Genomic DNA, 57,671 nt, shown 5'->3' on the forward strand with positions numbered 1-57,671 from the left:
CGCCTATTGTTTTTACGATGATAAGCCTTCCATTGTCGTGCCTGTCCATAAACGCCTTTATCCATAATTCACGTTAAACTATCATATGGTATCCTTTACGAATTACATTCTGAGCCAAAAATGGTTGAAGCTTTAATCGTCATTTGATCCACATTTCCTGATAGAAGGCTCCTTTTCTGGGATTGAGCTTCATTCATACGAAATCACATACTTCCCTGGGAATTTTGACGGCGAACGCTTTGGCTGGATCAACGGTCGTGAAATGACTTACTTTTGACGATTTTCTTACCCCATAAGTTATTAATAAACGTGAGGCCGCTAAGTGAATATGTAGAAGGTGAAGCTTATTTTGGTGTAAAAACAGGTCTAACTGACGTTTTCTAACTGATGAACAGCAAAGGATTTATTGATTCATGAAGATACTAAAAGTGCTGAAATCATAAAGTCTGTTCTATTGGGTAGAAGCGTTTGCAGTGCCAAAGCCAATAAAGTAACTTTTGTTTATTAGATACGGATATGTAGAAGAATACCGGGCAGTTAAAGCGTATTTATCAGTGAACTACGAAATATTAGAACTAAAACTACCACAGTTATAATTGGAACTGGTACCTATCTTGAATAAACGGGAGTTTGCGGAAACACATTAGGTATGCTTATTTACTGGGAAGCTTCTACTGGGCAAATGACAAAAGAAATATTATACCAACTGGCATGTTCGTACATTCGTTGATTAAGGTAAATTAGAACTAGTTGGGTCGTTAGTGTACTACGATCTCTCCGTTGGAGCGGATGGTAAATTCATCGTCGAAGGAAATAAGCACTGCACTGACATCGCGAACGCCCGGGTTTTGCTGAATGAATCGGAGCCTGGCCGTTTCCTCACTTTTGTTGAGATAAGCCTTTCGAAGCGGCTTTGGTGAGACTGAACCATAGCCCGTAATAATAACCAGCGTGTTGGTATCCATACGGAAACGATTGGTTAAAGAGTAGTATAGTGTTGAATGCAAAAGCCCCTCATGAGTTCTGTTATGAATTCATACTTGCGACTTCTTAGAATGACTACAAGCCTAGCCAAACGCGAAGCTTGCTAATGGGCTATAAGTAACGTATCGAATAAGCTCATTCTAACCCTTTTTAGCTTTGGGCAATAAAGTCGGCGTCGTCAGCACCGTTTCGTTGCGAGCGTATTTAGGCAGCACGGTCTGACCAGCTATTTTAGCCGGCTTTGTCGCTGCTTTCTTAACATTATTATTTTTCTTGTCCTGATGTGCCATGAGATCGAGTTTAGGGTAGAACACAATCGGCACTGAAACGCTTTATTTATTTTCAATCACTGGCCATCAACCTAGTCAGTTGCCGGAGGTCAACCAAGCTGATTGTTGTTATTCAGCTTGTCTTGGAAAATGGGAAGCATGACCACGACTAAATAACTTCCTTGCCTTGCAATCATTTTTCGAATGGCGCTGTTGACAACGTAACAGCCTTGCTGCGTGCGTGCTTACCGGCAGTCAAATGTCGTCATTTAATATGATTGACTCCTCAGACAGGATTTGGCCAAAGCCGCAATTAATGGAGCATCTGGAGCAGGTGGCCCTTCTGTTCGAATCCAAGATTTTCCTGCCTTCCATGCCCTTTACGCTGCAAAGCCAGCTCTACTGGATCGAACTGATTAGAGGGGTTAGTGATTTGGTTCGGCAGTCAGCCTTGGCTGGCAAGCGTATTTGTTTTACTGATGAGGTGAGCTCCCAGGATCAACTCCGGGACATCACCGATCTGCTGGATGCCATGCGGCAGTCTGCCCACGTCGTTGGGCCGCTCTCACCTTCTCAACAGCACTTAACGTTTATCTCGCCAGCTTTAAATCAGGTCAACGGGGTTGGCTGTGGCCATTTTGCCAATGGCTTATTCTTCGCCTGTCCCCACCCAAACGAACGCGCTTTTTTCATTGGTCAGGATCGCGTTTATTTCTATCGGCATCTGATGCGAGCCTTCCTTGAGGCTGGACATCACTTGCTTATTGGCGGAGTTAGCCTAAGTCTGCCCATGGATTGATCGCCCGAGAAGTGAGCCACTGATGGAGCATAGTCATCGAATGAGCGTACTGTAACTTTTAAAGGCTAAACATTCCCAACACATGGGTGTTTACCTACTAATAGCATAATGGGATTACTTTTCTCCGCCTGCTTTACTGATTCATTCGTCGACGTAATACAGCAAACGGTCACGAACACGCTACGCTGCTCAGTCACGTTTTGACTCCGTATTTTCCTGTACTTCCTGAGCTCATCATGCTCGACTTCCCAATCGTATCAGTCAGTTCATTCGGTTTTGTATAGTGAAGGGTATTAACCAATAGAGTTGGATTATTCTATTCAGTAGGCACGACGTTGATAAATCAACCCTCTTTCTGTTCAGGAGGGTTCTTGGTAGACACCGTAATCCGACGTTCTCACTCTGAATAAAAGCTACTGACAAAAAGGCTTTGCCGTTACCTTCCGAATCCAGCCACAAGCAGACAGTCCTGTCACTAATTATCTATTAATCATGATATAACCCCCTATTTCAATTCATCTTTAACTTCATAAAACTATGCGAATCAATTTCAATGAACTCTTCACGGTGACAGATGTCGTTGTCACACCGAAAGTACTGATCAATATTATGAGTGTAATCCGGGGTGGGCCTGAGTTGCACTTAGAAAAAGACACCTGGACCATCAATGGTGTCGATCCAGTTAGTTGGCAGGGTAAAGATTTACTCGTGGATGTACGGACCAGTAGCCAGGGAAAGGAATATTACATACGAGGCTTGGCCGTGGCCTGATCAAAAATGGGCCAACAGTTAAATAAGGAAAAGGGTAGCATAGCACTTTATATGGTGTAAGTTGCCTGAAAACACCAAAAGAAGTGCTATGCTGCTCAATAATAAGATTTCAATAACCTTCTTTGTTCAAAATATACTTCGTCAGGCCCTGCTGATCTTCTTATATGCCAACGTCGTTGTTTTCCTAAAACTCTTCAGCCCCTGGGCGCTGGTTATCCCCATTTCCATTGCAGCCATACTGGGTACCTGCATTGCTTTATTGCTGGCATTCCGCACCAATCAGGCCTATGACCGGTGGTGGGAAGCCCGGATTGCGTGGGGCGCAATCGTCAACGATAGCCGCAGTTTGATTCGCCAACTTCAAATGTTCCTGGATGAGGGACCCCATAAAGTGTCGCTGCTGCACGCCTTTGTGGAGCGCCAATGTGCCTGGTGTTTTGTGCTGGGCGACACGCTACGGGGGCAGGACATAACGGAACGGCTGCGTGAGTTCCTCCCATCGCCTGACCGACAGCGGCTGGCCGAGGCAACTAATAAACCGAATGCGATCCTACTGGCTCATGGCCTGGCCATTCGCCAGCTCTTTGACAGTCAACAGCTAACGGATTATCAAATGGTCCAGTTAAGCACAAACCTCAACAGCCTAACGGATTCAATGGGGCGATGTGAACGGATCAAGAAGACTATTTTTCCTCGGACCTATATATTTAATATGCAAGTGTTTATTTACTTGTTTGCCACGATTCTTCCTTTTTGTTTAGATCCGGTTCATTATTTGCTGGATGTACCCTTGGTAACGCTTCTCTCCTCGGCCTTCATATTGATTGAGAAAAGCGCTCTTCAATTGCAGGATCCTTTTGAGGGTAAACCAACCGACACGCCCATCACGACGATTGCACAGACGATTGAAATTGATCTGAAGAGTATGACGGATTACCCAATCATTCCAGACAAACCAGTCACCAAAGACTTTTACTCCTTATAGACGTACTCTACAAATGAGATGGTTTGCCTGTAAATTGGATTGACAACGGATCTCTATATGGTCAGTTCAGCCAAGTTATTTTTATTCTCAAAATACCATCCAAAGTAAAACGATAGAACTATCATGTATCTGCCTTCTATATGGGGCGTTTTGAGATAGCTTAATCAATCGTCCTACCGGCCTGATTGGGAATGCAATAGACTCGCTGAGTGGTGGGTGATCAAACAGTCGCGGATACGCTGTCGCCGATCAATTAGCGATAGCGTACCCGCGACTAGCATCCCGTATCAGAACCCCATCCTTAACGTAGTAACGGATAAATACATTACCTTCCCAGGACTACTGTTACGTAGCGTTTTGATTGTCGCTACGTGGTTGAGCTACAAAATAAAAAATGGGATCCTGCTTGTCCTTCTTTTATTGGCCACAGGGCCAATAAAAGAAGCGTAACGTCGCTTAAAACGCTCCAAAATGAGACGAAGATGCATCATGATTGACCTTCTTCCAACGGGGCAGATCATTTCTGCTTCTTCATACTGTTTAAAACGATTATTATCAGTCTTTTTGTGGCCTGATTCGGATTCTACGAAGAGACATGGATAAGCCCAATTTCGTTGCCATCAGGGTCATAGTACATGACTTTGCGGGTGTTCCGTTCGGGTCGTTCTTCTTTACTATACTGGATGCCACGGGCTGCAATCTGGGAAACTACCGATTCCAGGTCGCTCTCCAGCACATTTTGTATCGAGCGCCCTGCGTGTTCGGGTGACACGATAATGTAGATGCCGGGCCGCCGTCGCGGGTTTTTAACAATACGATGAAATAGGAGAAAAGTTTCCAGGCGAAGTTGTGACTAGTGCAGTGCCACTGTTCACTACTTCCGCTTCCAGCCAAAAGGCTTTATGCGCTTTTAACAACTCCATTCAGTTTTTACAGCGACAGGCTTATCGCTAAAGGTAATGGGCTATTTGTTCAACTTCCTTAGGATGCAACTTTTCGTGTATGATCTGTTATTGTCTTTTTGGCGGAATAATTAGTTGCTGGACAAGGTTTTTACCGGTTTATATTTCACAAAGATGGAGCCCTCTTTTAGCGGGGTTGCCTCAATCAGGTCAAAATCTTTTCGGGCACTAAGCTCGTCGAATAAATGCTCACCCACGGTTACCACCACCGGACGAATCTGGATCTGATACTCATCAATGAGATCCGCATCGGTCAGTGATCGAACCAGGGTTGGACTACCAAAGATGACGATGTCGCCACCCTCCCTATTTTTTAGCGCTCTAATCTGCTTTTCGACATCAGGACCCGTTAATGGCTTAGGCGCTTCATAGTCGCCCCACGTTAGCGCATCGAGCGGGTGATCATGGCTGACTACCCACTTGTGGATGTTATTAATCTTCTCGCCCAGCGCTAGACTTAACCCACTGACGTCCGGCCATTCCTTGACTGAGGGCCATTTGTCAGGTTTGGAAAGATCTTCATAGGTTCTGCGGCCCAGCAGCAGGGTGTCGACCGTTTCCATGGTTTTTAAGGCGCATTCGGAACCGGCTTCCATAAACGCTTGGCTCGTCCAGACCATAAAGTTGGTCTTGTCTTGGCTGGGATCGCCTGTGACAACCCCATTAAGCGTGCTATTGATGTATACCAGGAGTTTACGCATATGTGGGCTATTTAAATATTGTATTGTACACCGGATATAAGCTAAGAAAAGGCAGGCTGAGCGGTCGTACGTTGTCATAGACAATACGCCCTCCGTTCGGCTAAATTGAGCGTTACCAACCAGTACCCGTGCGACTTGGCCATTAATATGAACTCATCGATTAGCCCTTTTGGCTGCATCTGACTAATGTAGGCAATGACGCCGATCCATGACGGGACAAATTCAACTACGGCCTTATTCCAGATTACCAATCTGTACGTAGCGGAGCTTTTCCAGTCTGAGTTTGCAAAAAAAGGAAACAGACTTGACTTGGAGCTTAGAAAACTTGCTTTCTTTGGTAACGGGTTATTTCAACTAGTACAAAAAAAGCAAGATTCCTAAGCTGTATGTCCGTCTAACCTGCTTCATTTGTCCTGTTTTCTGCCTGACCTGAGATGTTATGAACCAACGCTACACGCCGACAGATCGGCCCAGCCTCACCCTTGACTCCTCCTCGGATAGCCCTATTCAGACCCAGTATTTGTTCAACACAGACTTTTATCAATTTAAACACTGGGATTTTGATCTGGACGAGCCTGGTGTATCGCACAAAGGTTATAACGACTGCTTTTGTCTGGTGTTTGTCAATCAGGGCCGGTTTGTCGCCCAGTTAGCCACTCAGGCCTATGACTTGCATACGGGACACGTTCTGGTCGAAAAAGCCAATTATGAGTACCAACTACGTCCAGCCAGTGGCGCGTGTTCAATTCTCAATTTTAGTGCTGACTTTTACCAGCAGCTACAGGAAGAATACCGCTTGCGCCACTCCTTTTTTTTCAGCAATCCGAACGTGCTGACATTGGGTCTGAAGACCACCCCCACCATCGATTACCTCCATTACCATCTTCGAGAGAGAGGCAGGGGCATGGCTCGACTGGAGCGGGATCAATTGGTGTTGGATCTAGTTCGGCATATCGTAGAGCGATTAGAGAATAACAGCCTAACCGCGCCCCTGTCCACAGGCTATAAACAGTTTCATCTGACTACGATTGAGCAGGCGAAAGCCTACCTGAATGGCGAGTTCAACCGCGATCTGTCGCTGCTGGATTTAGCCAGCCACTGCTGCGTGAGTCCGTTCCATCTGGGTCGGCTCTTCAAAGCCTGTACGGGCTACGCACCTCATCATTACCTGCTGCGTATCCGGTTAACTCATGCCGAGCGATTACTACGGGATACGAGTCTGCCCATAACCGAGGTGAGTTATGCCTCGGGTTTTAATAGCGTCGAGCACTTTGCCACCTCCTTTCGCCAGTGGTCCCAGGTAAGTCCGTCTCAATATAGGAAGCAAGCAGGTCAGTGCTTCGGGAAAGAGCAACTGACTAATCCGTTGTAGCAGATCAAGGACAGGCGTTTCATCATCAATCACTAAAATCGTTAGGTGCCGTTGGGTATGCAGTAGCTAAGTAATGAAAAATAAAAATTGTATTGGTTGACGAAAGGCTGTACTGGAATCGTTAAACTACTCTAATCTGCCAGGCTATAAAGACAGTTTTCTCCTTAAAAAGGCTGTTTAGTACCTTACTCTGAGTTAATCACACTAGTACGCTGAACCGGGAATAAGATGATAAACTGAGTCCCTGGTTGGCTGGTTGGATTAATGGAAATTGTTCCTCTATGATTGTCAACAATTTTTTTGCAGATCGCTAACCCAAACCCTAGTAATCCAGTACCGGGCTTTTTATGAATCTGGAACACTTTATCAACTAGCTCAGGTAGCAGGCCCGGTCCGTTATCCGTATACGTGATCTGAATAAAGGGCTGATAACTGTATTTACCTGGGGTAGCCCGGAACCGATTGGATTCAACTAGCTGGCCCGTGATGGTAATTTCGACCGGCCCCAGAATAGGCTGATGGCGGAAACGGACGGAATTGTCAATCAATTGAAAAAACAATTCCAGTAGCTGACCACGATCCCCATCAATGGAGGGTAATCCCTGGGTAACTAGCTGAATATCGGTCGTCGCCAATTGCTGACTGACCAGCTCTTGGGCGTTAATGGCCAGTGAGTCTAAATTAACCAAATGAATCGGATGCTGGGTGACTTCCAGCAGCATGTAGTCTCGCATCCGTCGGATTAATTCCCGCATCCGCTGACTGGCTTCGACAATTCGGTCTAATAACCTACCCGAATCGACTGCCAGGCTCCCGTTCGCTTCCTGCTGTAGGGCATCCGCTAGCAAGGTGATTTTTCGCAGCGGCTCCTGCAAATCGTGGGTGATCAACCGACCAAACTGCCAGAATTCCTGATTCTTTTGCTGGAGTTCGGCCAGTTGTTGATCCAGCAACAGCTGATGATGTTCCAGATCCTGTTTGGCGTTGATGAGTGCTATATTTTCACGCAGGGCCTGCTCGGCCATACGTTTGGCCTCCAGGATCTGATCTTCATACTTTTGACGTTGACGCACGGTTAGACAAACGCATTGATGGAGGAGTCGATCATCCTGACGAATCGTGGCTGCATTCAATAATACAGGCAGCGCTTCTCCCGTCTTCATCCGAAGCGAGAGAAAAATTTCCTCCGCCTTGCCCTGGAGTTTAAGCAGCGGATAAAAGTGGGTCTGATAAAAAATCCGACTGGCTATGGGCAATAACCTTTCAATTGACTGTCCTAGCACATCCGAGGCTTCATAGCCCAACTGCTCAAGCAAACTCTGATTAATCTGAACGATGGTGCCTTCATCGGAAAAGCAGAAGTAGCCGCCCGGTAGCTGGTTGAGCTGCTCAGTAGACAGCCCCATGCGTATTGGCGTTAGATGCCCTTTGAAGGTAGGCCGTCATAGCCTGTAACGTCTCCTGAGGAGCACTCATATGTGGGCAGTGCCCAATTGCATCCAGAACTGCCAGTTCACTATTCCGTAGCCGTTGATGGACATAAGTGCCTACCTCAACCGGGGCAATCAAATCCTGAGAAGCTTGTAGGATCAGGACTGGAATTGACGACTTGGCTAAATCGGATCGGTTATCGGATAAAAACGTAACCTGAGCAAACTGGCGGGCGATAAGCGGATCGGTGGAGCAAAAGCTTTCGTTAAGTTCCTGAGTCATCTCTGGTTGGGTCGGATCATTGATCACGACCGGCGCCAGGAAATTGGCCCAGCCGATGTAATTCTTCTCCATAGTCTCCAGCAACTCCTCAATGTCGGTGCGGTTGAAGCCACCCACGTAGTCTACCCCATCGTTGATGTAGCAGGGAGAAGGACCAATCATGATCAGTCGGCTAAAGCGTTCGGGTGCTTTCAGCGAAGCCAGCAGGCCAATCATGCAACTGACTGAATGGCCCACAAAAATGACATCGGTTAGCTCCAAGGCAGAACAGATATCGAGTACATCCTGGGCATACCCATTGAGATTGGCGTATCGCTCGGGGTTATAGGCACCGAGTTGAGAAGCTCCCGAGCCAACATAGTCAAATAAAACGAGTCGGTATGTATCCTCAAAGGCGGGGGTAATAAATCGCCACATCTGCTGACTACACCCAAATCCGTGAGCAAACAACATGGTCTGGGTTCCAGAGCCCAGGATGGTCACATGATTACGGGCTACTACGGCTGAATCGATCATTCACGGTCTATGGTATGGCTTCAGGTAAAGGTAGGTAAAATAATGGGTATTGTTGGTACAGCCCTAATTGTGGACAAGCTGCCATCGGATAATTCGTCCGGCAAAAACGAGCAAAAGCAACTTGTCGTTCGATAAATTACCGGTTGGAATAGATCCCTGAAACTATAAACGGTCCTCAACTCATGTTCGTAAAATGCTCCTGCTTGAGACGAAGGATCTGTCATGTATCTGCTCCAAAAATGGGCGTTTAATAACTCGGTAAACGTATCACCATGAGTAGAAAAGAATAAATGGAATTGAGCTAGTCGGTAATACTATCAAGGACCAGGCATCAGCAGGAACACCTAATCTCAAAGTAAACCGCAAGCTGGCGTAAGAGCTGGCTTTTAATTGACGCATACGCCGACGAAGCACAACCACCCGCTGCGAATTATTACTGTCGGCTACCATCACCACCAATTGTCTGGCCCCGGCCCTATGCCAGCTTACATCAGGCCAGAATCAACCGCCAACTCGTATCAGATTGGGAAAACGTTGGTAGATTTTACCCAGCTTACTGGCCGACAGGTAAGAAGTTACCTTCGGCCAGTATCCAGTTCACCTGGTGCTGACTATGAGGTGGGTGTTTTTAAGTAAGGCGTTGGTTTCGTTATCCAAGCAGGAACAGGGTAAGGAGAAGACTTGAGGCAGAATCTTAAAGCGCCCATGAGTTAACTGGGGACAGCAGTTGTAAGCGTAATTTTTACGGCCACTGACCCCTTACTTCAGAGGCTAATTCCCACTCAGCCTCAGCCGACTATTGGTCCCAAACAGCAGCCGGCCCGTTGGCGAATAAGTCACCCGCAAAGCCTGTGCCTGGTAGACAGGAGGTAAACTTACCGCATGATTGAGCGTTACTACGTCAGTAATTAACGGTATACGTCCACATGACCACACATTAACGTCATTCCAGTTGCCTGCTTTCAGGGTAAACATACTCCCGCAGCCACTTGGGTTCACTATACTCAAGGGCAGAATCGTCGATACGAACCCGCCGACTGGATCAGTGGCCGTTACTGTTACACTGTAGAAAGCGCTGGTACTGGCTGAAACCGTGCCGATGATGGCAAATGGAGACACAAAGCTCAAGCCTGCCGGTAAACCGATAACAGAGAGTATCAGACTATTGGGTGTTTCGGCATCAGTAAACGCATTGGCTGGAAGGGTATAACTGAAGGACTGTCCCAATGTAACTGATTGGGGAGGTATAGGATTCTCCACTCTGGGGTTTCCATTGGCACAATGAGCCAGCCAGTTGTAGGCGAAAGTAGCCTCACCCGGTGTGCCCTGTTGACGGGCTTTGAGCACAATCACTGGATTGTCGGTGAACAGATTCAACTGATAAGGCTCATGAATGGTGATAGTCGGAACCTCATTCACTACCGAGAGGCTGATGGGCTGACCATTGATTGCTTCAAAACTGACCATGAAGTTAATGCGCCGTTCATAGTAGCTGATATGATTGCAGTCCAGCATAGTAACTCCAGTGATGGCAAAGCTGCGAGGCTGTACTATCAGCAAAAAGCTCGTGCGGACGGACAATCCACCCGGATCGGTTGCCACCACCGTCACGCTGAAGGGCGTACCAAGGGTAGTCGATGGTGTACCACTGATGGTGTTGGGTGATACAAAACTCAGACCAGATGGCAATCCAATCACCGAAAGGGAAAGGCTGTTGGGAGATTCGGCATCGGTGAACGTAGTAGCTGGGATAACGTAACTGAACGCATCCCCGATAATGGCAGATTGAGGAGGAATGACCTGAACCAGTGTGGGCGCACAATTTTGGTAACTCACACTGGTGCTGGCCGCAGCTGTACAACCATTTGTTCCCGTCAGCGTAACGGAATACGTACCGGCCAACGTAGCATTGATGGCCGACGTAGTGGCTCCGTTATTCCAGCGATACGTACCGGTGCCTACCGCTGTCAGGCTCACCGAGGTTGTCGCACAGGTCAACGTAGCATTCGCCGGGCTAATACTTATCGAAGGCGGATTTTGATCGATCGTTACGTTGATGGACGCCGTGCTGGAGCAGCCGTTAGACCCCGTCAACGTAGCGGAATATATTCCTGCCGTGCTCACCGAAATGAAGGACGTAGTGGCCCCTGTACTCCATCGATACGTACCCGTGCCGATGGCCGATAAACTAACGACTGGGTTAGTACATGTCAACGTAACACCAGTCGGCGTTCCGGTCGAGGGGCTGAGCGTTAAGGAAGGTGGCGTTTGATCGGCGATCACGGTGGTAATTGCCGTACTGGAACAACCATTAGTGCCCGTCAACGTAACGGAATATGTGTTCGCTATACTTGCCGAAATAACAGACGTAGCGGCTCCCGTACTCCAGCGATACGTACCAGTCCCAGCCGCGCTCAGACTGACTGTCGGACTGGCGCAGGTGAGTGTTGCCGATGCCGGGGCGACACTCAGAGCCGGAGCGCTGTTGTCTATGCCGATTGTTAACGTAGCAGTACTCGTGCAGCCATTAGCCGACGTAACAGTAACTGAGTATGTGCCCGCAGTATTGACCAAGGCGGCACCGCTAGTGGGGTTGGAAGCAAGTATGCCGGGGCCACTAAACTGATACGTTGTTCCCGGACCGCTGGCTGTACCGGTGGCGGTTAGGGTAGCCGTCGGATTGGCGCAGGTGAGGGTCGTAGTGCTGGCCGTCAGGGTAGCGGTGGAAGTAGGGGGTACGGTGATGGTAAAACTGATGGGAGTTCCGGAGCAACGGGTACGAACAAAAAAATTCCCTATGTTTCCAGCCAAACTATTAGGAAAACTAAGCGAGGTGTTCTCTACCTGATTGGTGGCCGTATTGATGATGCTCACATTATTGGAAGTTGAATTGGTCACATAGACCCGACTACCATCGGGGCTTATGCTCACGCCAATAGGGTTATCGCCTACAGCAATCGTGGTGGTAACAGCGTTGGTGACTGTATTGATTACGCTCACATTATAGGAATTGTTATTGGCGACATAAGCCCGGCTTCCATCGGGGCTTACGCTCATACCCAAGGGGTAATCCCCAACCGGAATGGTAGCGGTAACCGAGTTGGCAGCTGTATTGATTACGCTCACAGTATGGGAGTAGTTATTGACCACATAGACCCGGCTTCCATCGGGACTCACGCTTACGCCAACAGGTGTACCTCCAACTGGAATAGTAGCGGTAACCGAATTAGCAGCTGTATTGATCACACTCACAATATCGGAACCTGGATGGGTGACATAGACTCGGCTTCCATCGGGACTTACACTGACTCCATTGGGGTAATCTCCAACTGGAACGGAAGCAGTGATCGAGTTAGTGGTCGTATTGATCACGCTCACAGTATGGGAGTAGTTATTGGCCACATAGACCCGGCTTCCATCAGAACTTACACTGATTCCATTGGGGTAATCGCCTACCGGAATAGTGGCAATGACAGTACTGGTGGCAACATCGATTACACTTATATTATGAGATTCGTAATTGGTGACGTAGGCTCGGCTTCCATCGGGGCTTATACTCATACATCTAGGCTGTTTCCCAACCGGAATGGACGTAAGTATGGCGTCGGTTACCGGATCATAAACATTAACACTGCCTAGGCGGGAAGGAAAAGTAAAAGTGCCCAGATATAATAAATCCCGGAGGGCTGACTGAGGAGTTACGGTGACAATGGCTGTTTGAGTGGTAGGCGTATTGTTGATGGCAGTGAATGAACTCAGATTACCGGTTCCGCTGGCAGGTAAACCAATGCCCGGATTGGAGTTGGTCCACTGATAACGCCCTGCAGTGCCACTAAAGGAAATTGGGCTAACGACTGAACCTGCACACACGGTCTGGCTGCTGACCGGATTGACGGTAGGACTGGGCTCCTGGTCAACCAGGCGCGTGGCCGTGGCTGTACAGCCGTTAGCCCCGGTGAGTGTGACTGAATACGGACCTGCCGTGCTCACCGAGATGGAGGCCGTAGTGGCTCCCGTACTCCAACGATACGTATCAGTACCAAACCCATCAGAATTAATCGCCTTGAGACTGATCGTTGGGCTGAAGCAGGTGAGGATAGCCGATTCAGGACTGATATTCAGATCAGGGGCACTGTTGTATGCACCGATTGTTACCGTAGCGGTGCTGGAGCAGCCACTGACTGACGTAACGATTACCGAGTAGTCACCTGCAACATTGACCAGTGCAGTACTATTTGTGGGGCTGGACGCCAGAATGCCGGGCCCACTAAACTGATACGTTGCCCCCGGATCGCCGTCCGTCCCAGTAGCGGTGAGAATCGCCGTTGGATTGGCGCAGGTAAGGGGATTGGTGCTGGCCGTCAACGTAGCGGTAGCAGCAGGCGGCACGGTGATGGTAAAGCTGATGGGGTCACCAGAGCAGAGGTCGGATTTGATAAAATTGCCCCAGTTTCCACCCAACTGACCAGGAAAGCCAGGCGAGGTGCTCACCACTGCGTTGGTGGCTATATTGATCACTTTTACCTCATTGGCATTGTAATCGGCCACATACAACCGACTTCCATCGGCATTCAAACTCATCCCATAGAGTTCATCCCCGGCGGCAATAGTGGTGAGGAGGGTGTTAGTGGCGGCATTTATCACCCGTACTGTACCGTAAGAACCAGTGGACGCATATACCCGACTTCCATCTGGGCTCACGATCACTCCATAGGGCCTATCTATGACGAAAATGGACGTTGCAACAGTGTTGGTGACTGCATCGATCACATACACCCGGCTGTCATCGAAACTGGGCACATATAATCGACTACCATCCGGGCTCATACTTAATTGCTCGCCCCCGTCTACTGTTGGAATGGTCGAGATGACGGTGTTTGTGGCTGCATCGATCACACTTACGGAATTGGAACTGTGATTGGCCACATACACTCGGCCACCATTAGGACTCACGACTACTCCTCTGGGCCCATCCCCTACGGGAATGGTCGCAATCACGGTGTTGGTGGCCGCATCGATCACACTCACGTTATCAGAGTTAGTATTAGTCACATATACACGATTCCCATTGGGGCTCACACTCAACCGATAGGGGGTAAGCCCTACGGTAATGGTAGCGATGACAGTGTTGGTAACCATGTTAATCACACTCACGGAAGAGGAACTGGCATTGGCCACATACACTCGACTCTTATCGGGTCTTACACTTACGGCAATGGGATTCCTCCCTACCGGAATGGATGTAATGATAGTATTCGATACTGGGTCAAACACATGTAGGGTACCATTGCCTGATGGTTCTGTAAAGGTACTCATATACAATAAGTCAGTAGCCAACCGTGGGGTCACGGTGATGAGGGCCGTTTGGGTGGTGGGACTATTGTTAATTGCCGTGAACGAACTCAGATTGCCCGTCCCATTGGCCGCTAAGCCTATAGCCGGGTTCGAGTTGGTCCATTGGTAACTAGTCGCCGAACCACTAAATGGAATAGCAGCAACTACCGAACCGGCGCACACCGTCTGGCTGCTGACAGCGTTAACGGTGGCGCTGCACTGTGCCCAACCAGTGTTCAGGCTGCTGAGTAAAATAGCCAGTAATCCAATTAAACGAAAGGTAAAGGGTATGTTCATGAACGGACGTTGATTAAAAAAGGAAGGGAATGTGACAATGTAGAAACCTGGCAAGTGAATCAGGGGGGCAACGTCTGCTCCAGCAGACTCAGTTTATACTGGAAATACCAAACGACAGCCAGCGCCAGCAGACTTAAAACCAGTAGCCATAACCTCAGGCTTCGACGAAGCCGACGAATGGAATCCGGTTTTGGAGAATGAGGAGTGTACTTCACAAATAGCGGTCAGGAATGGAGCCGCTAAGCTGCTTTAAGTCTCAAAAAGCGACAAAAAAAGAGCGTGACAAAAGTGTGACAATTACAAAAAGCCCCTCAAATCGATTTTTGAGGGGCTTTTTGTAATTATAGAATTTTAGAGTTCCGTCAGGAAGTTATCAATACTAGACTGGTTATTGTCCCGGAGTTTCCGACTGAGTCGACTCCGATACTGACGAACCGCATCGATGCCTACGCCCAGCACCGTGGCCATTTGCCGGGGCGAATACCCCAGCTTATACAGGCACAGGAAGCGACTGTCGGCGGGGCTTAAGGTTGGATGCTTTTCTTTAAGCCGATGCAAAAAGCCGGGGTGTACTTTATCAAACAAAGTCTTAAAGGTAACCCAGTCCTGTTCGGTGAGAATGACGGCTTGCTGAAGCTGTTCCAGCATCGGATGTCTGGGGGCGTTGTCTCCTGCTAATGTCACCTGCGAAAGCTGATGCTCCAGTTTTTCCAGCAAATCGCTTTTTTGTTGAATATGCTGCCGAAATTGATCCAGTTGCGACATGGCATGAGTCAGTTCGGTTTCAGCCTGCTGTTTATCCGCCAGTAACTGCTGTTGCTTTTGTTGATACGTTAGCATTCGGCGGCTGTAGAGCAAATAGGCAATCAACATACTCAGGGCAATCAGGGCTAACAGACCATTACGTAGTAAGATTTGCCGGTCTTGTTGTTGTTGTACTACCTGAAGTTGTAGTTGGTCACGTTCGCGCTGCATTGCCATTTCGGCTTTGTGCTTCAGGCTGATATCGATTTCCTTATTCCATTCATGCGTAGCCGTTGTAGCCGAATCCGTGTAACGTAACGCCATTGCTGTCTGCCCCATTTGCCGGTAACAACGGGACAGAACTTCGTACGTCTCGTGGGTAAACTTAACCTGTTTGGTTTGAAGCGCGGCCCGATGAGCCTGATAAGCCGTCTTAAAGGCGAGTTGCGCCTGATTACTTTTTAAATAAATACGGGCTAACTGGGCACCAAACGTAGCGGCATTATCCCAAACCTTTCCACGGGTTGTCAAGTCAACTCCTATCCGCAGATAATACGTAGCAGAATCGGGTTGTTGCTGGGCCAGCGTTAACCCGATACTTCCCGTCAGAATACCTACCCAATCGTCGTTATTAAAGTTTGCAAGGGGCAACTGTCGCAATCCCCAGTCAAAGTAGGAGCGGGCTTTCACTACGTTATTCAGCCGTAAATGCGCTAATCCCAGCAGGCAACTCGTGTAGATATGCGTTGACGTTACGTTGGCAACAGGTTTACTGATCAGCGTCTGACCGATCAAAATGGCATTTTCATAATCAAAGAATTCATAATACGCTCTTGCCAGCACATAAATCGTATAATCACGATCGGGGAATTGCTCTTCCTTGAGTGGTTTAATCAATTCGAACGCCCGCATGTAATACGTGAATGCCTGGTAGAAGTTTTGCTGAATATTGAACTGATAAAGCCCAATCAACAGCGATACGCGTCCTAATACCAACGTATCGTTGCTGTTTTTTGCCTGTTGTATTAACGTTTGGGCGCGATCCATAAACTCGCCTTCCCGCCGACGTATCGACCGGTCAATATCCAGCATAGCGGTCTGACAAAGCAGAACATCCGGCTTTCTACCTTTCTGCTGAAAATACGTAGTGAGCCGGGGAATTAGTCGGCTAGCCTCGTTTGTATCTTTCTGCCAGGCTTTTCCGTAAAGTTTCCGGACAGTCTTATAGCGCTCTGCAGCGGATAAATTGAGTAGGGAATCAGGTTGAGCCCAGCCGTTAATCCCAGATATAAGATAAGCACCAACAAACCAGACGATTACCTCAATCGTCTTTCGCTTACAAATTGAAGAGTAGAGAGTAAGCACACGCACTTGCAAGCTGAGTTCAAACCATCATTGGCTATTTTTTAAGCCAATGATTTATACTGAGATTTAGTGCAAATCCTGTGCCTAATCATCAGTCATATATTGCCCAGTTACATGCCATTGTTTACGATCTAATGCAGGGGTGCCATCCGGTTAAAATAGGTGTTTGGCTGACTATCCTACTTTTAAATCTGCTCCTGTCCACAATTTTTTGCTCATCAGGACTTTGCCTCAGCTTTATCAGTATGCAGCATACCTTGTAACCACTAGTTACAGATTCTCAGAAAAACGCTCGTGGCTGTTGCACAACTATCTTGAAGCAAGGTTTGCCATCAAATTTCAGCACCAAACGGCTTACTGGCTGCTAATCCGGTCTAAACTATCCTGTGTTAAGCATGTGCGAGTATGTACATACTACGTACTTCTGGTCAACCTGAGGAGTTACGCCACAAACCTACGCGTTAAATCGTAGTCTGTTTAAAAGGATATGATTTAATAATAAGGAGACTATACGTAGGATTGTTGAATTTACGACTACTTTGTACTTTGTGCAAAATTGTATCCTGCAATGGTGTTTTTCGATTGGCGGCTAACTGGAAAAACAGTCATTCTGAGCCTGATGATCTGGGTGCTCCCCAGTTGGACATTGGGACAGGTAAAGCAGTTTAATCTGACCCGACTTCGGTTACCTCAGGAAGTACCGGCCAACAGCGTTCGAAGACTGCTGATCGACAAAAAAGGATTCGTCTGGATTTTCACCCTAAATAATTCCTTTTACCGATTCGACGGCCATTCGGTGACCAAAGCGGAAGCTATGCTTTCCGAAGGAGTCCTCGCCTATAGCACGCTTAGACCCCATATCGACGATCAAAATCAGCTCTGGATCGGCGATCTGGAGAAAATGATACGTATTAACCTCAATACGTTGACTATCCATCCCTTTACACTTCCAGTAACTGGCCGATGGAGCGATAAGAAGATTGCTGATATCACCAGCGATGGGCAAACCATCTACCTGTCGACCGAAGTAGGGCAACTGTTTGCTGGCAACGCCGAAAAGGGCTTCCACCAAATCGTCGACGTAGCGAAAATTTTTGGCGTTTCCTCTATTTCCCGCCTTGCTTTTTTTGAGTCGTCGCTCTATTTCACGGTAGCTAATCAGGGGCTTTTCAAGCGGGATAGCCTTGGGCGAGTCGTCCGCATCTCCATTTCTGGAACTGATGAAAAACAACCCACGAACTACCGTTGGCTGCAATCAGATGGTACGTCGCTGTTTGCCCAGGATCATAACGGCAGATTGGTTCAGATTCTGAAACACCAGGCAAAGCACGTAGCGTTAGGTCAAATTACTTCAGACTGGAATCTGTATCCACTGCAAGACGGTTATTTTGTTCGTTTTTTGGACAACCAAACCCTGATCCTAAGACTGGTAAATGACCAATTGGTGGTAACGGATCGGATTGCTACGTCAACCCGGCATCGGGAAGATAAAAGTGGTTTATTTCTGCGTAACAGCCTGGGCGTTTACCAAATTGGACCCGTTCAGAAAGAGTTATTTGCGGGCAATCAACAGCTGAAAGCGTTCAACGCTCAGAACATTAGTATCCGGCATATTGCCCAACATAGAGGCACGCTGTATCTCGGTACGTATGAAGGTTTCTTCAGGGTTGATGCCAAAAAAAACGCCCGGCGACTCACCAACACAATTGTTTACACCAGTTTTGCCGATCAGCGGGGTACTATCTGGCTGGGAACGGAAGGCGGTGGGCTGAAACAGTTGACAAGTCATGATAGTGTCCGTTCGGTGGAGGCCGTCAATACGTTGGGCAATGCCTATATCACCTGTATTGAATCGCTTGACCCGATTAGACTGATCGTCGGTACGTATCAGGGCTTCTACGTGTTCGATATACGCCAGAAAAAATGGAACCGGCTGGTTTTCAGCAACGATACGTATCAAATAAACGAATCTAAAATTCGTAAGCTTCGAAAAATCGGTAACCGGATTTACTTCTGCGGAGAGAAAGGAATTGGGTTTTTGGATACTGAGAACATGACAAAAATCAATACCTTACCCGGTCTGGCTCCCAGTTATTCCATTTACGACTTTTTGCTACGTGATTCAACGCTCTGGCTGGCAACGGCCAGGCATGGCCTGGTGGGATATAACCTGACCAGCCATAAATTAAAGTCCATCGAAAGCCGTGACAGTTTGATCGGCAAAACGGTTTTTAATGTGCTTTCGGCTCGTAATTACCTCGTATGCGGTACGGAAGCAGGCCTTAGTCTGGTTGATTTGACTACGCGCCGGATCAAGAATTTTACGACTGACGATGGACTGCCCAGCAATGAATTTAATCAGGGTGCCCAGTGGATCGATGGTGATACGCTCTACCTGGGTACGATTCAGGGGGTGACTTACTTTACGGTTGCCGATTTGCTAACGTATCAGCGAAAAACGACGGTAAAACCGATTCTTTCTTCACTACTGATTACGAACGTATCAGGAGGCATTAACCGGCAGATTTATAACCTCGCTTACCAGCCCGACAGTATCGTGCCCCTTCAAGCCTCAGAACGCGTACTGGCCTTTCGGTTTAGTACCCCGCCCGAGCTGGAAGCCAGTCCGCTGATGTACCAATTGAATGATCAGAGCCAGTGGATACCCATTTCGGGTAATACGTTAACCCTGGCCGGGCTAGGTGCTGGCTTGAATCAACTCCGCTTTCGGTATCAGCAGGAGATAAACGAAAGCCCATTTCAGTTTCGGATAGCTCCTTTTTTTTACGAAACCTGGTGGTTTATTCTCCTGCTGCTCGTGCTTGCTGGCCTGCTGGTATACCTGTATATCCGTTTTCAAGTACAGCGAATTCGGGCTGAACAGGCCATTCGCACCCGGATCTCCAGCGACTTGCATGATGAGTTGGGCGGGTTGCTGACGGGAATTTCGCTCCAGGCCGATTACCTGATGTATTCCGAAAATAAAGAGCAGCACCACCAGAAATACCTCGACCGGATTGCGACTGCCAGCAAAAAAGCGACAAGTACCATGAGCGACATGGTCTGGTCGATTGATTCGCGCAATGACGACTGGGAAAGCCTCATCCTGCGCATGAAAGAATTTGCTTATACGTTGGCGGAGACGGCTTCAATTCAGCCAGAGTTCAACATCGAGGGCGATTTAACTGATAAAAAACTGCATCCGCAGGTACGCCAGAACCTGTATCTTTTTCTGAAGGAAACAGTCCATAATGTGTGTAAACACGCCAAAGCCTCGCGGATGATAATCAGCTTATTTGTTGGAAGTCAACACGTTGTGCTGACCATCGCGGATAACGGGCTTGGCCTTAAGGGCCATAACGTATCATCGGGTCAGGGACTCAGCAATTTACGACTAAGGGCGCAACGCCTGAATGGTACGTTGACATTTGAAGATCGACAACCGGGCCTACTGGTGCAACTTCAGTTTAACCCCAAAAAACTACCCGTTGGGGTAAGAAAAATCTAAGTCTGACTTCCCAACTTGCGCCATGTTTTCACTTGCTCTTATCGAAGATAATCCCGAAATCCGGTCGGTACTCACCGTTTATTTGGGTGAATTGCAGGGATACGATCTGGTGCTGACAGCTGGCTCTTATGAGGATTTTGAGCAAAACTGGAAAAAGAAACACCTCGATATTGTCATCTGCGACATCGGTTTACCCGGTAAATCGGGCATCGACCTGGCCTGGAAAATCAAGGAAATATCACCGGCTACGCAGATTCTGATGTTCACCGTGTTCGACGATCACGACAACGTATTCCGGGCGTTGTGTGCAGGTGCGTCGGGTTATCTGCTCAAAAATACGCCCCTCTCCAAACTAAAATTCGCGCTGGATGATCTGATGGAAGGCGGAGCGGCCATGTCGCCGACCATTGCCCGGCAGGTGCTCGACTTTTTCAACGCTCCTCGTCCAACGACTGTTCAGCCCGAGCGACTCACACCACGGGAGCTGGAAATTGCGTCCCTGATTCGTGAAGGTTTACCCAATCAGCAGATTGCCGACCGACTGTTTGTGAGCGTAAATGCCGTCAAATACCACATCAAGAATATCTACCTCAAGCTTCAGATCAACAGCCGCGAAGAACTGATTCGTAAATACACGTTTTCGCTACGTTAGTACGTCTACGTCTTATTCACCTGTTCTAAAGACGTAGCATTTCCTCAAAAAAAGAATTTCAGGTGCTGAAAAACTACCCGCGCGGGTAGGAAATCGCGCTGCTACGTCCGCTAGCTTTGGTACGTTGGACCCGCTCTCTCAATAGGGAACGTAGCTGGCTGCTATGCCCCGTTTTTACCTCCTTCTATCGGCTCAATCGCGTATGACTCAACCTTTATTTTCTGGAATTAGCCTACCTCTGTGGGTAGTCAGGCTCGTTTTTTTGACAGGATTGTGGCTAAACGTAGTGAGCCTGACGCCACTGGCCGCCCAGACTCCGCGGAGGGCTGACGTGGGCATCCGTTTTTCTGAGGAGATACCCACGGTCATTCCCGGTAGAGTAACCCCATACTTTTATACTATTTCTATCTCGAATACAGGCCCCGATGACGCGGTCAATGTTAATTTAACGGATATAGTACCCGAACCGTTGATGATTAGGTATTCGACGACTAGCTACAGTAATGGGACAATTTTTTCCGACCCAATCGTGCCGGGAACAAACACTATCCACACAACGGTAGTTACTCTGCGCGCAGGAGATACAGCACGTATTCGGGTTGCGGTAGATATTCCACCATCGAGTACTGGCACCTTGAGCCACTCGGCGACAGTAACGGTTCAACAGCCCAACACTTCAGATACAAACCCAACCAACAATTCGATTATTGCCGCCATCCAATTGACACCCCAGGCTGACCTGGCTGTTACGCTCATCAATAGTCAGACGTCAGTTCAGGCGGGTAGTCCCGTTACGTACACAATGGTAGTTGCCAATAAGGGCCCCTCGAATGCGCCCAATGCGCGGGTGTCAAATGCCTTTTCAGCTAGCATGACGGGGATGAGCTGGACCGCAACAGGTTCGGGAGGTGGTAATTTAACCCCAACTTCTGGCGCGGGTATGCTAAATCAGGACGTAAGTTTGCCATTCAGGGGTTCGGTAACGTTAGTGGTAACAGGCACGCTGGCGCCAACCGCTACGGGTAACCTGGTCCACACCGCTACGGTGGCGGCCCCGAATGGGGTAAGTGATCTTGACTTAAGCAACAATGTGGCGACGGATACCGACGTCATTATTCCCCCACCCACCATCACGGGGTTTGCTGCCAGTCCGTCTCCTGTTTGTGTGGGTAGCCCTATGACGTTCACCGCGACAGTGGGCAACGTCACGGGCAGCTATGCGTACACGCTCGCGGGTAGCATTGGCTCCGTCCAGTCGGGTACTGCCAGGGGCAACTTCAGCCAGAGTCTGACGGCTGTGGCGATGGGTCAGCAGAGTTTCACGCTGACGTTAAGCAGCGGTGGTCAGTCGCTCACCGCCAGCACATCTGTAACGGTTAGTAGTTTACCCGTCGCATCGCTGACCAGCAATGGTCCTTTAAGTTGCACACTTACCAGTGTAACGCTGATGGCATCGGGTGGGAGCAGTTATACGTTTGCCAATGGAAATGGAACACTCAGCACACCAGGATCGTCCAGTACTTTGGTGGTCAATCGCCCCGATACGTATTCAGTTAGGGTGGCCAATGTCAATGGCTGCGTAAGTACCACAACAACAACGGTGGGTAGTACGTCAATCGCCATTGCTGTTACTAATCCGTCGGTTACAACCGCCATACAGGATAGGACCTTCAGTCAGCTATTTTCGGCCAGTGAAGGGCTATCCCCTTATAGTTTTAGCGTGGCCAGTGGCAACCTGCCCACAGGATTAAATCTATCCACACAGGGCGATCTGAGTGGTATAGCTACCCAAATCGGCAGCTTTTCGATTACGGTCAGTGCTATTGACCCTAACGGCTGCCAGGGCACTAGTTCGGCGTATTCGCTGAGCGTGAGCGCGCCTAACATTCGTTACGTAAAGCCGGTAGCTAGTGGTAATGGCAGCGGCAACTCGTGGGCTAATGCTTCGGGCGATTTACAGGCCATGATCAATGCCGCGAATGTGCAACAGGTCTGGGTAGCTCGCGGTACGTATAAGCCAGGAGGTAATGCCAACACCAATACTACCATCAGCTTTTCGATGAAGAATGGGGTGGCCATTTACGGCGGGTTTGAGGGTAATGAAACGAGTCTTGATCGACGGGTGTTAGGTCATCCTTCTAGCTCGACTTTATCAGGGAACATTGGTCGGTTGAATGACCAGAGTGACAATAGTCACGTCGTTGTTGCCAGCGCGGCCCTTGACACGACTGCCGAGTTGGATGGTTTCGTTATCAGCGATGCCTATAATTATAGTGGTGCTGGAGGAGGTATGTACTTTAGTGCCAGTAGTCCGAAGCTGCGTAATCTGATATTGACCAGAAATCACGCAATCTATGGAGCAGGTATGTACATCTTTAACGGTAGCCGACCCTTACTAATCAATTGCGAGATTAGTAGTAATTCGGCTGGTTCAGGAGCTGGTATTTACAACTATAGCGGAAGCCGGACCAGTTTAACGAATTGTGTGATTCGTGACAACGCTACGGTAAATAATGGTGCCGGTGCCGGGATTGATAATGTAGCAAGTAGTAGCCTCGTTTTAACGAACTGTGTGATTAGTAGCAATTATTCGCTTTCTGGAGGCCCAGGTAGCGGTCTACATAATTATAATGACTGCTTTATTAGTCTTTTCAATAGTACGCTTGCTGGTAATTACGGAGGTCCAGGAGCCGCTGTCTATAATATGGGCGTTCTTCAATTGAGCAACTGTGTGCTATGGAATAATACCTCTGATCCGATAGATAACTCGGACGGACAGTCCATAACGGCTACCTATAGCCTCTTTGAACAGGGTACTGTCAGCAATAGTATTTCAGGACCAACTAATTTAACGACCAATATTTCTCCTTTCCGTTCAGATACGGATCTACGGCTTAATGCCTGCTCCAATGCTATCAATAGTGGTGATCCCAATGCTACCACTGCCACTAGTGGCATCATTGACCTGGCCGGAAATCCGCGCTTTTACAACGGGGGACGTATCGACATGGGCGCGTATGAGTTTCAGGCAACTCCCACCAGCATTTCCATCACTAATCCGGCTGTTACAACCGCTACCCAAGGTGTAGCTTTTAGCCAGTCTTTCACGGCCATCGGAGGGCAGTCTCCCTACAGCTTTAGTTTGGCCAGTGGCAGCTTACCCGCCAGTCTGAGCTTATCTGCAATGGGCATTTTATCCGGTACGCCAAGCCAAACCGGGACTTTTCCAATCAGCGTCAGCGCCACCGACGCTCAGGGCTGTGCGGCAACAGGTACGATCTATAGCCTGACCGTTATCAATGCTACCCCCACTATCTCCGGGTTGGCCGCTACGTCATCTACCGTCTGCGTGGGTTCTCCGGTAACGGTTACCGCCACGGTGGGCAATGTAACGGGTAGCTACGTCTATACCTTAACCGTCGGTGCTATAAGTCTAACCGGTACCCAGAATAGCCCAACCTTTAGCCAGAGTCTGACGGCGGCTGGGTCGGGGAGTCAAACCATTACGTTAATCATAGAAGCGAGTGGACAACGTACCAGCGTCACTACGTCCCTAACGGTCAACCCTAACCCAACGCCCAGCCTTTCGGCGACTCCAAGTGCTACGTTGACTTGTGCCCAGACTTCACTGACCCTGACGGCGGGGGGCGGCACTACGTATGTTTTCAGCGGGCCAGAAGTAGTAAGTCAGAATTCTACGGCGGGTACGGCAGTCATTAACGCCAGTGGAACGTATTCGGTCAGCGTCACTACGTCGGGCTGCACAGCTACTACGTCGATACAAATAAGTCAGGATAACGTAGCACCCCCGGTGAGCATCAGCCCTTCAATCGGAACGCCGACCGGTACTACGTTAAGCTGTACTACGCCCTCCGTAAGTTTGTCCGCCGTGGGCAGTGGTACGTATCGCTGGAGCACGGGGGCCGCTACGTCAGTAATCAGTGTTACGTCGGCGGGTACGTATTCTGTTACGTTGACGGGGGCCAATGGCTGTACGGCTATTGCCAGTACGTGGGTTACTTATCAGAACTGCGCACCTACCCTGGCAAATGCTATTCCGCCCCAATCGGCTACGTTGGGCAACGCGTTCAGTTACCCCATTCCGGCCACTACGTTCACCGATGCTGAAACGCCGAATAGTCTCACGCTGTCGGTAATAGGACTGCCCGCCGGGCTGAGCTTTGTTTCCCCAAATAACATAACGGGTACACCGTCTACTACCCTGGGTTCGCCTTTTACCGTAACAGTAACGGCTATTGATTCGGGTGGTTTGTCGGTCAGTACCAGTTTTGTTCTGACGGTGCAGCCCCGCAGTTTTGCGATTACCGGAGTCACTATGCTGGATTGTAATCATACGGACTACTACGAACGACGTATCAATTTCATGGTAAGCTATGAGGAGACCAATGGTCAGCCGATCAGTCTGTCGGTGGTTAATGAATTAAGAGCTACTGACTATACCGGACCTTATCAACTTACGGTTTACACTGACAATCCGGTGATTACGATTACCGCCCGACAGCAGGGCACGCCGAACGTAGCTAGCTTCAATTACAACTGGCAAGCCAATTGCGCCAACGGGAATCCCAGAGTGGAAAACTCAATTCCACCCCAGTCGGCTACGGTGGGGCAGGCCTTTAGCTATACCATTCCAGCCAACACGTTCACCGATGCTGAAACGCCCAACAGCCTCACCCTATCAGTGATTGGATTGCCAGCAGGGTTGAGTTTTGCGGCTCCAATCACTATAATGGGTATGGTTTCGGCTACCGCAAGTTCGTTTTATAGTGTGACAGTGACGGCCACGGATGCCGGTGGTGGGTCGGTATCGACAATTCTGCCCCTGAGCGTAGTGAATCCAGGTGGTTGTGCGAGTATGTATACGGTGAAGACGGGCGATTGGAGTGATGTGAGTGTGTGGTCGTGTGGCCGGTTGCCGCTGGTGAGTGATGCGGTAAGGCTAAACCATACGGTGAGTTTACCGGCCAGTTATCAGGGGCAGGCTTTGCAGGTGATTTATTCGTCTGGAGGTCGGCTATTGCTGAGTCCTAACAGCCGGTTGCGGCTGGGGGGCAATTAGTGTTTATCTACCCGAGTCATCCCCTCATTCTTCGGAGTGATTGTGCCTCAGGTATAGCATAGGGTCCTTAGCCAATATCGTAGCCCTTGGGCCGTACGACCTTCCAGTAAGTCGATAGGTTGAAGTCGATCTGGATCGACTAAGATTGTACCTCATATGGCTGAGGCCGATCGTCAATTCCTGGTTTCTTACCAATCCATAAACCTGAAGGTCGGCCTAACACTTATCAAAAGTCTCTGTTTGGTGAACAAACGCTAATGGGAGTTGAGTTTAGATGCTGGCAAGCTTGCGTTCCTGGATTTTTCGTAAAAAAGCCCCTTTGTATAACCGGCCCAGCGGAAGTGTGTCTGTCGCTAGATGAACCTGCTCAGCGTTGTAACTGAGTAGCTTATCCCAGGCAATAATAAACGATTTGTGCACCCGAATGAACTTGTCTTCAGGGAGTTTCACCTCCATATACCCTAATTTTTCGGACGCTATGTAGGACTTTTCGTTCGTATGCACCTTTATATAGTCACCCAGCCCCTCGATAAAAATTATGTCCTTCAGGAAAATTTTTGTTTGATCCCGCCCAACCTTAAAAAACATATACGTCTCCTCATAGCGACTGGGAATCTGATGAAATACCTCAGGGCTTTTTTGATGATGCAGGTACTTTGAAACGGCTCTCATGAACCGTTCCTGGGTGATCGGTTTAACTAAGTAATCTACAACATCTAGTTCAAAGGCAGTGGCTGCGTACTCCCGGTAGGCCGTCGTCAGAATAATCTTTGGACCGGTCTTCAAGGAACGTATCAAATCAAGACCAGACATTTTTGGCATCTGAATATCGAGGAAAGCGAGGTCAACCGGGTTTGTCTGCAAAAACGTGAACGCATCGACCGCATTGTCTAGGGAGGCTAAGACAGTAAAACCGGCCAGATTGGAAAGATGCTCCATGAGTAGCGCCCTGGCTGGTGCTTCATCATCAACGATTAAGCAATTAGTCATTTTTTAACGGGTTAATCGTCAAACTAATCAGGTACGAATGAGGCTCGTCAATAATGGTTAGCTCATGCGCATCTGGATAAATTAATGATAGCCTTTTTTTTACATTCGATAAGCCAATTCCTCCCAGATCGGTTACAGAGACAGGGCCTTGCTCGTCCTTGCTGTTGGCTATCTTAACCGAAAATTTGCCGTCTAGTCTGGCAATATCGATACGTATCCAGCTTAATCCCGGCGAGCTGGCCACGCCATGTTTAAAGCTGTTCTCCACCAAGGGCAATAATAGTAAAGGAGCGATCTGGAGATCATGGATAGGCCTATACACATTAATCGCTACGTCCAGTTTGGGACCATACCTGTTTTTTTGCAGTTCGATGTAGTGTTCGATATAGGCAATCTCCGTCGCTAAGGACACCATCGCCTGATTGGATTCATATAAATTGTAGGCCAGAAAACCAGACAGATGAGCAATCAGCGAGGCCGTCTCTGGGCTGCTTTTCAAGGCGGTAGCATATATATTATTTAACGTATTGAAAACGAAATGGGGCTGAACCTGGGCTTTCAGCAGGTTTAATTCCGCCGTTGTTGTCTGCTGCACCAATTGGTGTACTCGAAAGCGTTCCTCATACCAGGATCGGATAAAATAATACAAAGTATATAAGCCGGTTATCGTGTATAAGTTAACGAACTCGACCAGCATTTTGCCAGCTGAAAGAAAGGGCATATGCCGGGCTTGTGGAAAGTACGCAGGGTAGATAAGATAGTAATTGACGTATCGCCTGAGTACGAGCAAAAAAAGGGAAAACAGAATCAGATACACCCAATAGGTTGTCTGGCTGGTTTCTGCCAAACGCTTCTTAATCAAGAGATGAACGGCCAGCCTGGAAAAGAGGAAGGCGACCGGCAGGGCCATGCAGGCGTTGATAAAGTAGTCGTGATAATTGCCATATAGAGACGCCAGACCTAGCCACTGATACAGGAAATACAGCAACCAAAAAACGGTATTAAATGCTACGTCTCGATTCAGGTTCATAATTTGGCCATCTCGAACTAAGGTAAGCGTTTTGACGGCCGGTGCGATACTACGTTATCTGATTTTCGATCAACGACCTTTTTTTTCGGTAAACGGTGAATACCGATGAATTGGGTTGTGTACAGACAATACGCCTGGACGTAGCGACTTGTCTCTACTTTTGAGCGTATCAATGAGCTCTCAGATCATCATGAAACAACTGGTACGAATTGGCCGGGCCTTCTACGCGGCCGCTCTTTTTGTGTATGGTTGCCAACAACTTTATTTTGGGAGCTTCCGAGATGTATTTTTTTCGGTCTATCAACAACACCTTCCTTTCCTGAATGTATTCGCCTGGGCCTTCGGGCTCTATCTAATCATCACCGGCGCTTTACTGCTTGTGTCCGGTACAGGCAAAAAAGCGGCTCTACTGCTGGGAGCTATCTGGATGTCGCTGTTCCTGGGAACCCATTTGACCTACGAACTCATTTCAGAACCCAATAAACTGTATCACTTAGGCTTATGGACGACTCCTTTGAAGGAGCTGGCTCTGGCTGGGGGGGCATTTGTAGTGGCCTATTCGTTTGAGACGCCACTAACCGGTAAGCTGGCGGTTTTAGAAAAAATCATGCCTTATGGCAATCTGTTTTTCCTCTACACCATGACGAGCTATGGTATCTCCCACATTATTTATGCGGAGTTTCTGGTCAATACCGTTCCCGGCTGGATGGCAAACCACCTGTTTTGGGTAAATCTGACGGGAGTCGCCTTAACCACTTCGGGCATAGCCCTTATACTGGGAATACGGATACGTATCATCGCCCTGTTACTCTCGCTGATGATCTTTTTGTGGTTTTGGCTGATCCATGTCCCCGGCGCTCTGTGGGACCCAGTCGGAAACCGGGGAAATCTCCTGGCCAGTGCATTTGACGCGCTTGCTTACAGCGGGGTAGCGTTACTGATTGGTCTGACTATGAAAAAGCAGAAATGGGTAGAGAACATCGAACGTTGGCAATGATTCGAACCAGTGGAGCCATTAAAGAAATAGAAAGAAGCATGAAACGAAACAATAGTATTGATGTGATGCGCGGTCTGGTTATGATCATTATGCCACTTGACCACGTACGGGATCTTTTACATATAACCTCGTTATCACAGTCTCCGACGGATCTGACCACCACCACCCCTGCGCTATTTTTTACCCGGTGGGTCACTCATTTATGTGCACCGACGTTTGTATTTCTTTCCGGTACCTCGGCTTTCCTTTCCATGAACGCGAAAAAAGATCTGGCCGCTACCAGGCATTTCCTGCTTTCAAGGGGTATCTGGCTGGTGCTGTTAGAGTTCACTCTGGTTAATTTCGGTATATGGTTCGACCCGCATTTCAATGTCCTGATTTTTGAGGTGATCGCAGCCATTGGGGTTGGCTTCCTTATTCTCAGCCTGTTGTTAAAATTACCTCCCCGGACGGTAGGATTAATCGGCGGTTTGATCGTCGCTCTTCATGCGTTGGTAAGCTTGATTCCGGTTCCGGAAAACGTGGTCTTAAAAGTTCTGCTGTCACTTTTCTCGCCCATGGCTTTTCCCTATGGTAGCGGTAAACTATTTCTGATGGGCTACCCGCTGGTTCCCTGGCTCGGCATTATGCTGATCGGCTACGGTGCCGGCTATTTTTTTGAGTCGACCGAAAATGGCCAACGACGGATCTTTCTGAAACTAGGATTACTATCGCTAGGCTTATTTCTTGCTCTACGAGTAGTTAACATATATGGTGATTCGGTTAACTGGGCCACCAACAAGAATCTGCTCTACACGCTTCTCTCATTCGTCAACGTGACCAAATATCCCCCATCGCTACAATTCTGTCTTCTTTTTCTGGGGATCATGTTTCTGATTCTTTCGCGGGTACAAGGCCTGAAAAATGGCTACGTGGATCGGATAAGTGTCTATGGAAAAACGCCCCTATTTTATTTCCTGGTACACTGGTATTTGATTCATCCGCTTGTTTTTGTCATGGTCTTCCTGCAGGGATTCAAAAGTTCTGATCTGGTATTCGGCTCAAATTTCGGCAGGCCAAAGACGGGCAGCGGAGTTGAGTTATGGGCAATTTATTTGATTTGGGTCTTCATCGTCTTGGTGATGTACCCGCTTTGCCAATGGTATGGAAACTATAAAGAGCGCCATAAAGAGCAAACGTGGCTTCGCTATATCTGAGCGAAAACGCAGTCGTTTATAAATAATCAACGTATCAGCAACCCAGAAATAGACAATGATCCATTGTACCCCTTTTCTCTTATTTGATGGCAATTGTGCCGAGGCTATGACCTTTTATCAGCAGTGCCTGGGTGGCGAGTTAACCCTGACCAAATTGGCGGATACGCCCATGAAGGATCAGTTTCCCCCCGAAAAACACAACCGCATCATTAATGCGCAACTAAAAAGCGGTGCTATCGATATTTCGGCTACCGACTGGATGGCTTCCCCAATCCTGGATCCTAAGCCGGGCAATACGGTTAGTCTGTTCCTGATTGGGAACTCTTACCAGGAAGTCAAAACGGTTTTTGATAAACTGGCCGAAGCGGCTGTTCCAGACAAGCGAACGTATCAGGAACTCCATTCAGTGCCCTTCGGCAGCTATGGTCAATTCACTGATAAGTACGGCGTGGGCTGGGTTTTCAAAGCTGACAAGGCTGACTGATCGGGCCAAAACGCTATAAATCAAGAACAGGTTTATCAATTTGCCGATGAATGGATCAGGGCGTTTAATGGCCATGATCTTACCGCTATTTTAGGCCATTATGCCGACGAGCTGGCAGTTTATTCGCCATTCATACGTCCCCTTAAGTCTAATGAGTCAGGTTATATTATTTAGTGTTCAGCGTCTTCTGCCGATAGAAATATCACAAATTTTTGCCATAGTTCGAGATTGATATAGAAGATAGGGTAAGTTAGCGCCCCTATCAGTTTAGCTATGCACCCTGTTTTTTGTAAGATGATCTGTCCTGCCGCTATCCGGCATAAACATCAACTAGTGATGAGTCCGCTAAAAAAGGTGGGAAGCGACGTTTCCAGGTCTTTTAATCGGAGGTGTACAATGTGCCTGTGTTCTTTCATCACAATAACTACATAATCTTTTAACCCCTCAACGTAATCAATTGTATTCCATTCGATCTGAATGAGCGAGGTGCCCGATTTAATAAATAGCCGTTCGGATTCCGGGAAGATTTTCTACCGGGAAGATAAAAAATGACGATTAGATAAAACAGCGATAATAGACGCTAAAAAGAAACTGGATTTCAGGTTAAATCAACTTTTGAACACATCGAATAAAATAGATTTAGTAAGGTAATCCAGATTTCACCTATGCCAATCTTCATTTCTACCCATTTCCAGGCAGTTTCTTAAAAATATCTCCTGTCTTGGAAAAGTAAAGTGTTAATGACGAGGGTTTTGTATAAAAAACTGTAGCCAGTTAAGTTCTGGGTGTCCTAACTGGCTACAGCGTTATTCAATCTTATTCTGACTTAGTGCTTAAGCAACTTTATCGTCCGACGCTGGGACGAGGTTTCTACCTTCAAGAGGTAAATTCCGCCCGAAGCGCCAACCCGCAATCGAATACGCTCCTGATCAGCTGCCGACGCCGTTTGCCATGAATCGACCGAAACGCCCTGGCCGTTCACAGTGGTAGCATGCAACAATCGCCCATATGCACCCTCTATCAGCACGTCCACCCACTCGCCGGCCACAGGATTTCCCAGCACCTGCACACTGAGTTCAGCGAGCTTCTCGGCCGATTGACGGGCGGGAGTGCTACAAGCCGCCAGCCAGTTGTAGCTGAAGCTGGCTTCACCCGCCGTGCCTGCCTGAACCGCTTTAAGCAAAATCACCGGATTGTCGGTGTACAACCGCAACTCATACGGACCACCCGCTGTGGTAGGAGCTAGTTCATTGACTACCGAAAAGCTAACAGGTTGGCCCGTTAAACCACTGTACTGGGGACTAAAACGAATCAGTCGCTGCTGTGCGCTCACTGCCTGACAGTTCAGTAACTGCACACCCGTAATAGCAAAAATCCCGGTGGGCGGAACAGTTACCTGATTGATGGTGAAGACAAAGCTGGTACTAGCCGACAGGCCCCCCGGATCGGTGGCGGTGATAAATACTGTAGAAACACCGCTGGCTGAAGGCGTACCACTGATCACCGACCCATTCAGGGTTAACCCGGCTGGTAAACTACTGGTAGTCAGCACTAATGCATCGCCATTGGGGTCTGTAAACGTAGTGACGGGGATACTGTAGGTAAATGCCTGACCAACAACGCCTACCTGGTTGGGGATTGACTGCGTAACGGTGGGGGCTGCGTTGACAGGGGGCGTACTGCCGCAGGCAGCCAGCCAGTTGAAACTATAACTCACTTCACCAGCAGTGCCCGCCTGACTGGCCCGCAGTTCCAGCACTGGATTGTCGGTGTACAAATCCAGACTATAAGGGCCTGGCTGATTGGTGGCAGGCAGTTCGTTCACCACCCGAAAGGTGACAGGTTGGCCTGTCAGTCCACTGTACTGGGGGGTAAAGCGCACCCGGCGTTGAGCTACTTTGAGCACTTCACAGCTCACCGACGTAACACCCACAATAGCAAAGTTGGTTGGCTGAGTAGACTGGGCCTGCACCGTCAGTGTGAACGTAGCACTCACCGACAGATTGCCTGGGTCGATAGCGGTGATGGTCACCCCGAACATACCGGTCTGAGAAGGCGTACCACTAAGCAGCGTATTCACTACGTTCAACCCGGCGGGCAGTCCCTGAGCGGAGTACGTAAGAGTCTGGCCCTCAGGATCGGTGAAGTAGCCGCTCAGGTTAAGTTGAAACGGCTGATTCAGGGTGGCAGTCTGAGCGCTGATACCCACGGTAGTTGGCGGCTGGTTGGGGCTGCTTCCCGTACTACAGGAGGCCAGCCAGTTATAGACGTAGCGGGTTTCACCATTACCTGCCTGATTGGCAACCAACGTAATAATTGGGTTGTCCTGATAAAGATTCAGGGTGTATGGAGCGGGCTGGGTGGTAGGTGCCATCTCATTGACAACAGAGAAGCTGATTGGATTACCATTTTGCCCGGTATAACGGGGGGTAAACTGCACAACGTACTGACCTCGGCTTGGATTTGTCTTGTAGCAGTTAACCATGTTGACGCTGGTGATGGCGAAATTGGTGTTAGGTGCCTGAATCATCAGAATCTGCGCAGGAGCGGGTGGACTAGTACAGTTACCCACGGTACAGGTAGCTGTCAGGGTATACGTTCCCGGCGTGGAGAGCGTGTAGATGTTTCCACTGGCCTGCCCGGTTCCACCCTGCACCTGCCAGTTGAGCGTACCCGAGCAGCCGCTGGCGGTAACGGAAATGGGCTGGTTGACGGTGGTGAGGGCACTAACCTGAAGGCTGGGGACAGGTACTGAGTTATCCTGGCTAACCTGAGCAGAGGTTATGCCCTTGCAGCCATTATTTCCAGTTAGAGTCAGGGAATAGGTACTAGCTATACTCACCGAGATGCTGGGCGTAGTGGCCCCTGTGCTCCACTGATACGTACCTACACCATTGGCTGTTAACGTAGCACTCGGGTTGGCGCAGGTCAACGTAGCGCTGGTGGGCGTAATCGTTAACGATGGTACGTTGGTATCCTGAGCGACCTGAATAGAGGCAGAAGCCGTGCAGCCATTAGCTGAAGTCACCGTTACCGAATACGTATCGGCTGCATTTACCGAGATGCTCGCTGTATTGGCACCCGTACTCCATCGATACGTACCATCGCCACCAGCAACTAAATTGACGGATGGATTCGCGCAGGTCAGCGTAGTACCAGCCGGCGTTCCGGTTGAAGGCGTAATACTCACCGACGGTGCATTGATGTTCTGATCGACCTGTGCAGATGTGGTGGCAGTACAGCCATTTGTACCAGTCAATGTTACGGAATACGTAGTAGCTATACTCACCGAAATACTGGATGTGGCAGCCCCTGTGCTCCACTGATACGTACCTACACCATTGGCTGTTAACGTAGCACTCGGGTTAGCACAGGTCAACGTAGCGCTGGTGGACATAATACTCACCGACGGCGCACTGTTATCCTGAACTACATTCACCGTGGTTGTGCTCGAACAACTGCTTCCATTGGTCGCGGTCACAGAATATATACCTGCTACGTTGACGAATGCCGTGTTGCCCGACTGATTTACTACCCCCGGTCCGCCGAATTGATACGTTGTACCTCCGCTAGCAGTTAACGTAGCGCTCGTCAGGGCGCAGGTCAACGTTCCGCTGGCCACCAATATAGGCGATGGCGTTAAATTCACTATTACGGACTGACTAGTGGTGGCTGAGCAACCGTTGACATTTGTATAACTATAGACCACCGTATGCTGACCTACCAACAGATTACCGGGCGAAAAGTTGAGCGCTATCGTACCGTCGACCGTAAAGACGCCACCGGTTGGCGACCCACTTAAAGGAACATCGGCGGCATTTTTACAATAACTACTGGCCAGATTTGTAATGGAAGGCGTCGGAATCGGATTCACCGTAACGACCGCTGTAGCACTGGCATTACCGGCATTACTGTTGGCCGCTACGGTAAGCGTATACGTAGTTGGAGAGCCAACCGAGGGAGCACTAAGCGTGAATTGGGGTGACGTACCGGAACCGGCGAACCCGGCTGGACTACTACTGAGCGAATAAATTACCGGGGAGCCAATATTGCTGGCTGTAGCGGTCAGGCTCAGGGACCCATTGACGCAGACCGCATTAGCGGATAAAGCCAGGCTTAAGGTTGAAATATCGACCGTGAATGAGTTGGTATTGCTACTGACACTGACCGCCTGGCCGCTCAGTTGAGCCGTAGCTCGTACCGAGTGACTGCTATTCGATAAAGCGGAAGGCTGAAGCAGCGACCAGTTGCCGCCAGTGGCTGTCGTGGAACCGATTGTGGAGCCATCCACATAAACAACAACCGTGCTGCCCGCCGAAGCTGTTCCCGAATAAGTAGGCGTATTGGTGGTGATCAACGTTCCGTTTGCCGGTGTGTTTACCTCCGGTGTTGGTGTTACCGGCTGGCTATACGTAATGGAGAATTGAGCAGCCGCCGAGTTGTTATTACCAGCGGCATCTTGTGCTACGTTTGCCGCTACGTTAATTGTTATCAGCCCATTAGCTGCGGGCGTAACGTTGAACGTATACGTAGCACCACTACCTCCAAAGCCACCCAACATACCATTTGTCACGGTTACCTCATTGGCCAAAAGTCCGGTTACGCTCTCCGAGAAAGTCACCGTAACAGGAATGGGGCTGGTCGACGTTGTTGACCCGCTGGTGCCCGCCGAGCTACTGATACTAACGGTAGGAACAATGGCGTCCACTTTCACGCCAGCCGTGTTAGGAATAGTATTGAGCGTCAGGTTTGCATCATTCCCGAGTCCATCCTTCAGCGATCCTGAATTTAAATTTATCGGGCTTCCAACTTGTACACCATCATTGTCTTGCTGCCCTGCCAGAACGGTATATTTGAATGTCAGCGCAGAGGTTCCACTGCCGCCGGTGTAGAAAGCCTGTACGTTTGTACTTCCAATGGTCAGTGTGAGATAGGGGAGGCCCGTTACGTTTACATTATCATTGAATTGTACAGTAAACGTCAGATCCTGCCCCGTTCGGTAGGTATTATTAGCCGGTATCGTAACTGAACTAACGGCTGGGCCTGTTTTGTCAATGGTGACCGTTGTTCCTGTCGTAAATGGTACGTTGGTAACCGTAGGAGCAACTCCTGACGTATTGGCCATGTCTAATCGAATGGTGCCACTGCCCGTACCTGTATTCACGGCTACGTTACGTGTAGATCCTGAACCGGTTACAGTTCCTACCGAGGCACCTGACACTCCCGATGTTGTTAACACAAAATTTGATGACCCTACACCAGTAACTGTCTTATCGAACGTAACGGCAAAATTGATTGACGATGCATTGGTTGGGCCAGGAGAAGTTGTGCTAATGGAAGAAACGGTGGCATTGACGGGAGGACCGGGCAGCGTAGCTGTCGTATACCACAAACTTCGGGAACTTCCCTGAGAACAGCTTCCTGAGGGCTTATATCCAAACAGGTACATGATACGCCGATCCGCTGTCAATATCGCCGAAACTGGGTTGGCTTCTGTACCAGAAGGGATTGTATAAGCAGTACCCGTAGTCCAGTTGCCAGAAGCACCGGCTAACAAATAAGCATATTTTAAGCCATTATTCGAATAGGCGACGAACCGGTCGCCATTGCTGTTGATGACAAAGCCTCCAAAATACGTACTACCCACTAAGTTGCTATTAATCTGACTGCTGCTGAAGGAACCGGAAACATTGTTCAGGTAAAGCAATCTGTTCTGAGTGTCTGTATGAACAATATGTACTTTGTTGGCAGCATCAATATCCATACTAATGGCGTTCCCCTGGACGGCTCCTGTAGTGCCGTGCGCTAACTCCTGCGGAGTTGAAGGCCACGACCCTGACGTATTATTTATGTACCAGAGGCCACCGTCCGTGCCTGAATTATCGGTCTCCCGCTGAAAAGCAATATGTGCTTTCCCATCACTGTCCAGAGCAAAATCAAATACATTAATATGATTATTACCTGCTGATCCTCCGCTTTGCGAGAAGGCATCTACTCCTGTCCAACTGCTGCCGTTGTACGTAAAATAACGTAACGCAAAAAACCGTGAACCAGCAGCATCCTTAGCTACAAAGACAATGTGAGGCCGGTTTGCTGCATCAATTTCTACAACGGGGTCAAATGGTGCTTTAAAGCCGTTCGGGGTCGAGTAGCTTTCAATTTCGGTGAATACCCAGCTGGTACCGTTGGCACTATAGCCGTAAAAGACAACCTTTGGGCCAGAAGTGGCATCACCTCTGGAGCCAACAAAGACGACGTGAAACCCACCATCGCTATCTATGGCCAGATTCAGATCATCGGTGGGTCTTTCAAATCCGGACACTGCAGGTAATGTACTGACTGTTATCCAATTGCTGCCATCGAAACGTATCAATTTATAGGAATAAGTCAGATCGTCCCCTTTTTTCCAAAATCCATACATATTGCCATTTGTCGGGTGAGTAGCTAATGAGCTGAATGGTAAGGAGCAACCCAGCCCACTTTCGATTTCATCGGTGTCAAAGGTTTGAGCCGGCGTGGTTACAGCAAGACCAGTGATGAATACCAGGGCTAACCAAAAGGTCGTCCAACAGCTATTTCGATACCTGTCGAAAAGAGTAAAGATTGGCATAGTGAGTTATTGGTTTAGTAAAAAAGAAAGCAGAGAAAGCGGTAAGAAGCTTATAGGAAGGCAGCAGCAAGTAAGCGTATCAATGGATGATCGCTGGCAGCTTGTAATCAGGCCAAATCCTGAAGACTACGTATTGAAAATGAGTAGACAAACCATTAGTAATTCGGGCTTGTCTCAGTAAGCAGGCAGATACCAGATAAGGCACAGGACGCTCGATCCCAGCATGAAAATGACGTTTTTCAGGATGATAATTTAAAGGAGTGGAACGTGTTTAAACAGGGCAAACCTAGAGATTTGCAAGCCCCCTATCCATACTGCATTTGTATGATTTTTTCAAGGTCGCCTTAAACTTTATAAGACTCATATCCATACTACATTTGTATGATTTTGCAATCTGAAGTCTCAATTAGAAACCCAGATTTGCTCGCTCTTAGGTTTATTCCCAATTGCTTGACTTGAACCTATAGTTCAATTGAAAAGTAAGGAAGCCCTACCTATGCAGGGCACGAGGAGAATTTGAGCGAGGGTGAGCGCAGAAAAAAGAAATCAATACAACAGACGAGGTTTTGCATTATTTTAATGAACGAATCCAGTCAGTGTTACAGATCCAGACTGAGCATTGCCAGCCTAAATCGACGACAATAAAAAGCCCGACCTATCAATAAAGGCCGAGCTTTTGTTTATGTCCGTCAAGAGAATGCCCTGGGAGAAGATACCGACTGCCTTTTAGAATGTCGCGTCGCTTCGTCGATGCGATCTAATTCGACCTGTTAAAGCTCTTTTTCAGGCGTAAGATTTCTTGTTGCTTTTAGTTATATGGACTTGGCTGCCAACCCCTTGAGTAGTTGCTCGTTCCCGGTGTTATGGGTTAATTGTTGGGGTGTACTTCAGCAGTTGCTTTTGGGAGCCTTTAGCATGGGCTAACTTAGGGAACATAAACGACATCGCGGCAAGAAACGCATACGCTGATAAGTTTAAAAATTAGTATGCGTGCATAACAATCTTAATGAAATGATTATATTCGCCACAGATTCCATGAAAAATGACAAAGGATTCGCTTTCGTTAATATTCGGCTTTTATAGCGAACTGCGCTGCTGGAATGGAATTAAAGGAGCGTATTAGACATTACCCCTGATTACTCAAACGATTATGAATAAGTCTAAAAGTGAAAATGTTGTACCTATGTTGTACCAACAAAAAAAGCAGTTACGAGCAAAATTCGTAACTGCCTGATTTTGAGGTGGTGATGAACGGAATCGAACCGCCGACACAAGGATTTTCAGTTCTAAAAAAGCTGGTTTAATATGGTTCGATATGATTTTATTTGGCTGATTTTGAGTAACTTAGCAATCGCACAAAAACAGGTGGAAACAGACAAAACCACCAAATGTTGTAGTATTGTTGTAGTAAAATCATGACAGCTGTAAAAATTATCCTCCGAAAAGAAGAGAAAAAAGACGGGACCTACCCGCTTGCCATCAGGGTTACCAAGAATCGAAAATCATCCTATATCTATCTAGACTACAGCGTTAAGCCGGAAGACTGGGACTATAAACAGGGACGCGTTAAGAAGTCTCACCCAAACTCGGCCCGTCTGAATAATCTCATTCTCAAAAAGCTTTCAGAAGCCAATGATCATTCGTTAGAGCTTGAAACGCAAAAAGTCGTTGTCTCTCCACAAGCCGTCAGGCAAAAGATCAAACCATCAGCCAGCAACACGTTCTTCGTTCAGGCTGAAGTCTGGCAGCAACGCTTAAAAGAAGCCGGTAAATATAACCAATATACGGCTGACAAACCTCGCATCAAGCATTTCAAAGAGTTTCTGAAACAGGATATCGCCTTTGCCGATATTACTGTTGCTATGCTCGAACGGTTCAAGGCGCAGCTTATCACAAAACACGGCCATTCAGAACGATCGGCAGTCAATCATATCGTGATGATCCGCTCGGTGTTTAGCCATGCCATTAAAGAAGGCGTTATTGATGCGAAGCACTATCCGTTCGGGAAGGGTAAGATGAAAATCAAATTCCCTGAATCTAGTAAGATCGGTTTGACCCAAGAGGAAATAAACCGACTGGAAACGGTCGCTTTGGAGGGCAACGCTAATCACGCCCGAAATCTGTGGCTATTCTCCTACTACTTCGCTGGTATGCGGATCAGCGACGTGTTGCGCCTGAAATGGAGCGATTTTCAAAATGACCGCTTACACTATGAAATGGGTAAGAACAGCAAAAGCGGTTCTCTGAAAATCCCTGATAAAGCGATTAATATCATTGATCACTACAAAGCGTTTCAGCAGAACAAAAATGATTTTGTTTTTCCCGAACTTAAAGGTGTTGACCTCAACGATAAGTTCATCACCCAGCGCACGATTGCGTTTAAAACAAGTAGTATTGACAAAACTCTGAAAACGCAGGTTGCCCCGTTGATTGGCACCGATAAGAAACTGACGATGCACTTGGCCCGTCATTCGTTTGCGCAGGTTGCCAGTGATAAAATACCTGTGCAAATCCTGCAAAAGCTGTACCGGCACAGTAGCATCCTCACGACGATGGGTTATCAATCCAACTTTACTACCCAACAGACCGATGATGCGCTTGACGCTGTCTTGAATATGGAACAGAAACCGAAGCCATAGTGGGTAGTCGAACGGCTTTATTTTCTTTTTCAGGCAGATTTTCTATTTTGGCTTAAAAAATTCTGATGGAAGTTATCTGTCTGCACGATGAAGCATTTTATGCCCTAATCGACAAGGTTCTTGACCGTGTTCAACAACAGCAAGCGGTGAGGGAAGATAAATGGATTTCGGGCAGTGAGGCTATGAAGAAGCTGCGTATCCAAAGCAAAACGACTTTGCAAAAGCTCCGCGACGAAGGCAGTATCCGGTTTTCGCAGCCAGAGAAGAAAATCATTCTGTACGACACCGATTCCATCAACGACTACTTATCCCGCCATTCTAAAGCTACCTTTTAACCATGACAGAAGACGACGAAGAACCATCTCCTGAATTTGTAAAAGGCTATAATCATGGCTACCAGCTAGCCAAGCACGAGCCGGAATTACTGAACAAAATTATGAAGTCCCAAGCCAACAACGCTCCCAGCGATTACGGTAGGGCTATGGCACAGGGCAAAAATCAGTTTGAACATGAAAGGCTCGTTGCTGAGATGAAAGCTACTCGTGAACGGCAAAAACAGAATATAAGGAGAAAAAGGTAATTTGATACTTTTATTAAATTCCAGTAGTTTTAAAAATAAATCACACCATCATTTAATTATTATGGAACTTAAATCTCTAATTAAGAAAGAACAAATTCTTTTTAGTACTGCTCTATCCATAGTCTCTTTTATATTTGGTGCTATAGTACCTGATGTCATACAAGATGTAATCAACGACACCATAATGTATAAATCAGGTGATAACGTAAATAGTTATTTACACACCAATATAATAATTGTTATTAATATGTTTTTTATTGGCTGCTCTCTTTTATTTTTCTATAGTAACAATAGAAAATTAGAAGAAGTGAAAAATGCTAAAAGATTATCAATAAAATATGTTTCTATTGATGATGCATACGGAAAGGATTTATACGCTGAAGCTAGAGATTTTGTAAACCATATCCAAGAAGGCGCTGAAGTAATAGCTATAAATTCGTTTGTAGAAGTATTTGAAGAATCAAAAGATACCGGAAAAGAGGAATATAGAAAAAAATATTTAGAAGATATAGAAAAAAAATTTGGACGAATAAACTATCATAGAATCATTCAATTGTCTTCTACCGATTATGTGGAACTTAGAAAAAATAGCTTGGGTTTAGACGCTAAGATATTAGGTAACTACAAAGATCACTATATAAAGATACTAACAAGTAGGGATGATAAACATACAAATGACAAGCAAATGCAACTTAGTGTAACTATTGCTAAATACCCTATCTCTTTTGTAGTAATAACAAATCCGGATGGGATAAATTATTTAATTTGGCAGATAAATGAACATGTACCAAACTCTACTGATGGTGCCATTCGTTTAACAGGTGTATTTTTGATTATAGACCCCGATGAGCAAATAGTAAAATATTTTAAAAGATGGTTTAACCATCTATATAGCAGCGGGAAAACACATCCTTTAAATTTAGAAGATTTGAGAGCTGCTTAATATAATATGTGGTGTCTACAAAGTAAGTTTGGTTGTTTTAACAATAAAGCAGATTTCTTTATTCGGTACTTGTGGCAACTGGAATTAATATATTGTGCTCATAAAAAATGTTGAAATGTTTAACAGAAAAGAAGTCGTGCAAAGTTATTATACTCATGTTGATAGGAATGACTTTCAACACTTCTCTAAGATATTTACCGAAGGAATTATATATCATAGAGCGGAGCATACGATTATTGGCCTGAAGAATTTAATAAAATTTTATAATAGCGAAAGAAGGATTGTAGGTACTCATTTTATAGATTCTATTTTTGAAAGTCAGAATACCTTAATTGTCTTAGGAAGATTTACGGGAGTAAATTCTAATTCTAATTCTATAATAATAGATTTTGCTGATTTTTTTTATTTTGATGATAAATCCTCACTAATTAGTCAAAGAAAGACATACTTGGCTAACGGTTACGAACTTACAAAATAAGCCATTCGATATTTAGCTTCTACAAAGAATTGTGCTATCGTCTGAAACCGCGCCGAGGCTGTTGTTGATATTTTTGCTCTCGTTTTTCGCGTGCTTGTTGTGCAAGCTTTTTGACTTCATCCTCATCAACTGGCTGCCCTTTTAGAGGTTGCAATCGCTTGGCATCTTGCACACTATCCGTATCTTGCCGACCTCTTGTTTGGCTTTCGGTTTGTTGCTGCCGATAAGCTTTGATCATGTCAGTCGCCTTATCCTGACTTTGGGAAATATCAGGTGATGGCTCTGGTGGAGTGGGCTCCCCTAGATAATCTCGTTGTTCTTGAGCAAAACGGGTTTGCACATCTTTGACCTTTTTTTCATGCAGGTCTTTGAGCCGATCTAGCTGGCCATCAAACCGGCTTTTATCGTAATGATCGTTTTGCAGTTGCCGGATGGTGGCTTGGTCTGCGTAATAGTCTTGATTCAACCGTTCAAGCTCCTTGTCCTGTTGGGCTAAAAGATCGCTGTATGACATAGATGTGGATGTGTGATATTATAGATTGCTTATTTCTTTGATTCCAGTAGTTTCTGCAACAGCTCATTTTTCTCCCGTTCTGACTGAAGCAGTCGCTCATAGAGCTTTCGGTTTTCATCCATTGCTTCAATCCACTTATCAATAGGGTTGAAGTTATAGAGAATCAATGCAGAGTGATCGTTATACGTGTTGGAGATGATGTTTATAGCTTTTTCCTCGGAAAAGTTTTTGATGACTTCTTCCGAAACACCGAGCGCTTTGGATAATTTCTCCAGAGTCGGTTTGTCCAATACCTCCTTACGTTCCAGTTGGGATACAGCCTGCTGACTAAGTCCCAACGATGTAGCCAAAACATCCTGTTTGATTGCCAGAATTTCCCGAATACGTTTGACGTTGCGCCCTTGGTGTACCGTTTGCGTGTCCATGCACAAATCTAGGTGAAATCACTCTGGTAAAAAACAAGTGCCTTGCTTGTTCGATACAAGTCCTGAATTGGCTAGTGATCAAATTGGGCACCGTAACTTTAGCCGAACAAAAACCAGAACGACTTAACCAATTCCAGTCATGACAGCGATTCACTCAAACGATATTCTCTTCGACGATTTTTCCATTCTCAAGGAATTGGTCGGACAACGGCAGCTTAACCTTTCCTCACCGACGACCGATTGCGATTGCATCGGATATACAGTTCCTGTAAGCGATGACAACCACGATACCAATCAAGTCGCCCCAACTGCTGGTCAGGCCGATTGACGAAAAGCATTTCTACGTCGTCAATTGCTCATTTCCCAACTCGCTGAGGATTCTCAATCGGGCACAGTATAGGATACTGGCGGCTATCGACAACCAGACTCCTGTAGCAGCCCTTGGCGATAAACTCGCCATTGAAGCTGACGTTCTGGAGCAGTTTCTGGAAATTCTGTCCCAAACAGAAATAATTCAGTTTGACGACCAGTTTAGTAAACCACAAAAACCAGGCAGGCTTCAATCGCTCAACTTCTGGGTCCATACCACTAATCGCTGTAACCTTTCGTGTGGCTACTGCTATATCTCCACGCTCAATAGCACAGGCGGGATGGTGGAGGCTACGCAAAAGCAACTGCTTCACAAGCTGGTTCAAACGGTCACGCAGCGGAAGATTAGCCACATCAAGCTCAGACTGGCCGGAGGGGAGCCACTAAGCCAGTTTAAAGCATGGCAGGCTTTCATTCCCGAAGCGAAGCGTATTTTAAGCGAATTAGGGTGTTCCCTTGAGTTCTCCTTTATTACCAACCTGACAATTTTAACCGACGAAATTCTTGCGTTTTCCAAAGAGTATCGGATCGGTTATGGCGTTTCGCTGGATGGATTGGACGCCGACCACGATGCGACCCGAAAATTCCGCTCAGGGGCAGGGAGCTTCCATATGATTGACCGGAATCTCAGGACCCTGTTGCAGCATCATATTCCCGTATCGACCAATACGGTTATCACCAACGCTAATCTGGCAGGGCTACCCCATTTGACTCGCTATCTGATCGACTTGGATATTCCATTTCGGTATTCGATTGTGAAAGGCCAGGCTATTGACGCGGAACTCCTGGAAACGCATCTATCCGAATCCTATGCGTTGATGAAAGACGCCATTCAGGAGGGCTGGTCTTTTTCCCGCCGTCATCAATTCTGTGATCTTAAGCCCAATGAGCTGGGCTTTCAGACCTGTGCATCAGGCTTTTCCGGCGGAGCGATTTATGTGGATGGGACTGTCAACTACTGTCATGTTCACTTTGGCGACCCGACGCAGCTAGCCCATACCATTTTTGACGATACATTGGATTTGGTGGATATGATCGAGCAGGGCAGTCATTATGAGGATATGAAATCAACGGACTGCCAGTCTTGCCGCTACAAAGCGGTCTGCACCAGTGGCTGTCCTGTCTACCGTCTGAACGGGAAAGATCCCCAGTGTAGCCTTTATCATCGGTTTATTCCCCTGATTTATGACCTGCAAGCCCGTGAACGGTTGAAATTGCTTCAGGATTACACGATGATATAACCTGTTTTAACTCGTTTCGAGCAAAGGTGGGTTCGCGTGTCAGTCACGATTTCAATCATCATTTCACTACTGGCGTTGTTGTTAACTTTTTATCAGTTACGTCTGCAACGGATTCACAACGAAAAATCGTTGAAACCACTTGGTCAGATTGACCTGCCGGATCACAAAAAGAAGCTTGGCGTTCATATCCGCAATAACGGCTTGGGTCCGCTCATTATCGACCGGCTTAGCTTCACAAAGCGTGATAATATATATTCCAGCATTGCAGACTGTCTTGACCTCGACCCGAAATCCTATATGCACATTTCAGCGAGTGATTTGGTCAAGCGCGTCATTTTACCGAACTCTCATCTGGCGGTATTCGAGAAGAATTTTGGTGAGCACGCCGACGAAGCTCATATCGACCATGTCCGAACGCAACTAAGCCCAATCACATTGAAAGTAGAAGGTCGTGATATTTACGATAACAGGATAGTTATCGAGCGAAGTTTTCAATGGTTTTCCCGATATATTCAGAATGAGACCGTTAAGCCATAAAAGCTCTCCTCTATTAAGACCGAACAAAGGCTCTTAACAGTTCATAATCGTGTTCATCGGCCGCTTTTAAGGCCGTAATATATTGTTTTCTGACAGTGCTGGCATTGGAAAGATCGTCGCTGCCCCAGCTAAAAGGTTCCTGATTCAACAGCTCCGTTAATAAGACGTCTGTAATCAGCCGCGCATGGCGGCCATTGCCGTTCGGAAATAAGTGTATCCAGACCAAGCGATGATGAAACCGGAAGGCGATTTCATCCGGCGCATACGCTCCATAATCAATCCATGCTTTTGTATCGTTCAGCAACTGTCTGATTTCAATCGGAACGCGACTCCACGGAACGCCAATATTTTTATCGGATCGCCGGAAACTGCCCGTCCATCGCCAAACTTTATTGAACATTTTGTCGTGAAGCTGGCGGATGAAGTGCTCATCTAATATATCGGCCTTACGTCGGCGCGATAACCAGGCCAATGCCTCCTGAATATTCTCTTGCTCCCAACGATCCAGTTCGGCACGGGTTGTTATATACTTGAGTTTTAAACCCTCTATCTCGTCTGGATTTAAGGGGGTGGCCCCTAATGGATAGTCAAACTGGTTCATTGATCCCAAAAATCCTTAGGGTTTTCCAGCAATATTTTTTGCACCAAATCGTCAAACGATTTCGCTTTCTCTTCGTTGGTAAGCTCTTGTTCTTCTAAACGCATGGTATGGTTTACTTTTGCCATGCGCTTCATGGCAATCTTTCGAGCTTGTTCCCGAACCATATCCTCAAGGCTGTTCTTGGGAATAAACCCATACACAAACTGCATATCCAAGCCATCGGCAATTTTCTTGAGTGACGATAACTTAAGATCACCATCTATTTCAGCATGTTCTAAGCGGGAAATTCGCGACTGATTGATACCGACCCGTTTCGCCAATTGGTGCGCTGACATGCCCAAGGCTTCACGGATGGACTTAATCCAACCTGCGTCGGAATAGAGGGCAACGAACTGGCTTTTTATTCTCTTATCCAGTTGCTCTCTAATAAGTTTTTTGTCCCAATAAGTCATTTATGCCTTATATATCATTAATATTGCTTTATTTGATGACAATTATAGCATAAAATAAGTTATTGTCAATGCTATTTTTAGCATTGACGTAGAATTCTAGCCAGTAGGATGTATATGTAATTTTGTGTGTTTGTTCATCTTATAATATTCCATTTATTTGTTTTACTGAGATGCTCCACCAATAGCTACCAGCACTTTATTAAGAGCGCCTTTAAGAAGTGAACTAGCATTATGGCTGTCGTATCTAATCCGGGGAACATGAAATATCTTTCACTATGCTTTATTCTGAATTAGTACATCAAGTTAATAATGACGCTTCATTGCATGCACAACTAAAACGTCTGTATGAATTTTATCTACAACAAGGAATGACTTTGTCAGCAGACACTGTTGAAAATGTCCTTGATCCATTGATTTGGCAACCATTAAACTTGGTAGCTTATGAATCTACAGAAAGTAGCTGGCTCATTCAGCCAAATGACTTGTTTGCCAATTATGTTTTAAATGCGAAGGTACCGGACTTTGCCGAACGACTACTCGTAGAACTGGCTGAGTTACGCCAAATCTATGAACAAGCCACAGAGCGCCCCAATGACTTATTTTCTACTAATATCATGCGATTGCATGATCGAATTTTAGAACTCATCTTAAAACACGTACATGAGACAACAGGCTCCGATTTTAGTATATGGATAGATGAACTTGCAAATGAATCTAATCACCAAATTCAATTTGAATTTTTAGAAGCCTATTGTGAAGTTGCTGATCAATTACTTCTTTCTGGGCAATCTATTATCAATGCCTGTCGTCGTTTTTTATCTTGGCGAGATGGAGCAGCCGAAAGTAATGTTAACAAACTACTAGTTCGTTATGCTAGAAATGATTACGGAGCCGCGACTTCCCTGCTTCGTTCTATAATAGATAGTGACGACCGTTTCATTCAGAGTAGTCTATTAAGAGGCTTGCTTGAGGGCGATTCCGAGCAATGTTGGCCCGTGATTGAGGAGTTGTATCAGGAGTCAAAACACCAAGCATTTATTATGAATGCGCTACCTAGCCTTCCTATACCGGACTCGACAATAGGTTGGAAAGTTTTAAATTTACTGTTGTCTTATGATCGCATGGTTGAAGCAAATCGAATGACCATGCCATTCTCCTTAACTCGTGTGGTAGATCGAGTTGAATTTATAGACACTGATTTCATACAAAAATGTTATGATGAGTTAAATGAGTTAGCACAAATTGAAGATCTGAAAATTGTAAAATACGTTTTAAGCGCGTTACGGGTTTCCGTTGAAAAGCATCCTCAACAATCAGTGAAGGTGCTTCTGGCCCTGCTTGTTAACCCCGTCATGACGCACGAGCATATAGGTAAGCTAAATTATCATCCCAGTTTTGACGATGTACTTCACTACGTAACAGATATTGATTTGGTATTTGAATTTTTTGAAGAGTATGCTCGTCGTTATGCCATTCATTTTAAGCACGACACGTTTCATTCTACGATTTATTCGTCCTATATGCGGCAGACTACGACTTCGGCTTTTAGAGAAAAGCTTCTAAATTGTTTAGTGCATGACGAAGGAGCAATACGCATGCTTGGTAATGGCATACTTGATTATTTCTACCATTATAATAATCCGTTTGAATTTCATCAAGATATAAGCCAGTTGCCACCAATTATTCAATACAAGCTTTGGATGTCAATTCTTTTGCTCTACAGGAGGCCAAAAAGTACTATCCCGCTTGTTTTACCCTTGCTGAAAAGTAATGAGTCAATCGTTGCTGAAGCCCTTTTTTGTAAACTCGAAGAAATGACAGAATGCTACCACAACGAAGCGCTCCAAGTTGTTGAAGATTACATCGCCCAGCAAGCACCTGACGATACATATCTAGCGTCCGCGCTGACTCGCCTTAAATTACATTATGCAGAATTTTGTAGTCAATTAGACAAAAAAAGAGAGATACTAGAGTTTCATCCAGCAATTTGCCAAACAGCTATTTTTAACCGGTTCAATGAAATACATCGGTATAAATTGAATGAGCGAATGAACACAGTTATGGAGGAAAGTGGCGGACTAATATCATTATTTAAGAAAGTTGTGTTGGCGAAAGGCGGTGGCTGGAAGCATAGTAAACGTGAAGAAATCAGCAAATTAGGCCAGTTTCAATCGTCATTTACGTGGCCTAGACTTCATCTGGTTGATCCTGAGAGATTTGACTTACAGCATCGGAGGAATCGTTCAGCAGACTGGACATCTGATAAAACTGATTTTCTGGAATGGATAACCGAATAATCATCCGAGAATATTTAGAAGGTCTCAAAGAAGATCAGGAGCTTGACGCCATCTTTCCTCTACTATTAATGGCCAAAGGGTTCCGGCTTCTTGCTACCCCGGCACGCGCCAAAGGTCAATCTCAATACGGCAAAGATGTTGTAGCCATTGGCAAAGAAGGTGATACTGTGTTTCGGTTTTATTTCGAGCTTAAGGGCGGCGCTGATCGACATATTGACCAACAAACCTATTTCAGTAACGATGGAATTCGGATGTCATTATTAGAAGCAAAGGATACCCCTTTTCGAGATGTAGGCGTACCTGCTTTTGATAAACTTCCTGTAAAGTATGTGTTGGTTCATAACGGTGAAATTAAAGAAAATATCAGACAGACGTTCGATGGTTTTATTGCACAGACGTTTCCTAACGGAAATTTTGAACGTTGGGATCTCAACTGGTTAACTGAGCAGTTTGACCTTTTTCTATTCAACGAGCACTTAATACCTAATCAGGCAGATAGTCGTTTGTTCAGGCGGGTATTATTACTTATTGATACACCTGATTATAATTTGTCAGACTTCAAGGAACTAGTTATAAACCTTCTTGGTCGTATGCCGATGCCTGATCAGAAAAGACAATTTAAATCAGCATGGGCTACCTTAGTTCTTTTAGCACAAATTGTTTGGCACAAATGCAGACAGAACAACAATCTCTATCCCGCGAAGGACGCATTGACGTTTCTACTATTATCTGCCTGGGCTTGGGTACTAAGAAACAAGTTAGAAACAAAGACTAGGATTCTTAAAGAATTCCGACGGTTGGTCAGGTTGCATTTTGAGTTTCTTCGAGAATACATTCAAAAAACTGCCGAGATAGCAGCACTACCCGAAGGTTTATTCTCAGAAGGCGGTGGGCCGTTTGAGGCTATTGGTTATCCGCTTCGGAGTTTCGAGTACTTAGGGACACTTGCCTACTACTTTGAAGCAAGTCATTATTACCCGAATTTCGACAAATCTGTAGATAGTTCTCGAAAAGCACATCTAGAGCACTGGCACAAAAGCTATCTGACAAAATTGGTTAAAGCTAATACGGCTTGTCATCGCCCAATTTTAGATGCTCATAGTATCCCTATCTTGGCTACAATTCTATACGTAATAAAATCTGAGGAGTTTACAGCAAATGACCGTAAGTTTTTGAATGATTTTCTATTCAAAAATCTTGAGTCTATAATCGTTATCAAGCGAGTAGCGGACCGCTTTCCGTCTTTATCATTACACTTGGATCCGCTCGTTGAATTTGTAGCTACAGGCAGCAGACCATTCAACTACTCTGATAGTTCGTCGCTTTTGCTGCCAATGCTATTAGAAATGATCGCTCATTTAAAGAGTGAAGCTGTTTGGAATATGATTCAGCCCGCAATTAAAGAGTACGATATCGATATGCAAGCTGCTTATCCACTTGTAAAAGAATATGATATTGAACAGTTACTATTTGAACAGCACTTAGATGAGGAGTTTTTTGTAGAAACAAGTCTTGAATTTCCGCAAACCATCGAGGAATATACTGAAGTTATTAAAGAGAAGTATGAGCAACCAATTGTTTACAGAACTGACCTTGCAGGATTTCCTTTCTTAAGAACGTTAGCCCATTTATATTATCATTCTGAGTTTTTTCCTGCAGACTGGCGTTCAATTATGGTTGAAGAAGGAATGTTACCCAGCACTCTACAAACCGGACAACCACTCGCTAGTTGACATACATATCACTTCGCCAAGTCTGTATTGTATGCTATCTTGCTTCACAATGGCCCAGACATTACCCGATAATTATTATTCTCTGCTCGATGCGTTAAAGGCTGAAATCCGGCAAGCCCGTCTACGGGCGACCCTTGCCGCCAACGCTGAATTGCTGCGCCTCTATTGGCACATCGGCAAAACCATCTTGAACCAGCAAGAGCAAGCTGGATGGGGCGCCAAGGTTATCGACCGATTGGCGGCTGATTTACGGTCTGATTTTCCAGACATGCAGGGTTTGTCTCGACGCAACTTGTTGTATATGCGCAAGTTTGCCGAAGAATTTAGCGACCCTGATTTTGTGCAACGGCCCGTTGCACAATTGCCGTGGTCCCACTACGTGATTCTCATGGATAAGGTCAAACAATTAGATGACCGATTATTCTATATAGCCAAAGCTCTAGAACATGGTTGGTCTCGCGATGTCCTGAGCTTGCAAATTAAGTCTGGTCTGCATAAGCGTCAGGGAAAGGCTATTAGCAATTTCAAAAATAGTCTACCAGCCCCACAGTCGGACTTAGCCCAACAATTAACCAAAGACCCTTATTTGTTCGATTTTTTGACCTTACGGCAGGACTATCAAGAAAGAGACCTAGAGGATGCGTTAACTAACCATATAACAAAATTTTTGCTGGAATTAGGGGCAGGATTTGCCTTTGTGGGTAAGCAGTATCATTTGGATGTCAGCAACCAAGATTTCTATCTGGATTTGCTCTTTTACCATCTGCGCTTGCGGTGCTACGTGGTCATTGACTTAAAGCGTGGAAGATTTGAACCTGAATATGCTGGTAAACTCAACTTCTATCTGTCAGTTGTTGATGATCAACTAAAAACAGAAGCTGACCAACCCACCATCGGCCTATTAATTTGTCAGGATAAAGACAAAGTAATTGCCGAATACGCACTCAAAGATATACACAAGCCTATCGGTATCTCAGAATATAGGTTGACTGAAAATATTCCAACGGAATTTAAAGGCACGTTACCAACAATTGAGGATTTAGAACGAGAGTTACAATTACCAAGTCGAATCAGTAGAGGGAAAAAGAAGAGCGACAATTAAAGGTTACAGTCACGTTGAAAGTGTAACGTTACTGGCATACAGTTTAATGAAGAATCTATTCAATATATCAGGCGATGATATTGCGTGTCTTAGCGACAGTGATTTAAGAGAGCTTATCGGTTTACTCTGTGAAGCAGACTGCAAGGCCTACGGGCTTTCTCCCAGTGGAGTCACCTGGGGCGGTCATCAGGATGCTAAAGACGGTGGCCTTGATGTCGTAGTTGAAAATAAGGAATTAATACCGGGAGGTTTCATTCCGAGGCTCAAAAATGGATTTCAGGTAAAGAAACCAGATATGACGGCTTCAGCAATAATTGCTGAGATGAAGCCCAATGGTATTTTAAGGGAGTCGATTAAAGCACTTATTCAAACCGGTGGAAGTTATATCATTATTTGCTCAACAGGATCTACGGCAGATAGAGCTTTGCAGGATCGCCGTAGAGCGATGCAAATGGCCGTAATAGATGAAATAGGCCATGAAAACATCCATCTGGACTTCTATGATCGAGGCAGAATTGCCACTTGGGTAAGAACGCATCCATCAATGGTTGTTTGGGTACGGAATAAGGTGGGCCGCAATTTAAAAGGCTGGCAACCTTATGAAAATTGGACTCAACCGGGCGAGGTTATAGATGACTATTTAATCGACGAAGGAATGCGCCTTTTTGATGGAACAAACAAAATCGAAGAGAGCGAGCTGTCAGTAGAAACCGGATTAAATAAAATTAGAACGATTTTATCGTCCCCAGGCTCTTGTGTCCGATTGGTCGGCTTGTCGGGAGTAGGTAAAACAAGGTTTGTACAAGCGCTTTTTGATGAGAAAATCGGCAAAGCCGTTTTGAATTCGGCTCAAGTCTTATATGCCGACATATCAAATGGACCGGAGCCAGACCCAAGAACTTTTGCGGAACAACTCATCTCCCAAAAAGCCCAAGCGGTACTAATCTGCGATAATTGCCCGCCCGACTTGCACGGCAGACTTGCCAATGTCTGCTCAGGGAGTAAAAGCACGATAAGTTTAATTACAGTTGAATATGATGTTCGCGAGGATTTGCCGGAGGAAACACGGGTTTTTCGGCTGGAACCCGCCAGTGAAGAACTAATTTTTAAACTAATCAAAAAAAGATATACGCACATCAGTGAAGTAGATGCTCGCAGTATAAGCAACTTTTCAGGGGGGAATGCCAGAATTGCCATTGTGCTAGCCAACACGGTACGGCAAGGCGAAACACTATCCGGTTTTAACAATGAAGAACTCTTTAACCGACTCTTCCACCAACGTAATCAATTTTCTATCGACCTGAAGAACTCAGCAGAAGTTCTCTCCTTAGTTTATTCTTTCGAAGGCACCCAAGTGGATTCGTCTTCAGAATTATCACTTCTCGCTTCGTTAATTCAAAAATCACCTGACGAACTTTATCGATATATAACAGAGCTTAAAAACAGAGACCTTGTACAAAAAAGAAGCCACTGGAGAGCCGTGCTTCCACAGGCAATTGCTAATCGACTCGCTAAAAACGCGCTAGCAGCTATTCCGCGAAGCACAATAATTGCAACTTTTATAAACAGTGGTTCAGAGAGATTATTAAAATCGTTTACCCGCCGATTGAGTTTTCTTCATGATAGTGATGATGCTGTCTCAATTGTCGACGAGTGGCTAGAAGCAGGTGGTTGGCTGGGTAATTTAGAGGGCTTGAACGAATTTGGTATAAGTATCCTGAAAAACATTGCGCCTGTTTCACCAAAAAAAATTTTGGATGCCATCGAGCGTGCAATGAAAGGTATAGATTTTAAAACTAGGTCAATTTCTCACCATTCGCGGTTTGTACGACTTTTACGATCATTAGCGTATGATAAAGAGTTTTTTATCAGAAGTACAAAAATTATTTGTGTCTTGGCCTTAGCCGAAAAAACTGATGAACGATACAACAATACAAAAGACGTTTTAAAATCTTTATTTTTTTTAATGTTGTCAGGAACACATGCGCCTGTCGAAGTCCGGTACTCAATTATAGATGAATTAATTAATGATCACAATATTAAAAAAAAAGAATTAGGCCTTCTTCTTTTAGCTACGATTCTTAAAACACAAAGTTTTAATTCGATATACGAATTTGAATTTGGAGCGCACCCTCGCGACTATGGTTATCTACCGAAAACGCAGGAAGAAATTACACACTGGTATAGTTCTGTAATTGATAAATGCGTTAAAATAATTTTGTCTAATGACCCTTTATCCAATGAGATAAAGCAAATACTAGCTAATAACTTCCGAGGCCTTTGGACAAAAGCTGGCATGCATAATGAATTGTATGATGCCACTTTGAAAATTACAAATATGGGACCTTGGAATGAAGTCTGGCTTGAAGTTAGAACCATAATGTACTTTGATAAGGAGAATATTAATGCAGAATTATTAAAACTAAATGAAATACTTGAGCCACAAGATTTAGTAGAAAGAATCAGAACTTACGCCTTATCAAAAAGAGGAATATACATTGAATTTTTAGAACATGAAGAAAATAGTAGTACAAGCACATGGTCAGAGCGTGCAGAGGAAATTTCATACAATTTAGCTCAACAATTAGCTGAGGATGAAACAAGCTTGAATATACTTTTACCTGAGTTATTAGCTGGTTCAGGGATACGGCTATGGGCTATTGGACGCGGATTGGCCAAGGGGTCTAATGATAACTTGGCACTATGGAAAAAGCTAAGAGATTTTATAGAAACTATAGAAAAAGGCAAAATAAATATACTTGCTCTGTTGGGTTTTCTTAATGAAACAAACCGAAATAATATACAGCAATCAAATATCATATTAGATGAAATCGTTACAGATCCTATTTTAATGGAATGGTTTCCTGACTTTCAAACTTCCGTCAAAATAGACGATGACGGGATAGTAAGACTTCACATGGCTTTAGATAATAATATTTCTCCCATTCATTTATATAAATCTCTTGACAGTTGGAGGACGTACCAAACGATTAGCGATGAAGAAATAGCTAATCTTGTAATAAAAATTTTATCTAAAGAAGGTGGTGATGATGTTGCATTATCAATACTTCAAGCATGGTTTCATAGATCTGGCGAGGAGCATTATTCAGACGTACTAGCAGAGGTTGGCCGAACAGTATTAACATGTTACAGATATTCAGAAGAGAATGATGGTCGATTTATGAACCATTATCTAAGTGACGTTGCTAAAGCATGCTTAAATGGCGAAAGTGCCAGTGAAAAAGCTAGATTAATCTGTCAAAAGATACTCAATTCAATCACATCATATAAAATAAATATTGGCGATTGTGATGAATTTTTAGAAACGATCGCTGAATTGCAGCCAAAGGTCTTCCTTGATATTATCATTGGTTCAAATTCATTAGAAGATTATCAACTCCGTAGTATAAGCTTTGACAATTTTCCTGGAACGAAAAATCCATTATCAAAAATCCCTAATAGTGTAATCATTTCATGGTGTGAAATCGACCCAAGTTGTCGCTACGAAGAAATAATTTATTTAATTGAGACTTTTTTTTATAGTCAAGAAACATCTAAACTGGAATGGACACCGCTTACAATTACTATCCTTGAGAAGGCGATTAATATAAAAAAGGTTTTGCATGCACTTGCTGATTCAATCACGCCTAGTTCCTGGTCGAGTTCGTTAGCAGATATATTAGAACTTCGACTTATTCTATTTGAGAATTTATTCAACCATACGAATATAGAAGTATGGACCTGGGCTAAGGAGATGCATGCGAAATGGCAATCTAACATTATAGAACAACGGGAATATGAATACGCAAGTGACCGGCGGCAAAGTGAAAGTTTTGAATAATTTATTTGATACAAATAAAACCTAATCTTCGTTTAAAAGTAATCCATTTTCCTTTCTTATTACTAACAATTGAAGTGACAATTTACATCCTTCCATCAGTTCATTTTCTTCTATAAATTTTTTTACAGATTCTTGATCTAATTTTATTTCTTTCACATTATGTGTTTCAAATTTATTATCAGGTGCTAATTCGTAATTCTTCCGGAAATTATCGAAAGTATATGGATATTCAAATATAGAAGTAAATTCTAGTTCAAACACATTTCTGTAAAATATAAGATCCATGAATTTAGGAGGGAAGCTAGCTGCTATTTCTTCAGTTATATTAAGCTCTGAGAAGAGGCCACGGTTAAAGCATTTTACAAAACTTGGACCAAAATCATCGTAATCTGTTTGACTAAATCCTTCGTCCATTGTGTAATGCCATCTTCTAAGTCCAGTTTTTATAAATTCTGACCTCTCTGCAACTACTACAGATTCGCCTTTGTTGAGTAGAACTAGAGTTGTTGCTGCTATGCCTCCTATGAAAGGAGAGTAATCAGCGTTTGCGCTTGTAAGTTCTTCTAACTTATGAACTTTAGAAATTTTGTGACCAGCGCTCTTGAGCTCCTGATATATTGAAGCAAAAATTCTTTGAGTAAAGTAATCCGATCTGTATGTTTGTACTTTAAAAGACGATTTTTCTTTTACTCCTAACCTGTCTCTCCTAAGGCGGAATATGCCTAGTGTTTCGCCATTAAAGAAATTACCATTAGCTTTTAATTTATTTATAATATTTTTTGATACTATATGCTTATGTTTTTCAATTAAAATGCTCAAGTTTTCGATTTTTGTAGACTCGCTTATATCATTAAATGTTTTACTACCATCAAATGAAATTTGATCTCGAAATTCAAAATCGTCTTTAAGCAAAAGGAGTTCGGAATGGTACTCTTCAGGAATGGAAATTATCAGTTCCTTGTCTGAGTCTTTAATTTTGATATCTTCAAAACAGAAAAAAGGATCTCCTGATTCTAAAACGAAAATATCAGTAGTAACTTTCGATTTATTGGACGCAGAATCGATAAGTTTTACTACATGATCGTTTATTCTCTTTTTTTTCCTTGACTTTAAAAATTCTGGTAATATCAAGCCCAATAATGTTCCTAATGCTGTCCAGAAAGCGTTGTTTAGTATTCCTAATAAAGTTTCGTTCATAGCTATATTTTGATGGTTTGTGTAAATTATTTTATAATTAAGATTAAAATGGTCAGAAAGCGATGCATAATTTATTATTCGGTCTTAATGCTATTCTAGTTGGACACTTGGTTGTCGCATAAGGTTACTTAATGAGCAACAAATATAATTATTGATGAATAAGCACGTCTTTAAAATTTATACCAATCCACCTATTGTCTATTAATGTGAGTACAACTATGAATTTACGACCTTACGACTCAATTTACTTATTAATGAAATCGGGATAATGCTTTGGCTTATTGATTGAACTAATTTATAGAAGTTTAAAAAAAGAGAAAGTTCATATCCGTTTTTAAAACTTTGCTCATGTATATGCGATATTACTCGAATTTTTACAGTAATACAGTCCAATAATTTCTAGAATGTAATTGGGTAATATGGGGTAAAAAATTAATAAATAGTATTTTATTATTAAATTAAAATATTAACTAAGAATTTTGAATCCCATCCTGTGTAGGCAATAACAACGAACTTTATCTGGTCGAATAATATTTGTACCGCCGTATTTATAAGCATTGAGTTCTAGTATCTGGTCTAACACTTTTTCTACCCATATCGATTTTAGATTTGGGTAGAAAAAGGCGTAGATTTTTATTTTGAGTACTATTTTTAGTGTGAATTCGGATTGTTACAAGACTTATTCGTCTTCTGCTCGAAAATCGGGGCCTAAACGGGGGACCATACTTGAAAAGTTTATCTCAGTTGCAAGCTGCTTCAATCAGTTAGGCACAGAATTGAAATCCTGTTCAACATTCGTTTCTGTTAGTTTCCCTGAGCCAGTAGAACGATGAATTTAATTAGCTGATCGTCAAAACATGCGGGAGTGATTGGCCTAAGAACCTAGAGGATATAGTTAAAATAAAGCTGCTCGATGGCCAGATGAATAACCAAACGGGTCGCCAACGTTGTTTTCTTCAGGACGACTTGTTTACTTTATAGGCGATGCGCACGCCCCGGGCGGCTGAAAACAAGATAGGTTTGGTAGATTGCTTATAGCCTCTCAGTGAATCGGGCTGCAAACGTCAACTCTTCATTTGTTTTTTGCGGCAGTTCATCGGCCATTTTAACCGTACTTTTTAATGAAACCACCGATTTACGTTTTCATCCTTGTAACACTAGCCTCGTTCAGCTGTAAAAAAACAGAGGATGACATGGGGCCCGTCGTCAAACCCAGTGGACTCTTTACCTACCGCGCTGTTCCCGACGGAGACGGCACCGTTGCCTTTGCCGCCGATTCCAGTCAACAGTTTCGTGAGTTCAGCTGGGATTTTGGCGATGGCACCACCGCCACCCTGTCGACGCCCAAAACCGTCCACATTTT

At 45.6% G+C, this 57,671-nt stretch carries 41 protein-coding genes (1 of these 41 running past the window's edge); 23 read left to right on the forward strand and 18 right to left on the reverse strand.

All coding sequences use genetic code 11. From position 1 onward, the window contains the following. Positions 1–758: 758 nt before the first annotated feature. Both IC229_RS29655 and IC229_RS29660 read right to left on the reverse strand, forming a co-directional pair. The gene (locus IC229_RS29655; protein WP_190891734.1) at positions 759–965 is read right to left on the reverse strand and encodes a hypothetical protein; all 207 of its coding nucleotides are present in this window, start codon (positions 963–965) and stop codon (positions 759–761) included. Positions 966–1,124: 159 nt separating this feature from the next. Beyond that, positions 1,125–1,274 carry a hypothetical protein gene (locus IC229_RS29660; RefSeq protein ID WP_190891736.1) on the reverse strand — a complete coding sequence of 50 codons (150 nt, stop codon included), beginning with the start codon at positions 1,272–1,274 and terminating at the stop codon, positions 1,125–1,127. A gap of 253 nt (positions 1,275–1,527) precedes the next feature. On the opposite strand from IC229_RS29660, the gene IC229_RS29665 reads away from it, so the two are divergent. The 3 genes from IC229_RS29665 to IC229_RS29675 all read left to right on the forward strand — a co-directional run bounded on the left by IC229_RS29665 (position 1,528) and on the right by IC229_RS29675 (position 3,808). Further along, on the forward strand, positions 1,528–2,052 hold the full coding sequence (locus IC229_RS29665; protein ID WP_190891737.1) for a hypothetical protein: 525 nt from the start codon (positions 1,528–1,530) through the stop codon (positions 2,050–2,052). 537 nt (positions 2,053–2,589) lie between these two features. Next, entirely contained in the window at positions 2,590–2,823 is a 234-nt protein-coding gene (locus tag IC229_RS29670) for a hypothetical protein (protein ID WP_190891739.1), read from the forward strand. A gap of 88 nt (positions 2,824–2,911) precedes the next feature. Next, positions 2,912–3,808, forward strand: a complete 897-nt coding sequence (locus IC229_RS29675) for a bestrophin family protein (RefSeq protein ID WP_190891741.1) — start codon at positions 2,912–2,914, stop codon at positions 3,806–3,808. A gap of 583 nt (positions 3,809–4,391) precedes the next feature. Here IC229_RS29675 and IC229_RS29680 read toward each other — a convergent pair. Together IC229_RS29680 and IC229_RS29685 are read right to left on the reverse strand one after the other, a co-directional pair. Then, the gene (locus tag IC229_RS29680; RefSeq protein WP_190891742.1) at positions 4,392–4,580 is read right to left on the reverse strand and encodes a VOC family protein; all 189 of its coding nucleotides are present in this window, start codon (positions 4,578–4,580) and stop codon (positions 4,392–4,394) included. Between the two features lie 261 nt (positions 4,581–4,841). Continuing rightward, complete coding sequence (locus IC229_RS29685) at positions 4,842–5,471, reverse strand: dihydrofolate reductase family protein (RefSeq protein WP_190891744.1); 630 nt, start codon at positions 5,469–5,471, stop codon at positions 4,842–4,844. Between the two features lie 439 nt (positions 5,472–5,910). Between IC229_RS29685 and IC229_RS29690 the strand changes: the two genes are divergently transcribed. Further along, positions 5,911–6,843 (forward strand): helix-turn-helix domain-containing protein, encoded by a 933-nt coding sequence (locus IC229_RS29690; protein ID WP_190891746.1) that lies wholly within the window; start codon positions 5,911–5,913, stop codon positions 6,841–6,843. Between the two features lie 185 nt (positions 6,844–7,028). Here the strand turns inward: IC229_RS29690 and IC229_RS29695 are convergent, their stop codons facing one another. The 5 genes from IC229_RS29695 to IC229_RS29715 all read right to left on the reverse strand — a co-directional run bounded on the left by IC229_RS29695 (position 7,029) and on the right by IC229_RS29715 (position 16,818). After that, complete coding sequence (locus IC229_RS29695) at positions 7,029–8,249, reverse strand: ATP-binding protein (protein ID WP_190891747.1); 1,221 nt, start codon at positions 8,247–8,249, stop codon at positions 7,029–7,031. Continuing rightward, positions 8,233–9,072: an alpha/beta fold hydrolase gene (locus IC229_RS29700; RefSeq protein ID WP_223834270.1), complete on the reverse strand. Its 840-nt coding sequence runs from the start codon at positions 9,070–9,072 to the stop codon at positions 8,233–8,235. The genes IC229_RS29695 and IC229_RS29700 overlap by 17 nt, the downstream gene beginning before the upstream one ends. Positions 9,073–9,843: 771 nt before the next feature. Then, positions 9,844–14,703, reverse strand: coding sequence for a putative Ig domain-containing protein (locus IC229_RS29705; RefSeq protein WP_190891749.1), 4,860 nt, complete (start codon positions 14,701–14,703; stop codon positions 9,844–9,846). Positions 14,704–14,762: 59 nt separating this feature from the next. Then, a complete protein-coding gene (locus tag IC229_RS29710) occupies positions 14,763–14,918 on the reverse strand; it encodes a hypothetical protein (RefSeq protein ID WP_190891751.1) in 156 nt (51 codons plus the stop codon). Positions 14,919–15,054: 136 nt separating this feature from the next. Then, a complete protein-coding gene (locus IC229_RS29715; RefSeq protein ID WP_190891753.1) occupies positions 15,055–16,818 on the reverse strand; it encodes a tetratricopeptide repeat protein in 1,764 nt (587 codons plus the stop codon). Positions 16,819–17,380: 562 nt separating this feature from the next. Between IC229_RS29715 and IC229_RS29720 the strand changes: the two genes are divergently transcribed. From IC229_RS29720 to IC229_RS29730, 3 genes are all read left to right on the forward strand, one after another. Continuing rightward, positions 17,381–20,320, forward strand: coding sequence for a histidine kinase (locus IC229_RS29720; RefSeq protein ID WP_190891754.1), 2,940 nt, complete (start codon positions 17,381–17,383; stop codon positions 20,318–20,320). A gap of 22 nt (positions 20,321–20,342) precedes the next feature. Continuing rightward, complete coding sequence (locus IC229_RS29725; protein ID WP_190891756.1) at positions 20,343–20,972, forward strand: response regulator; 630 nt, start codon at positions 20,343–20,345, stop codon at positions 20,970–20,972. Between the two features lie 202 nt (positions 20,973–21,174). Beyond that, on the forward strand, positions 21,175–26,052 hold the full coding sequence (locus IC229_RS29730; protein ID WP_190891758.1) for a beta strand repeat-containing protein: 4,878 nt from the start codon (positions 21,175–21,177) through the stop codon (positions 26,050–26,052). Between the two features lie 270 nt (positions 26,053–26,322). Here the strand turns inward: IC229_RS29730 and IC229_RS29735 are convergent, their stop codons facing one another. Together IC229_RS29735 and IC229_RS29740 are read right to left on the reverse strand one after the other, a co-directional pair. Further along, a complete protein-coding gene (locus IC229_RS29735) occupies positions 26,323–27,042 on the reverse strand; it encodes a LytR/AlgR family response regulator transcription factor (RefSeq protein ID WP_190891760.1) in 720 nt (239 codons plus the stop codon). Beyond that, positions 27,035–28,072: a sensor histidine kinase gene (locus IC229_RS29740; RefSeq protein ID WP_190891762.1), complete on the reverse strand. Its 1,038-nt coding sequence runs from the start codon at positions 28,070–28,072 to the stop codon at positions 27,035–27,037. Before IC229_RS29740 ends, IC229_RS29735 begins: the two co-directional genes overlap by 8 nt. Before the next feature lie 190 nt (positions 28,073–28,262). Here IC229_RS29740 and IC229_RS29745 point away from each other — a divergent pair, with 190 nt between their 5' ends. Genes IC229_RS29745 through IC229_RS29755 form a run of 3 tightly spaced genes read left to right on the forward strand, consistent with a single transcriptional unit; the run spans position 28,263 to position 30,749 of the window. Then, positions 28,263–29,069 carry a hypothetical protein gene (locus IC229_RS29745; RefSeq protein ID WP_190891764.1) on the forward strand — a complete coding sequence of 269 codons (807 nt, stop codon included), beginning with the start codon at positions 28,263–28,265 and terminating at the stop codon, positions 29,067–29,069. Beyond that, entirely contained in the window at positions 29,066–30,265 is a 1,200-nt protein-coding gene (locus tag IC229_RS29750) for a DUF1624 domain-containing protein (RefSeq protein ID WP_223834271.1), read from the forward strand. The genes IC229_RS29745 and IC229_RS29750 overlap by 4 nt, the downstream gene beginning before the upstream one ends. 55 nt (positions 30,266–30,320) lie before the next feature. After that, complete coding sequence (locus IC229_RS29755; RefSeq protein ID WP_190891765.1) at positions 30,321–30,749, forward strand: VOC family protein; 429 nt, start codon at positions 30,321–30,323, stop codon at positions 30,747–30,749. A 326-nt stretch (positions 30,750–31,075) separates the two neighbouring features. Here IC229_RS29755 and IC229_RS36205 read toward each other — a convergent pair whose 3' ends face one another. Beyond that, entirely contained in the window at positions 31,076–31,276 is a 201-nt protein-coding gene (locus tag IC229_RS36205) for a LytTR family transcriptional regulator DNA-binding domain-containing protein (RefSeq protein WP_190891806.1), read from the reverse strand. Positions 31,277–31,575: 299 nt separating this feature from the next. Continuing rightward, positions 31,576–37,359, reverse strand: coding sequence for a beta strand repeat-containing protein (locus IC229_RS29765; protein ID WP_190891767.1), 5,784 nt, complete (start codon positions 37,357–37,359; stop codon positions 31,576–31,578). Positions 37,360–38,774: 1,415 nt separating this feature from the next. Here IC229_RS29765 and IC229_RS29770 point away from each other — a divergent pair. The 5 genes from IC229_RS29770 (at position 38,775) to IC229_RS29790 (ending at position 41,999) form a co-directional block, all read left to right on the forward strand. Then, a complete protein-coding gene (locus tag IC229_RS29770) occupies positions 38,775–39,998 on the forward strand; it encodes a site-specific integrase (protein ID WP_190891769.1) in 1,224 nt (407 codons plus the stop codon). 65 nt (positions 39,999–40,063) lie between these two features. Then, on the forward strand, positions 40,064–40,333 hold the full coding sequence (locus IC229_RS29775; protein ID WP_190891771.1) for a helix-turn-helix domain-containing protein: 270 nt from the start codon (positions 40,064–40,066) through the stop codon (positions 40,331–40,333). A 2-nt stretch (positions 40,334–40,335) separates the two neighbouring features. Next, the gene (locus IC229_RS29780) at positions 40,336–40,578 is read left to right on the forward strand and encodes a hypothetical protein (RefSeq protein WP_190891773.1); all 243 of its coding nucleotides are present in this window, start codon (positions 40,336–40,338) and stop codon (positions 40,576–40,578) included. Positions 40,579–40,639: 61 nt separating this feature from the next. Next, positions 40,640–41,521, forward strand: a complete 882-nt coding sequence (locus IC229_RS29785; RefSeq protein WP_190891775.1) for a hypothetical protein — start codon at positions 40,640–40,642, stop codon at positions 41,519–41,521. A gap of 136 nt (positions 41,522–41,657) precedes the next feature. Further along, positions 41,658–41,999 (forward strand): nuclear transport factor 2 family protein, encoded by a 342-nt coding sequence (locus IC229_RS29790; protein ID WP_190891776.1) that lies wholly within the window; start codon positions 41,658–41,660, stop codon positions 41,997–41,999. A gap of 34 nt (positions 42,000–42,033) precedes the next feature. Here IC229_RS29790 and IC229_RS29795 read toward each other — a convergent pair whose 3' ends face one another. Together IC229_RS29795 and IC229_RS29800 are read right to left on the reverse strand one after the other, a co-directional pair. Beyond that, positions 42,034–42,513: a hypothetical protein gene (locus IC229_RS29795; RefSeq protein ID WP_190891778.1), complete on the reverse strand. Its 480-nt coding sequence runs from the start codon at positions 42,511–42,513 to the stop codon at positions 42,034–42,036. Positions 42,514–42,542: 29 nt separating this feature from the next. Next, complete coding sequence (locus IC229_RS29800; protein WP_190891780.1) at positions 42,543–42,938, reverse strand: helix-turn-helix domain-containing protein; 396 nt, start codon at positions 42,936–42,938, stop codon at positions 42,543–42,545. 139 nt (positions 42,939–43,077) lie between these two features. Here IC229_RS29800 and IC229_RS29805 point away from each other — a divergent pair, with 139 nt between their 5' ends. The 3 genes from IC229_RS29805 to IC229_RS29815 are packed head-to-tail and all read left to right on the forward strand — an operon-like array spanning position 43,078 to position 45,085. After that, the gene (locus tag IC229_RS29805; RefSeq protein ID WP_190891781.1) at positions 43,078–43,266 is read left to right on the forward strand and encodes a hypothetical protein; all 189 of its coding nucleotides are present in this window, start codon (positions 43,078–43,080) and stop codon (positions 43,264–43,266) included. Further along, entirely contained in the window at positions 43,214–44,548 is a 1,335-nt protein-coding gene (locus IC229_RS29810) for a radical SAM/SPASM domain-containing protein (protein ID WP_190891783.1), read from the forward strand. Before IC229_RS29805 ends, IC229_RS29810 begins: the two co-directional genes overlap by 53 nt. A gap of 36 nt (positions 44,549–44,584) precedes the next feature. Further along, positions 44,585–45,085 (forward strand): hypothetical protein, encoded by a 501-nt coding sequence (locus IC229_RS29815; protein WP_317171664.1) that lies wholly within the window; start codon positions 44,585–44,587, stop codon positions 45,083–45,085. Positions 45,086–45,098: 13 nt separating this feature from the next. Here IC229_RS29815 and IC229_RS29820 read toward each other — a convergent pair whose 3' ends face one another. Both IC229_RS29820 and IC229_RS29825 read right to left on the reverse strand, forming a co-directional pair. Continuing rightward, positions 45,099–45,686 carry a mobile mystery protein B gene (locus tag IC229_RS29820; RefSeq protein WP_190891785.1) on the reverse strand — a complete coding sequence of 196 codons (588 nt, stop codon included), beginning with the start codon at positions 45,684–45,686 and terminating at the stop codon, positions 45,099–45,101. Beyond that, on the reverse strand, positions 45,683–46,138 hold the full coding sequence (locus IC229_RS29825; protein WP_190891787.1) for a mobile mystery protein A: 456 nt from the start codon (positions 46,136–46,138) through the stop codon (positions 45,683–45,685). The genes IC229_RS29820 and IC229_RS29825 overlap by 4 nt, the downstream gene beginning before the upstream one ends. 275 nt (positions 46,139–46,413) lie before the next feature. Here IC229_RS29825 and IC229_RS29830 point away from each other — a divergent pair, with 275 nt between their 5' ends. The 4 genes from IC229_RS29830 to IC229_RS29845 are packed head-to-tail and all read left to right on the forward strand — an operon-like array spanning position 46,414 to position 55,111. Next, on the forward strand, positions 46,414–48,435 hold the full coding sequence (locus tag IC229_RS29830) for a hypothetical protein (RefSeq protein WP_190891788.1): 2,022 nt from the start codon (positions 46,414–46,416) through the stop codon (positions 48,433–48,435). Next, on the forward strand, positions 48,420–50,168 hold the full coding sequence (locus IC229_RS29835; RefSeq protein ID WP_190891790.1) for a hypothetical protein: 1,749 nt from the start codon (positions 48,420–48,422) through the stop codon (positions 50,166–50,168). Before IC229_RS29830 ends, IC229_RS29835 begins: the two co-directional genes overlap by 16 nt. Positions 50,169–50,217: 49 nt before the next feature. After that, complete coding sequence (locus IC229_RS29840) at positions 50,218–51,270, forward strand: PDDEXK nuclease domain-containing protein (protein WP_190891792.1); 1,053 nt, start codon at positions 50,218–50,220, stop codon at positions 51,268–51,270. A 46-nt stretch (positions 51,271–51,316) separates the two neighbouring features. After that, positions 51,317–55,111: a hypothetical protein gene (locus IC229_RS29845; protein WP_190891794.1), complete on the forward strand. Its 3,795-nt coding sequence runs from the start codon at positions 51,317–51,319 to the stop codon at positions 55,109–55,111. A 21-nt stretch (positions 55,112–55,132) separates the two neighbouring features. Here IC229_RS29845 and IC229_RS29850 read toward each other — a convergent pair whose 3' ends face one another. Continuing rightward, positions 55,133–56,308 carry a hypothetical protein gene (locus tag IC229_RS29850; protein WP_190891796.1) on the reverse strand — a complete coding sequence of 392 codons (1,176 nt, stop codon included), beginning with the start codon at positions 56,306–56,308 and terminating at the stop codon, positions 55,133–55,135. A 1,121-nt stretch (positions 56,309–57,429) separates the two neighbouring features. Here IC229_RS29850 and IC229_RS29855 point away from each other — a divergent pair. Next, a protein-coding gene (locus tag IC229_RS29855) for a PKD domain-containing protein (RefSeq protein ID WP_190891797.1) crosses the window boundary here: on the forward strand, positions 57,430–57,671 show its start. It continues 1,060 nt past the right edge of the window; 242 of the gene's 1,302 nt are visible here — the first part of the coding sequence; its start codon is at positions 57,430–57,432; its stop codon lies beyond the right edge, outside the window.

The organism is Spirosoma profusum (assembly GCF_014699005.1).
Lineage (GTDB): Bacteria > Bacteroidota > Bacteroidia > Cytophagales > Spirosomataceae > Spirosoma > Spirosoma profusum.

Excerpts from the sequence above, each read along its gene's own strand:
- IC229_RS29725 (WP_190891756.1), top strand. The coding sequence starts at position 20,343 with ATGTTTTCACTTGCTCTTATCGAAGATAATCCCGAAATCCGGTCGGTA.
- IC229_RS29765 (WP_190891767.1), bottom strand. The coding sequence starts at position 37,359 with ATGCCAATCTTTACTCTTTTCGACAGGTATCGAAATAGCTGTTGGACG.
- IC229_RS29690 (WP_190891746.1), top strand. The coding sequence starts at position 5,911 with ATGAACCAACGCTACACGCCGACAGATCGGCCCAGCCTCACCCTTGAC.
- IC229_RS29700 (WP_223834270.1), bottom strand. The coding sequence starts at position 9,072 with ATGATCGATTCAGCCGTAGTAGCCCGTAATCATGTGACCATCCTGGGC.
- IC229_RS29660 (WP_190891736.1), bottom strand. The coding sequence starts at position 1,274 with ATGGCACATCAGGACAAGAAAAATAATAATGTTAAGAAAGCAGCGACA.
- IC229_RS29830 (WP_190891788.1), top strand. The coding sequence starts at position 46,414 with ATGCTTTATTCTGAATTAGTACATCAAGTTAATAATGACGCTTCATTG.
- IC229_RS29800 (WP_190891780.1), bottom strand. The coding sequence starts at position 42,938 with ATGGACACGCAAACGGTACACCAAGGGCGCAACGTCAAACGTATTCGG.
- IC229_RS29720 (WP_190891754.1), top strand. The coding sequence starts at position 17,381 with ATGGTGTTTTTCGATTGGCGGCTAACTGGAAAAACAGTCATTCTGAGC.
- IC229_RS29770 (WP_190891769.1), top strand. The coding sequence starts at position 38,775 with ATGACAGCTGTAAAAATTATCCTCCGAAAAGAAGAGAAAAAAGACGGG.
- IC229_RS29785 (WP_190891775.1), top strand. The coding sequence starts at position 40,640 with ATGGAACTTAAATCTCTAATTAAGAAAGAACAAATTCTTTTTAGTACT.
- IC229_RS29850 (WP_190891796.1), bottom strand. The coding sequence starts at position 56,308 with ATGAACGAAACTTTATTAGGAATACTAAACAACGCTTTCTGGACAGCA.
- IC229_RS29705 (WP_190891749.1), bottom strand. The coding sequence starts at position 14,703 with ATGAACATACCCTTTACCTTTCGTTTAATTGGATTACTGGCTATTTTA.
- IC229_RS29825 (WP_190891787.1), bottom strand. The coding sequence starts at position 46,138 with ATGACTTATTGGGACAAAAAACTTATTAGAGAGCAACTGGATAAGAGA.
- IC229_RS29775 (WP_190891771.1), top strand. The coding sequence starts at position 40,064 with ATGGAAGTTATCTGTCTGCACGATGAAGCATTTTATGCCCTAATCGAC.
- IC229_RS29670 (WP_190891739.1), top strand. The coding sequence starts at position 2,590 with ATGCGAATCAATTTCAATGAACTCTTCACGGTGACAGATGTCGTTGTC.
- IC229_RS29795 (WP_190891778.1), bottom strand. The coding sequence starts at position 42,513 with ATGTCATACAGCGATCTTTTAGCCCAACAGGACAAGGAGCTTGAACGG.
- IC229_RS29695 (WP_190891747.1), bottom strand. The coding sequence starts at position 8,249 with ATGGGGCTGTCTACTGAGCAGCTCAACCAGCTACCGGGCGGCTACTTC.
- IC229_RS29675 (WP_190891741.1), top strand. The coding sequence starts at position 2,912 with ATGCTGCTCAATAATAAGATTTCAATAACCTTCTTTGTTCAAAATATA.
- IC229_RS29835 (WP_190891790.1), top strand. The coding sequence starts at position 48,420 with ATGGATAACCGAATAATCATCCGAGAATATTTAGAAGGTCTCAAAGAA.
- IC229_RS29805 (WP_190891781.1), top strand. The coding sequence starts at position 43,078 with ATGACAGCGATTCACTCAAACGATATTCTCTTCGACGATTTTTCCATT.
- IC229_RS29740 (WP_190891762.1), bottom strand. The coding sequence starts at position 28,072 with ATGAACCTGAATCGAGACGTAGCATTTAATACCGTTTTTTGGTTGCTG.
- IC229_RS29735 (WP_190891760.1), bottom strand. The coding sequence starts at position 27,042 with ATGACTAATTGCTTAATCGTTGATGATGAAGCACCAGCCAGGGCGCTA.
- IC229_RS29820 (WP_190891785.1), bottom strand. The coding sequence starts at position 45,686 with ATGAACCAGTTTGACTATCCATTAGGGGCCACCCCCTTAAATCCAGAC.
- IC229_RS29730 (WP_190891758.1), top strand. The coding sequence starts at position 21,175 with ATGACTCAACCTTTATTTTCTGGAATTAGCCTACCTCTGTGGGTAGTC.
- IC229_RS29780 (WP_190891773.1), top strand. The coding sequence starts at position 40,336 with ATGACAGAAGACGACGAAGAACCATCTCCTGAATTTGTAAAAGGCTAT.
- IC229_RS29810 (WP_190891783.1), top strand. The coding sequence starts at position 43,214 with ATGACAACCACGATACCAATCAAGTCGCCCCAACTGCTGGTCAGGCCG.
- IC229_RS29750 (WP_223834271.1), top strand. The coding sequence starts at position 29,066 with ATGATTCGAACCAGTGGAGCCATTAAAGAAATAGAAAGAAGCATGAAA.
- IC229_RS29745 (WP_190891764.1), top strand. The coding sequence starts at position 28,263 with ATGAAACAACTGGTACGAATTGGCCGGGCCTTCTACGCGGCCGCTCTT.
- IC229_RS29840 (WP_190891792.1), top strand. The coding sequence starts at position 50,218 with ATGGCCCAGACATTACCCGATAATTATTATTCTCTGCTCGATGCGTTA.
- IC229_RS29845 (WP_190891794.1), top strand. The coding sequence starts at position 51,317 with ATGAAGAATCTATTCAATATATCAGGCGATGATATTGCGTGTCTTAGC.
- IC229_RS29665 (WP_190891737.1), top strand. The coding sequence starts at position 1,528 with ATGATTGACTCCTCAGACAGGATTTGGCCAAAGCCGCAATTAATGGAG.
- IC229_RS29655 (WP_190891734.1), bottom strand. The coding sequence starts at position 965 with ATGGATACCAACACGCTGGTTATTATTACGGGCTATGGTTCAGTCTCA.
- IC229_RS29755 (WP_190891765.1), top strand. The coding sequence starts at position 30,321 with ATGATCCATTGTACCCCTTTTCTCTTATTTGATGGCAATTGTGCCGAG.
- IC229_RS29685 (WP_190891744.1), bottom strand. The coding sequence starts at position 5,471 with ATGCGTAAACTCCTGGTATACATCAATAGCACGCTTAATGGGGTTGTC.